This is a genomic window from Nostoc sp. LEGE 06077 (assembly GCF_015207705.1).
GTDB lineage: Bacteria > Cyanobacteriota > Cyanobacteriia > Cyanobacteriales > Nostocaceae > Nostoc_B.
Window position 1 is genome coordinate 1 of record NZ_JADEWI010000048.1, and the last position, 52,144, is coordinate 52,144.

At 40.1% G+C, this 52,144-nt stretch carries 46 protein-coding genes, 1 tRNA gene and 1 pseudogene; 30 read left to right on the top strand and 18 right to left on the bottom strand.

The window, feature by feature from the left end; genetic code table 11:
* Positions 1-172: 172 nt before the first annotated feature.
* Together IQ244_RS23985 and IQ244_RS23990 are read right to left on the bottom strand one after the other, a co-directional pair.
* On the bottom strand, positions 173-6,226 hold the full coding sequence (locus IQ244_RS23985; protein WP_193898639.1) for a hybrid sensor histidine kinase/response regulator: 6,054 nt from the start codon (positions 6,224-6,226) through the stop codon (positions 173-175).
* Positions 6,227-6,611: 385 nt separating this feature from the next.
* Positions 6,612-6,824 carry a hypothetical protein gene (locus tag IQ244_RS23990; RefSeq protein WP_193898641.1) on the bottom strand — a complete coding sequence of 71 codons (213 nt, stop codon included), beginning with the start codon at positions 6,822-6,824 and terminating at the stop codon, positions 6,612-6,614.
* Between the two features lie 135 nt (positions 6,825-6,959).
* Here IQ244_RS23990 and mtnA point away from each other — a divergent pair, with 135 nt between their 5' ends.
* The 3 genes from mtnA (at position 6,960) to IQ244_RS24005 (ending at position 9,831) form a co-directional block, all read left to right on the top strand.
* Positions 6,960-8,024, top strand: a complete 1,065-nt coding sequence (gene mtnA / locus IQ244_RS23995) for an S-methyl-5-thioribose-1-phosphate isomerase (protein WP_193898643.1) — start codon at positions 6,960-6,962, stop codon at positions 8,022-8,024.
* A gap of 17 nt (positions 8,025-8,041) precedes the next feature.
* Positions 8,042-9,274: a retropepsin-like aspartic protease gene (locus IQ244_RS24000; protein ID WP_193898645.1), complete on the top strand. Its 1,233-nt coding sequence runs from the start codon at positions 8,042-8,044 to the stop codon at positions 9,272-9,274.
* Positions 9,275-9,354: 80 nt separating this feature from the next.
* Positions 9,355-9,831 (top strand): hypothetical protein, encoded by a 477-nt coding sequence (locus tag IQ244_RS24005; RefSeq protein WP_193898647.1) that lies wholly within the window; start codon positions 9,355-9,357, stop codon positions 9,829-9,831.
* A 216-nt stretch (positions 9,832-10,047) separates the two neighbouring features.
* Here IQ244_RS24005 and IQ244_RS24010 read toward each other — a convergent pair whose 3' ends face one another.
* From IQ244_RS24010 to IQ244_RS24020, 3 genes are all read right to left on the bottom strand, one after another.
* Positions 10,048-11,199 carry an ABC transporter ATP-binding protein gene (locus IQ244_RS24010; protein ID WP_193898649.1) on the bottom strand — a complete coding sequence of 384 codons (1,152 nt, stop codon included), beginning with the start codon at positions 11,197-11,199 and terminating at the stop codon, positions 10,048-10,050.
* Between the two features lie 236 nt (positions 11,200-11,435).
* Positions 11,436-11,609 carry a type II toxin-antitoxin system HicB family antitoxin gene (locus IQ244_RS24015; RefSeq protein WP_193898651.1) on the bottom strand — a complete coding sequence of 58 codons (174 nt, stop codon included), beginning with the start codon at positions 11,607-11,609 and terminating at the stop codon, positions 11,436-11,438.
* A gap of 40 nt (positions 11,610-11,649) precedes the next feature.
* Positions 11,650-12,372 (bottom strand): GUN4 domain-containing protein, encoded by a 723-nt coding sequence (locus IQ244_RS24020; RefSeq protein WP_193898720.1) that lies wholly within the window; start codon positions 12,370-12,372, stop codon positions 11,650-11,652.
* 312 nt (positions 12,373-12,684) lie between these two features.
* On the opposite strand from IQ244_RS24020, the gene IQ244_RS24025 reads away from it, so the two are divergent.
* Complete coding sequence (locus IQ244_RS24025; protein ID WP_193898653.1) at positions 12,685-14,106, top strand: NADP-dependent isocitrate dehydrogenase; 1,422 nt, start codon at positions 12,685-12,687, stop codon at positions 14,104-14,106.
* Between the two features lie 592 nt (positions 14,107-14,698).
* Entirely contained in the window at positions 14,699-15,439 is a 741-nt protein-coding gene (locus IQ244_RS24030) for a superoxide dismutase (protein WP_228059118.1), read from the top strand.
* 138 nt (positions 15,440-15,577) lie between these two features.
* Here the strand turns inward: IQ244_RS24030 and IQ244_RS24035 are convergent, their stop codons facing one another.
* On the bottom strand, positions 15,578-16,279 hold the full coding sequence (locus IQ244_RS24035; protein WP_193898655.1) for a peptidoglycan-binding domain-containing protein: 702 nt from the start codon (positions 16,277-16,279) through the stop codon (positions 15,578-15,580).
* Between the two features lie 158 nt (positions 16,280-16,437).
* A complete protein-coding gene (locus IQ244_RS24040) occupies positions 16,438-17,424 on the bottom strand; it encodes a glycerophosphodiester phosphodiesterase (protein WP_193898657.1) in 987 nt (328 codons plus the stop codon).
* A gap of 153 nt (positions 17,425-17,577) precedes the next feature.
* On the opposite strand from IQ244_RS24040, the gene ligA reads away from it, so the two are divergent.
* Positions 17,578-19,614, top strand: coding sequence for an NAD-dependent DNA ligase LigA (ligA, locus tag IQ244_RS24045; RefSeq protein ID WP_193898659.1), 2,037 nt, complete (start codon positions 17,578-17,580; stop codon positions 19,612-19,614).
* Positions 19,615-19,743: 129 nt separating this feature from the next.
* Here ligA and IQ244_RS24050 read toward each other — a convergent pair whose 3' ends face one another.
* A complete protein-coding gene (locus IQ244_RS24050; RefSeq protein ID WP_193898724.1) occupies positions 19,744-20,796 on the bottom strand; it encodes a hypothetical protein in 1,053 nt (350 codons plus the stop codon).
* Between the two features lie 731 nt (positions 20,797-21,527).
* Here IQ244_RS24050 and IQ244_RS24055 point away from each other — a divergent pair.
* Positions 21,528-23,456 carry an alpha-amylase family glycosyl hydrolase gene (locus IQ244_RS24055; protein ID WP_193898661.1) on the top strand — a complete coding sequence of 643 codons (1,929 nt, stop codon included), beginning with the start codon at positions 21,528-21,530 and terminating at the stop codon, positions 23,454-23,456.
* 280 nt (positions 23,457-23,736) lie between these two features.
* Complete coding sequence (locus IQ244_RS24060) at positions 23,737-25,218, top strand: site-2 protease family protein (RefSeq protein ID WP_193898663.1); 1,482 nt, start codon at positions 23,737-23,739, stop codon at positions 25,216-25,218.
* Positions 25,219-25,397: 179 nt separating this feature from the next.
* Here the strand turns inward: IQ244_RS24060 and IQ244_RS24065 are convergent, their stop codons facing one another.
* Positions 25,398-25,562 (bottom strand): hypothetical protein, encoded by a 165-nt coding sequence (locus IQ244_RS24065; protein WP_193898665.1) that lies wholly within the window; start codon positions 25,560-25,562, stop codon positions 25,398-25,400.
* A 107-nt stretch (positions 25,563-25,669) separates the two neighbouring features.
* Here IQ244_RS24065 and IQ244_RS24070 point away from each other — a divergent pair, with 107 nt between their 5' ends.
* Positions 25,670-26,179, top strand: coding sequence for a GNAT family N-acetyltransferase (locus IQ244_RS24070; RefSeq protein ID WP_193898667.1), 510 nt, complete (start codon positions 25,670-25,672; stop codon positions 26,177-26,179).
* A 62-nt stretch (positions 26,180-26,241) separates the two neighbouring features.
* Here the strand turns inward: IQ244_RS24070 and IQ244_RS24075 are convergent, their stop codons facing one another.
* A complete protein-coding gene (locus IQ244_RS24075; RefSeq protein ID WP_193898669.1) occupies positions 26,242-27,483 on the bottom strand; it encodes a glycoside hydrolase family 10 protein in 1,242 nt (413 codons plus the stop codon).
* Positions 27,484-27,890: 407 nt separating this feature from the next.
* Between IQ244_RS24075 and IQ244_RS24080 the strand changes: the two genes are divergently transcribed.
* Together IQ244_RS24080 and IQ244_RS24085 are read left to right on the top strand one after the other, a co-directional pair.
* Positions 27,891-28,385 carry a hypothetical protein gene (locus IQ244_RS24080; RefSeq protein ID WP_193898671.1) on the top strand — a complete coding sequence of 165 codons (495 nt, stop codon included), beginning with the start codon at positions 27,891-27,893 and terminating at the stop codon, positions 28,383-28,385.
* Between the two features lie 481 nt (positions 28,386-28,866).
* Positions 28,867-30,402, top strand: coding sequence for a hypothetical protein (locus tag IQ244_RS24085; RefSeq protein ID WP_416209791.1), 1,536 nt, complete (start codon positions 28,867-28,869; stop codon positions 30,400-30,402).
* Between the two features lie 30 nt (positions 30,403-30,432).
* Here IQ244_RS24085 and recR read toward each other — a convergent pair whose 3' ends face one another.
* The gene (recR, locus tag IQ244_RS24090; RefSeq protein WP_228059119.1) at positions 30,433-30,990 is read right to left on the bottom strand and encodes a recombination mediator RecR; all 558 of its coding nucleotides are present in this window, start codon (positions 30,988-30,990) and stop codon (positions 30,433-30,435) included.
* Positions 30,991-31,172: 182 nt separating this feature from the next.
* Entirely contained in the window at positions 31,173-31,529 is a 357-nt protein-coding gene (locus IQ244_RS24095; RefSeq protein ID WP_193898675.1) for an ArsR/SmtB family transcription factor, read from the bottom strand.
* 80 nt (positions 31,530-31,609) lie between these two features.
* Here IQ244_RS24095 and trxA point away from each other — a divergent pair, with 80 nt between their 5' ends.
* The 6 genes from trxA (at position 31,610) to IQ244_RS24125 (ending at position 37,109) form a co-directional block, all read left to right on the top strand.
* Positions 31,610-31,942 carry a thioredoxin gene (trxA, locus tag IQ244_RS24100; protein WP_193898677.1) on the top strand — a complete coding sequence of 111 codons (333 nt, stop codon included), beginning with the start codon at positions 31,610-31,612 and terminating at the stop codon, positions 31,940-31,942.
* 158 nt (positions 31,943-32,100) lie between these two features.
* Complete coding sequence (locus IQ244_RS24105) at positions 32,101-32,895, top strand: SDR family NAD(P)-dependent oxidoreductase (RefSeq protein WP_193898679.1); 795 nt, start codon at positions 32,101-32,103, stop codon at positions 32,893-32,895.
* A gap of 243 nt (positions 32,896-33,138) precedes the next feature.
* Positions 33,139-33,804, top strand: coding sequence for a nitroreductase family protein (locus tag IQ244_RS24110; RefSeq protein WP_193898682.1), 666 nt, complete (start codon positions 33,139-33,141; stop codon positions 33,802-33,804).
* 217 nt (positions 33,805-34,021) lie between these two features.
* On the top strand, positions 34,022-34,720 hold the full coding sequence (locus tag IQ244_RS24115; protein ID WP_193898684.1) for a glutathione binding-like protein: 699 nt from the start codon (positions 34,022-34,024) through the stop codon (positions 34,718-34,720).
* Between the two features lie 206 nt (positions 34,721-34,926).
* Positions 34,927-36,135, top strand: coding sequence for an MFS transporter (locus tag IQ244_RS24120; protein ID WP_193898685.1), 1,209 nt, complete (start codon positions 34,927-34,929; stop codon positions 36,133-36,135).
* A gap of 173 nt (positions 36,136-36,308) precedes the next feature.
* Positions 36,309-37,109, top strand: coding sequence for an RMD1 family protein (locus IQ244_RS24125; protein WP_193898687.1), 801 nt, complete (start codon positions 36,309-36,311; stop codon positions 37,107-37,109).
* 131 nt (positions 37,110-37,240) lie between these two features.
* Here IQ244_RS24125 and rpsU read toward each other — a convergent pair whose 3' ends face one another.
* Both rpsU and IQ244_RS24135 read right to left on the bottom strand, forming a co-directional pair.
* Positions 37,241-37,429, bottom strand: coding sequence for a 30S ribosomal protein S21 (rpsU, locus tag IQ244_RS24130; protein ID WP_015115835.1), 189 nt, complete (start codon positions 37,427-37,429; stop codon positions 37,241-37,243).
* Between the two features lie 56 nt (positions 37,430-37,485).
* Positions 37,486-37,800 (bottom strand): RNA recognition motif domain-containing protein, encoded by a 315-nt coding sequence (locus tag IQ244_RS24135; RefSeq protein ID WP_193898689.1) that lies wholly within the window; start codon positions 37,798-37,800, stop codon positions 37,486-37,488.
* Between the two features lie 197 nt (positions 37,801-37,997).
* Between IQ244_RS24135 and IQ244_RS24140 the strand changes: the two genes are divergently transcribed.
* On the top strand, positions 37,998-38,183 hold the full coding sequence (locus IQ244_RS24140; protein WP_193898691.1) for a hypothetical protein: 186 nt from the start codon (positions 37,998-38,000) through the stop codon (positions 38,181-38,183).
* 79 nt (positions 38,184-38,262) lie between these two features.
* On the opposite strand, the gene IQ244_RS24145 is transcribed toward IQ244_RS24140, so the two are convergent.
* Positions 38,263-38,913 (bottom strand): class I SAM-dependent methyltransferase, encoded by a 651-nt coding sequence (locus IQ244_RS24145; RefSeq protein WP_322746099.1) that lies wholly within the window; start codon positions 38,911-38,913, stop codon positions 38,263-38,265.
* 673 nt (positions 38,914-39,586) lie between these two features.
* Here IQ244_RS24145 and IQ244_RS24150 point away from each other — a divergent pair.
* From IQ244_RS24150 to IQ244_RS24165, 4 genes are all read left to right on the top strand, one after another.
* Positions 39,587-40,384 carry an alpha/beta fold hydrolase gene (locus IQ244_RS24150; RefSeq protein ID WP_193898693.1) on the top strand — a complete coding sequence of 266 codons (798 nt, stop codon included), beginning with the start codon at positions 39,587-39,589 and terminating at the stop codon, positions 40,382-40,384.
* 330 nt (positions 40,385-40,714) lie between these two features.
* Positions 40,715-41,554 (top strand): class I SAM-dependent methyltransferase, encoded by an 840-nt coding sequence (locus IQ244_RS24155; RefSeq protein ID WP_193898695.1) that lies wholly within the window; start codon positions 40,715-40,717, stop codon positions 41,552-41,554.
* Between the two features lie 9 nt (positions 41,555-41,563).
* Complete coding sequence (gene tmk, locus IQ244_RS24160; RefSeq protein WP_193898697.1) at positions 41,564-42,193, top strand: dTMP kinase; 630 nt, start codon at positions 41,564-41,566, stop codon at positions 42,191-42,193.
* A gap of 154 nt (positions 42,194-42,347) precedes the next feature.
* On the top strand, positions 42,348-43,316 hold the full coding sequence (locus IQ244_RS24165) for a DNA polymerase III subunit delta' (protein WP_193898699.1): 969 nt from the start codon (positions 42,348-42,350) through the stop codon (positions 43,314-43,316).
* 144 nt (positions 43,317-43,460) lie between these two features.
* On the opposite strand, the gene IQ244_RS24170 is transcribed toward IQ244_RS24165, so the two are convergent.
* Positions 43,461-43,532: transfer RNA gene (locus IQ244_RS24170), tRNA-Cys, on the bottom strand.
* A gap of 301 nt (positions 43,533-43,833) precedes the next feature.
* On the opposite strand from IQ244_RS24170, the gene IQ244_RS24175 reads away from it, so the two are divergent.
* On the top strand, positions 43,834-44,271 hold the full coding sequence (locus IQ244_RS24175; RefSeq protein ID WP_193898701.1) for an RrF2 family transcriptional regulator: 438 nt from the start codon (positions 43,834-43,836) through the stop codon (positions 44,269-44,271).
* A 29-nt stretch (positions 44,272-44,300) separates the two neighbouring features.
* Here IQ244_RS24175 and IQ244_RS24180 read toward each other — a convergent pair whose 3' ends face one another.
* Positions 44,301-44,738 (bottom strand): hypothetical protein, encoded by a 438-nt coding sequence (locus IQ244_RS24180; protein ID WP_193898703.1) that lies wholly within the window; start codon positions 44,736-44,738, stop codon positions 44,301-44,303.
* 475 nt (positions 44,739-45,213) lie between these two features.
* Between IQ244_RS24180 and IQ244_RS24185 the strand changes: the two genes are divergently transcribed.
* The 3 genes from IQ244_RS24185 (at position 45,214) to IQ244_RS24195 (ending at position 48,339) form a co-directional block, all read left to right on the top strand.
* The gene (locus tag IQ244_RS24185; protein WP_193898705.1) at positions 45,214-45,558 is read left to right on the top strand and encodes a hypothetical protein; all 345 of its coding nucleotides are present in this window, start codon (positions 45,214-45,216) and stop codon (positions 45,556-45,558) included.
* 59 nt (positions 45,559-45,617) lie between these two features.
* Positions 45,618-47,747, top strand: coding sequence for a pentapeptide repeat-containing protein (locus IQ244_RS24190; RefSeq protein ID WP_193898707.1), 2,130 nt, complete (start codon positions 45,618-45,620; stop codon positions 47,745-47,747).
* Between the two features lie 97 nt (positions 47,748-47,844).
* Entirely contained in the window at positions 47,845-48,339 is a 495-nt protein-coding gene (locus tag IQ244_RS24195) for a hypothetical protein (RefSeq protein ID WP_193898709.1), read from the top strand.
* 136 nt (positions 48,340-48,475) lie between these two features.
* Here the strand turns inward: IQ244_RS24195 and IQ244_RS24200 are convergent, their stop codons facing one another.
* Complete coding sequence (locus IQ244_RS24200; RefSeq protein WP_193898711.1) at positions 48,476-49,414, bottom strand: putative 2-dehydropantoate 2-reductase; 939 nt, start codon at positions 49,412-49,414, stop codon at positions 48,476-48,478.
* A gap of 158 nt (positions 49,415-49,572) precedes the next feature.
* On the opposite strand from IQ244_RS24200, the gene IQ244_RS24205 reads away from it, so the two are divergent.
* The 4 genes and pseudogenes from IQ244_RS24205 to IQ244_RS24220 all read left to right on the top strand — a co-directional run.
* Entirely contained in the window at positions 49,573-49,974 is a 402-nt protein-coding gene (locus IQ244_RS24205) for a fasciclin domain-containing protein (protein ID WP_193898713.1), read from the top strand.
* A gap of 293 nt (positions 49,975-50,267) precedes the next feature.
* Positions 50,268-50,603, top strand: a complete 336-nt coding sequence (locus IQ244_RS24210; protein ID WP_193898715.1) for a hypothetical protein — start codon at positions 50,268-50,270, stop codon at positions 50,601-50,603.
* A 55-nt stretch (positions 50,604-50,658) separates the two neighbouring features.
* Positions 50,659-51,852 carry a pyridoxal phosphate-dependent aminotransferase gene (locus tag IQ244_RS24215; protein ID WP_193898717.1) on the top strand — a complete coding sequence of 398 codons (1,194 nt, stop codon included), beginning with the start codon at positions 50,659-50,661 and terminating at the stop codon, positions 51,850-51,852.
* 107 nt (positions 51,853-51,959) lie between these two features.
* A pseudogene (locus tag IQ244_RS24220) lies at positions 51,960-52,144 on the top strand (IS5/IS1182 family transposase); the annotation flags it as partial.

Below are 52,144 nucleotides of genomic sequence, written 5' to 3' on the forward strand. Positions count from 1 at the left end.
ACGTACTTGTTTGTCATATATAGTGCTGAACGTTGGCAAAAGTGCTTCAAAAGCTTTCCGGTTCAATCCTGTTAATGCCCGTAACAGCCTATCTTGTTTTAATGCCCGTTCGATGTTCAGCATTTCCCCACTTAAGTACTAACTTTCTATTCTCCCTTATTTCCCAACAACTCTACTTTTGGAGAAACTCCAAGATTTGTTTCCCTTTAAAACCTTTCGCCAATTGATATAAATAAGTGGCAAAAGGTTGGAACTCCTCACCTTGTTCTTCTAGTTTTAGCGATCGTTCCGCAATACTTCTTAAGTCCCCCCGCATAGCCAAATCTAGCAAAATTGCCAGTTCGTCTGCGGGCGGAGGCACAATCGCCGCCTGAGATGTTAAGTGTAAAGGATGAATTGAACTTTTTTGTTCATCCGTCATCTTTCTTACCTTGTCTTCATATACCCATGTCAATCCCAAGTGAATCTGTAACTTTTCTAAAAGTTCTGCTTTGTGGATAGGTTTGGGGAGAAAGTCATCACAGCCAACTTTGCGGCTTTCTTGTTGATTAAACTCAAATACACTAGCCGAGACTGCAATCACGACTATTTCCTGAAAATTTGGTAACAATCTCAAGCGACGGGTAGCTTCAAAACCATCCATTCCTGTCATCACCAAATCCATCAAAATCAAGTCAGGCTGAAATTCTGGGATTTTATGCAGACAGTCTAAGCCATCACTAGCTACCAAAATTTCAAAACCCAAAGGCTCTAAAATATTGACTAAAACCGAACGATTTTCCCATTTATCATCAACCACTAAAATTTTACGTTTAGAGCCAGAAAAACCAATAATATTCAGTTGATCAATATCAACATTTGTCTGTTGCTCAACCTCTGGCAATTCTAAATCTAGCCAAAAAACACTGCCTTTGCCCAGTTCACTTTTGACACATAATTCACTACCCATCATCTGAACCAATTGACGGCTAATTGTCAAGCCCAATCCGGTTCCTTCTGTCTTTAAACTATCCTCACCCACTTGTTTAAATGGCAGAAATATGTCTTCTAATTGCTCATGGGCAATGCCAATTCCTGTGTCTGCTACTAAAAAGCGAATTTTTATTTGTGGAGATTTACCAACAAGATGTTGTCTATCTAATATCCAGTCTCCGTGCTGGGTCACATAGCCTACTTTAAAGGTTATACTACCTTTTTTGGTAAACTTAACTGCATTGCTTAATAAATTAATTAAAACTTGACGTAACCGTTTTTCATCACCACGAATTAGTTTGGGTAGAGAACAAACAGGTTGATAAACTAAAGCAAGTCCTTTAATTTCTGCACGCAGCCGACAAATTTCGGCGATGCCTTGTAAAAATGCGGGAAAATTAAAGTCCTTAAACTCTAGCTCCATTTTCCGAGCTTCTATTTTAGAAATATCTAAAATATCATTAATCAGTGTTAAAAGATGTTCACCACACTGATGGATAATATTTACACCATTTTTTTGTTGATTACTCAAAGAGATATCTGTTTTAAATATTTGTGTATAACCCAAAATTCCATTTAAAGGTGTGCGTAGTTCGTGACTCATATTTGCGAGAAATTCACTCTTGGCGCGGTTAGCATCTGCGGCGGCTTCTTCGGCTTTTTGGCGTTCCTGAATTTCTTGTTGTAGTTGTAAATTTCTCGCTTGTAATTCTAAAGTGCGTTCTTTAACTTTTGTTTCTAATGTCCGGTTATATTCTGCCAAATCATGATAAAGACGGGCATTATCTAAAGAAATTGCGGCTTGTGATGATAAAAGTTGTAAAATTTCTAATCTTTCTGGTGTAAATGCCCCAGCAATTAATTTATTTTCTAAATAAAGAATGCCAACTAACTTACCCTGATTCACAATCGGGCTACATAAGATAGATTTTGGTTGATGCAAGACAATATAACTATCTGTTGTAAATACTCCTTCAGATGTAGCATTGTTGAGTACAACATTTTCCTTAGTTCGCTGCACATAATTAATCAATGATATGGGCAATTGCAGACTCGATGCAACCGGGGTTGATTGTCGCACATTAATTTCCGTTTCCCCAAACTTACCTGATGCTTCGATAAATAAATTATCGGCTTTATCTAAAATCAAACATCCTGTTTCTGCACCAGCATTTTCTAGCAAAATGTGCATTAATTTAGCTAGTAGTTTATCTAAAACAATTTCCCCAGAAAGGGCTTGGGAGGCTTTCATCACGGTAGCTAAATCAAAAGCTCCACTCATACTGTGATTTAGTGAGTGGATGAGGCGATTTTTGTCTAAATTTGCTGTTTTGCGTTCCGATAGTCGCCCCACAATTTGGGGATATTTTGCTTCCAAATTTCTCAGCTTGGCGATCGCACCCCAGTTACTATATCCATAGTAAGCATCAGTGAGATAAATCTGGGCAACTTTTTCTCTCCCCCTCTCAAAATAAAACTTTGCTGCTAGTTCATTGGCGAGAGCCTCTTCTTGAATATATCCTTGGGCTTTAGCTCCAGCAATAGCGCGGTCATAATCTGTCATTGCTTGCCAATATTGACCAAGTATGCGAGATTTTTCTGCCTCTACAAGCTCATATTTATGCTGAAAATTCATCGGTGCATGATCTGCCCATTTTCGCATTTTTGCTTGATTATTATTTACTTTATCTAGTAGAAGTTTTTGATGTGCAGATGCAGCCGATGGATATATTGCCAGTTGTACTAAAGAATCGTAGAAATGGAATAACGGCACATTTAACCACCCTGTGACTCCATCTAAATACTCTTCGGCTTTGCTGGCATTTTCCACCGCTTGAGCAAATTCCCCAAATAAATAACAGAGAATTAATTTATTCAGGAATACATAATGAATTACTGTGCGCTCATTTGATTGGATGTGGAATGGTAACAATTGCTCTTCGTTATAAGCTTCCCCAATTAAAAGGCCAGGTTGTTCCGATAATCCAATTAAATTCAAAACTGCTTGGTGAAAGACTTGATGCCATTTTAGGGCAGTCTCTTGATGAATTTGCGCGATCGCCTTACTATATTTTGCCATCTCCTGTTCTAGGCTGGTTAATTCCGCACCACTCCAATAGGCATATTGACACCTATTACTAGCTGAATAGCCTGTGTGTACTAAATCCCCAGATTCTAATCCACTTAAATAAGCATCTTCTAAAAGTGGTAAAGTCTCTCTCACATGATGTTTCCCATGAGTGATGAATGTAGCAACTTTAAATAAAACTTGGCTTCTCACTTCATAAGCATCTAAACGTGATAATAAATTTAAAGCCAATTGTCCAATTTGATAAGCAGCTTCAATATCTTGTGATAACCCGCTAAAAACTACACCAAAATCAGCAAAACCACTCGCAGAAAAAGGTGTATTTCCATGTTGAATAGATAAATTGACTTGCTGACAAGCCATCAAAATAAATAATGCAGGTGCAGATTGATAAGCCGCAGGGACTAAACTTGCTATCAGTCTAATCGCTGCTAATTTGTGAGGATCTGTTACAGAAGGCGAATTAATTAAATCTTCTATGCCTTTACCTGCTAAATTGCTTGTAGTTTCTTGAATAGCTTGCTGAATATCTAACTCAGATGGTGCTTGGTTGAGTTTTATTCCCAACATTTCTAAAACTTCCAATCCCAGTTGCACTGCTGCAATTAGTTTCCTTTGCACTTCACAGCTTTTGATTCGCAACTCATAAACTTTCACTTTTTCTAGTTGCGTTTTTGCTTGTTGCACTACTGCTTCAGCTAATAACTCCAATTGCTCAAAGTCACCACCTAAAAATGCCGCCTCTGCTGCTTCCTGATATACCTTTAATGTCAATTCATATTGCTGATGCCAACTGTTAGTTGTTAATAAAATCAAAGCTATCTTTAAATAGCGCATAGCAGACTCATAAGCCGCGGCGGCTTTCGCTTTTTTACCTGCGAGTAGATTGAGTTCAGCTAACTCATATTTTTCTGACTCTGAACTTAGTAAATCGATACCATAATTTAGGTGATTGACTAAAGAAAAAATATGTTCTTTTTGCTCTTCTAGGGACGTTTTTTGTAAAATTAATCGACCAATTTGAAAATGTGTTGCCTTTTTCTGCTCATCGGGAATTAGCGAATAAGATGCTTGCTGTACACGGTCATGTAAAAACTTGTAGGTAATTGGCTGCGGTAATGAGTCTGTTAGCAATTCTGCTTCTGGCTGTTCATTTAAAACTAGCGGTATTTTATAAGACGAATCTAAAGGTAAAACCAGCCCTGCTTGTAAAGCTTCCCAGAGTTCTGCGGCTGTTTCTGTCCAAGATTTTTGGTTAACAATGCTTAAAATATCTAAATTAAATTTATCGCCAATACAAGCTGCTAATTGTAAAATTTTTTGGGTTGTTGGTGATAATTTTTGAATTTGATTTACCATCAGTTCAACGACATTATCGGTAATTTCAATGTCTTGAATCAGTTCCAGATTCCACTGCCAAGAAGCTGTAATGAAATCAAAAAACAACAAGTTCTCTTGGTACAGAGACTTGATAATTTGGGTAACAAAAAATGGATTGCCTTGGGTTTTATTAAAGACTAAATCAGCTAATTTTTGTGATTCTTCTCTGCGACTTTTAATTGTATCATGAACTAACTGTTGGACATACCCAATCTCTAAAGGCTGAAGCACAATACTATTGATACTTACTCCCAATTTTTGGAGTTCTTCTAGAGTTAATACTAAAGGATGTGTCGAATTCACTTCGTTATCACGATATGCACCTATTAATAATAAATATTGACTTTCCGGGTCACTCAGCAACAGTTTAATTAGCTTAAGAGAAGCTACATCTGCCCACTGTAAATCATCCAAGAAAATTACTAATGGATGTTCTGCTTGGGAAAATACATAAATAAATTGTTGAAATAATCGATTGAAGCGATTTTGCGCTTCATTAATTACTAATGTTGGGATGTCAGGCTGAACGCCGATAATTTTTTCCACATCAGGAATCACGTCAATAATAACTTGACCGTGGATACCAACTGCTGATAAAAGTTTGTTTTTCCAGATTGTGATTTTTTCAGTGTTTTCTGTTAATATCTGACGGATTAATTCTTGAATAGCCTGAATTAACGCTGCATAAGGTATATGACGTTTATACTGATCAAATTTTCCCGCAATAAAATACCCATGCTGGCGGATAATTGGTTTATAAACTTCATTTATTAACGAAGACTTACCAATTCCCGAATAACCGCTAACTAACATTAACTCAGCCTTTCCAGAACTAACTTGCTCAAAGGTATTGATCAATTTAGTAACTTCTCCTTCTCTACCATAAAGTTTTTGCGGAATCAGCAATTGACTAGATAAATCAAGTTGACCAACAACAAAATTATCAATTTTACCAGTTGTTTGTAGTTGTTTTAAACATATTTCCAAGTCTGCTTTTAAACCCAAAGCATTTTGGTATCTTTCTTCAGCAGTTTTAGCTAATAATTTCATGATAATATTCGACACTGCTGGAGGAATTTGAGCATTTAAAGCTTGAGGTGGTATAGGGATTTTAGCAATATGTGAATGAATGATTTCTAAAGGGTCATTTACATCAAAAGGTGGCGTGCCAAGGAGAATGTGATATAGTGTCACACCTAACGAGTACAAATCAGTTCGATAGTCTATAGAACGGTTCATTCTCCCAGTTTGCTCTGGTGAAATATAAGCAAGACTATTTTCTGGGAAATTGAGATAATTAACTGTCTGATTTTCTCTAGATAAGCGTGAAGCAATACTAAAATCTATAATTTTTATTTTATTTGTGTTGGGGTTAATTAAAATATTACGAGGCTGAATATCTTGATGAATAATATGATTTTGATGTAACTGAGATAGTGTTAAAGCTAATTGAATCGCAATTTGTAAAAAAATGTTTAATTCTGAGGTTTTTGTGTTAATAAAATCCTGGAGTATTTCTCCAGGAATATCTTCTAAGATGAGGGCTATGCCATTTTGTGTACTTTCTAAAGCTAGAGGTTGAATCACTCCTTCTATTGTCAAAGATTGCAGTATTTGATACTCATATCTAATCCGAGTGATTTGCTCAATTGTGGGATATGCAGTTTTGAGAATTTTGATAATTACCGATATTTGTTCTGATTCTTTAACAGCACGGTAAATACAGGTATTTGCGTTATCATAAAGAACTTTGATGAGATTGTAGTCGGGAAGAATAATACTCATGTTTATTTTGTAACTTGCGTGAGCTAAATCTTGAACTCAGTAATCAAGGAACTATTTTGGTATTACTAAGTTTTTTAATGTTGGCTTACTTATATTTTGTACCATTTTCAATAATTTTTATGTGGACAATACCCGCAACTTAAAATTTTTTTTGCAACTAAAAGCATTGCCAACCTTACAAAAGTTGTCATTCAATCTTATATCCCTATACAAAGCATAGTAGCGTGTGAGGAAGCTATCATTTGCTATTACTAGATGTGGCAAAATTGGCGTAGCTCAATTCATTCACCCGATTCCAGTTATAAACTTGTTTACAGGTGATATTTTTACGGGTATTTTCTTCATATATCTCAATATAAATTTGCTGGGCGGCTTGTAATATATCCTAGCTATAGGGAGTTAGTTGTGTACCACCAGCAATCAATATCGAATCCTTAACTTGTTCGGCGACTACTTTTGCACCGATAAAAGTCACTAAACTTTTAGTCCAACTAGTAGCAATACGCCAGGGGACAGTTGGAAGTCCAGTTTGCACTCCGGGAGATGTGGTACTACGACTACAAGCAGTTGTGTTTAAAATCTTTCGGCTTTTCATCATGCTTGGTAATGTTAATAATTGATTGACTTGGAAAAGTGTTGAAGCTAGAGACTAGTCTTAACCTCTAGTCTCTAACTTCAGCGTCTCGTTTTCATTTATTTTTGTGTACACAGTTGATGATGGCTACCGATTTTTATGACAAACTCTGCAAATCAGGTTTACCCCGTAATTTGGCACAATGATTCAGTCTCACTAATTGATCAAACCCGTTTACCCAATGAATATGCCTTTGTGGAAATTCATCGTAGTGAAGATATGGCGCTGGCGATTAAAACCATGATTGTGCGGGGTGCGCCGGCTATTGGTGTGGCTGCGGCTTATGGGATGTATCTGGGGGCGAGGGAAATTAGCACAAGGGAACGCACTGAATTCTTAACTCAACTAGAAACAGTCGCCCAATTATTACGAGAGACTCGTCCCACGGCGGTAAACTTATTCTGGGCAATTAGCCGGATGTTAAAAACTGCCCAGGAAACTGAAGGAAGCATCGAAGATATCAAACAAGTTTTATTCCAAACAGCCCAAGCCATTAATGCGGAAGATTTGCAAACTTGTCAGGCGATGGGTGATCATGGTTTAACTGTACTGCCCAAAACACCCGAAAAACTCACTTTACTGACTCACTGTAATGCTGGCGCGTTAGCCACAGCCGGTTATGGTACAGCTTTGGGAGTTGTGCGTTCTGCGTGGCGCGAAGGGCGTTTAGAACGGTTGTTTGCTGATGAAACCCGCCCCCGCTTACAAGGTGCAAAACTCACAGCTTGGGAATGTGTGCAAGAAGGAATTCCCGTCACGGTAATTACCGATAACATGGCCGCCCATTGTATGCAGAGGGGTTTGATTCATGCAGTGGTTGTTGGCGCTGATAGGATTGCGGCGAATGGTGACACAGCGAATAAAATTGGCACCTATAGTTTAGCGATCGTTGCTAAAGCCCATAATGTACCTTTCTTCGTCGCTGCACCTCTTTCTACGGTAGATTTTGCATTAGCTAACGGTAGTCAAATCCCCATTGAAGAACGTCACCCAGAAGAAATTTACCAAGTGGGTAACACCAGACTCACCCCTGAAGGTGTGGAATTTTACAACCCAGCTTTTGATGTCACCCCAGCCGAATTAATCACAGCCATAATTACAGAAAATGGGGCATTTGCACCTGGTGATTTAGCTAAGTACCAGTTAAAACAGTGTGTTAACTAACTAACATCACTGTTTTTATGCAAATTCTCATTCAGTCTTGGGGGAAAAAATATCAGATTCCCACAAGCCAAAATTCTCGCCGAAGCAAAAGCCTGCTTTCTCATATATTTATGGCAGGCATTTTTTTCAGCAGCCTTTTCCCCTTGATACCAACACCAGCCGTAGGTCAAGTTACTTTATCCCCATCAAAATCCAACAACCTGGGACAGCAACTTTTACAAGAAGTCTCAAAATGTACTGAAGCTAAATCTTTTAACCAGAAACTCACAAATCCTCAAGCTGAAGCTATTGCTAATAGATGTGCTTTGCAAGTGGTAGCACTAGCTCCAAATGGCAAATTCCGCTCAGATGCTTTTGAACGTATGGCAGCTTTTATGGAAGCAGCTGGTGTGAAACTCCCTCAACCTATTAGCCAAGGACAAGCCAGTGTGCAACTTAGCTTTGCTAGTGAGAGTTCTATTTTTACGATTCCAGTCCGCATTGGTCAACAAACTCAAACTTTTATATTAGATACAGGTAATAGTCAAACAATTATTAATAGTCAACTAGCTCAACAATTAGGGCTTAACAGTAGCCCTGTACCAAATGAGCTTTTAGCTTATAAGCCAGTTATTGGTAATAACTTAAAAGCATTGGCAGTAAATACCCATATTTTACCAGTTTTAGAGGTCAATTCTGCTAGTGTTTCTGGTATACACAGCTTAGGCCTACCTGCACAGGCACTACCAAAGGATATCTCTGGAGTTTTAGGTCTGGATTTTCTCAGTAATTTCGATGTTTTACTCAATCCCAAAAAACAACAATTACAACTTTTACCACCTTCTGATTCTGTTGCTAGTGCTATCTCTTTAAAAGGAAAATTTGGGATTTTAACTGCCCAAGTTTATATTAACGGTCAAGGGCCTTTTAGCTTTGCTGTGGATACAGGCGCATACAGTATGATGGTATCCCAGTCATTAGCTCAAAAATTAGGAATTGATGATCGCCAGGCTCAAACAGTAGAAATATTCGGTTTTGGTGGACGAGAAAGCGTTAAGAAAGTTAAATTGAATAAACTGCAAATTCAGCAACATCAAGTAACTGAAATTGATGCAGTTATTGTTGAGCAAAGCAACATTCTCAAACTTCCAGGGGTAGAAGGTATTATCGGACAAAACTTTCTCAACAAATATCAACAACATTGGCGCTTTAGCAAACCCAATAGACTCGGAGTTGTTGAATCTGGAAGTTTAGTTTTACAGCTTTTATGAATGGAGTAAAGTCATCCCAATTCTCCCTTCTGCAAAATTAGTTTCAATCGTCCTAATAACTTTTCACAATCATATCACCCATGAAAAATCTTAGCTTAACAATTGGATTAATTATTTGTCTTATTTCGATTACCAGTTGTACTAGTTCCTCTACAGAAATTATCAAAGAAACTCCCACAAATAATTCTCAACAGATTAACTCTGAGATGACGCAGAGTCAGACCAAAAACTCAATTGTTAACACATCTCCCCAAGCAACTCCGACAACAGCAGTTTCTCCAAATCCAGAAAAATTGCCAAATTCCCCACCCACCATTGGCACAGTTAAAGAACTAGTCAACGGTGATTTATTGTGTTATGCCACATTAACTGATGAACAAGGAATGGAACATCAGGTAGGTGCATCTTTTGAGATTTGTGCAGAATCGGCAAAATTTTTAAACAAAAAAGTGCGGGCATCTTACACAATTGAATCGGTGAGTGATTGCCAAAGTGCTGAACCATGTGGCAAAAGTAAAAAAGAATCAATAATTACGAAGATGGAAGTTTTGAGTTAATAAAAAATATAGCTGACTAAGGATGTGAAATTTATCTAGGGTATTGATGCCTAAAAAAAATTTAACCTAAAAGCTTGGGCTATTCGTTTGGCTTGGGTTTGTGTGATTATTGGAGTAGCATTTCTCTATTTTTATCCCATCATTAGTTGTAGAGTTTGGCATGATCAAGCTGCTTGTGAAACTGAAAAGTGGCAGCAGCGTAATTTACCCTAATTCTTAATTTTCTGCCTCTGGCCATATTCTATCTCCGGTAATAGAATCAAAGATAAATAACTGACTTAAATCTAATTGGATAGACAAGCGATCGCCTACATTCACCCGCACATTTCCACCAAGTTGCACATTCAATAAAACTGTCGAACCAGGTAAACTCGTACGAATTAAAGTTTCTCGCCCCAAAGGCTCAACTACCTTCACATCAACTGAAAGTGCTGAGTGCTGAGTGCTGAGTGCTGAGTGCTGGGTGCTGGGTGCTGGGTGCTGAGTGCTGAGTGCTGAGTTATTGTTAATATAAATATGTTCTGGGCGAATACCTAAATCATAATTCTGCCCTGGATACAATTGTAATTTTTCTCTGATAACTTCGGGAACTGCAATTAATTGTTCACCAACATCAAAGCCATCATTGGTATATTTAGCTGACAAAATATTCATTGGTGGATTGCCTAAAAAAGTTGCCACCATTAGATTAGCGGGAAGAGCGTAAATGCTTTGGGGTTCGCCAATTTGTTGAATTCTGCCGCGATTTAGCACGACAATTTTATCAGCCAAGGTCATGGCCTCAACTTGGTCGTGGGTGACATAAACAGTGGTAATTCCCAATTCGTGATGGAGTTGTTTTAATTCGGCTCTGGTGTCATCGCGCAGTTGAGCATCTAAATTAGATAAAGGTTCATCCAATAAGAATACTTGGGGTTCACGGGCGATCGCTCTTCCTAATGCTACCCGTTGTTGCTGTCCCCCAGAAAGTTGTTTGGGTTTGCGATCTAACAGATGTTCCAAAGAAAGCGATCGCGCCACCGTCATTACTCTATCTTGAATTAGTTTCGCGTCCATCTGCCGCATCTGCAAACCAAAGGCGATATTTTGCGCCACTGTCATGTGCGGATAAAGGGCGTAGTTTTGAAATACCATCGCCACATCCCGCTGTCTGGCGGGGATGTTATTCATTAGGCGATCGCCTATAAATAGTTTGCCAGAAGTGGCAGTTTCTAAACCCGCGATCGTCCGTAAAATTGTCGATTTCCCACAACCAGAAGGCCCGACTAACACCCAAAATTCGCCATCGGGAATTTCAAAGGTGATATCTTCGATGGCGGTGACGTTGTTAAACCGACGTTTAATTTCTTCGAGACGTACTTTTGCCATTATTTAATTTTGTCCTTTGTCATTTGTCCTTTCCTAAACAAATCATTAGACTTCTTGCATAAATATTTTTTCTTCACCCATACACGCGAAGAAAGAGTTTAATCGGACTTTTGCAAGATGTCTATTGTTTGAGTAAAACTCTTGCGTTAAGCGCCAAATTTTCTGACTCTTAGGCTCTTTAAGTCATACTCTGAGCTTAAATTATCTTCGGTTTCTGGCTTATCCTTCTTCATAAGCTAAATTAGAGTTTCTAAACAAAGTTCAATGACTTCTTTAATATTCGTCATTAACTCATCAATTGTTTCTCCTTGGCTATAACAGGCTTTTAGTTGTGGGACTTCTCCGACATAATAGCCATCTTCATCCCGTTCAATAATGACGTAGAATTCTCTTTTGCTGGTATTCTGCATAATTTGATTTTACGGGGTTACTAATTTCATACTTCATACTTCATCCTTTATTTGTCCATGCTGGATGAGCAAATAAAGATGCAATAACGCGTACACCTCGCAGTTGATTCGATAAAGGTAAGTGACCTTTTGGCGCACTTAACTCCCAAATAAAGCCATTAGGGTAACGTGTCCAAGTATTACCATTCTTCCAAGAAATTTTCGGCCAAAAATTATCCCAATTTTTGCCAAGGCTTAACCAAATTTCTCGCTGTACAGAAAAGCCAAATTTCCCTTCGGAGTGGACTAACCACAAATTATTAATGGTGTGTAAGTCAGTCACCGGGAAATTGTCAACTTCCGTAAAATACAGCCATTTGCGTTTGACAGCCGTTGGCCCGGCTACTTCACACATTTTCTCAATAGTTACGCGATCGGCGGCTTGGAAGTCTTGCGCGGCTAGTAACTGTTGCAAAGGTTTGTAATTGATCCCTGCCTCTGATTTTAGAGGTACAATGCCTTCAGGCAAATTTGTTTGCAGAAATTCTCTGGCGTTTGGTGCATCAGAGTTGTAAAGGACTTGGTAAGCTTTACCATCAATCCAAGTTGCTGGGGACTCACGACGTTTCAACAAAAATTCCATCAACACCTCTAATCCCTCATTACCCAATTCGGCTAATTGTGGGATGATCTGTTGTTGGACTTGAAGAGACCCAGCGATTAAGCGTTGTCGAAGGGAGTCGATGTCATTAGCAGTGCCTGATACAATCATTGGGTCTGTCATGCCATTACTCGTGTTAGCGGTCAGTGAACAAGCGATCGCTATCAAAGGTTTTTGTTGATGAAACACTGATAGCGAAAAGTAGTTTACTATTTTTGATCGTACAAAATTGCGCCAGTTTCGCTGAAATCCCTAAATGCTATACAAAGGGAATAGGGGGAAAATCTGCATATTTAGGGGCGCTTAGGCTAGGGACTAAAGGCTAGAACCTAAGCAAGATGAAGGATAGAGGCTGAAGGTGAAATTTATATTTGACACTTCATACTTCATACTTCATACTTCATACTTTTTATGTTTTTGTGGAGTGTTTGAACTATGTACAACAAGATTACCCCCCCGACAAGTGGATCAAAAATCACCTTTAAAAATGGTGAGCCAATTGTACCTGATAATCCAATTATCCCGTTTATTCGAGGTGATGGAACAGGTATTGATATCTGGCCGGCTACCCAAAAGGTACTCGATGCGGCGGTAGCTAAAGCATATCAGGGTAAACGTCAGATTAGTTGGTTTAAGGTTTACGCTGGTGATGAAGCTTGTGATTTATACGGCACTTATCAGTATTTGCCTGAAGATACGCTCACGGCAATTAAAGAATATGGTGTAGCAATTAAAGGGCCTTTGACCACTCCTATTGGTGGTGGGATTCGTTCTCTGAATGTGGCATTACGTCAAATTTTTGACTTATATGCTTGCGTACGTCCTTGCCGTTATTACGCTGGTACGCCTTCACCACACAAAAATCCTGAAAAGCTCGATGTAATTGTTTATCGGGAAAACACCGAAGATATTTATTTGGGTATTGAGTGGAAACAAGGTAGTGAAATAGGCTCACGCTTAATCTCTATCCTCAACAACGAACTCATCCCCGCCACCCCAGAACACGGGAAAAAGCAAATCCCGCTTGATTCTGGTATCGGGATCAAACCCATCAGCAAAACTGGTTCCCAGCGTCTTGTTCGCCGCGCCATCAAACACGCCTTAACTTTACCCCAACAAAAGCAACAGGTAACGCTGGTGCATAAGGGTAACATCATGAAGTACACCGAAGGTGCTTTTCGCGATTGGGGTTATGAACTCGCAACCACCGAGTTTCGCCAAGAGACAGTCACCGAACGGGAATCTTGGATTTTAAGCAACAAGGAAAAAAATCCCAATATTTCCTTAGAAGAAAATGCCCGTCAAATTGATCCCGGTTTTGATGGACTGACAGCCGAGAAAAAAGCCCAAATTGTTCAGGAAGTTGAAACAGTCCTTAACACAATTTGGGACAGCCACGGCAATGGTCAGTGGAAAAATAAAGTCATGGTCAATGACCGGATTGCTGACAGTATTTTTCAACAAATCCAAACCCGACCTGATGAGTATTCAATTTTGGCGACAATGAACCTCAATGGCGATTACTTGTCAGATGCGGCGGCTGCTATTGTTGGCGGCTTGGGAATGGGGCCAGGCGCAAATATTGGCGACGCTTGCGCCGTTTTTGAAGCTACCCACGGTACAGCACCCAAACACGCTGGTTTAGACAAAATTAACCCTGGTTCAGTGATTTTGTCTGGCGTGATGATGTTGGAATATATCGGTTGGCAAGAAGCGGCTGACTTAATTAAGAAAGGTTTAAGTGATGCGATCGCTAACAGTCAAGTCACCTACGATTTAGCGCGGTTACTCGAACCACCAGTAGAACCTCTCAAATGTTCTGAATTTGCCGACGCAATTATCAAACATTTCGGTTAAGTTCAGGGGCGGGAGTTAACCATCAGACAATGAGCAAGATTTGGGGGATTCTCCCCCAACCCCCCAATCGGGGGACGGTTGCGTCCCCCAAACCCCCTCCAAAATAATTCTTTCGTTTTTTGTTGAATAATTATTTGTTGGTTTTGTTGTGATTTAGTTTTCTTATCTGAACCGTATTACCCCATGACTCAATTTTTAACTTCAAAATCTTCCCCTCATAGCTCAAGTTATTTTCCCTATAGGTTTAGCAGACTAGATAATTGCGAAATCTCAAGAATGTTGGCAATCAGATAGTGAAGACGTTTGGTTAGTATTTCCTGCAAATGTTTAGATTATTGTAATTATTAAAAATCAGCGACTTATATTTATTGCTGGTGAAGTTGTCAGAACTCAAAATGTCCGTCCAGGTTTTAATATCGCAGTGAATGAATTATTAGAGATTAAAAGCTTTGGGTGTAGACTCTGATAGTATTTAACCTAAATTTAACAATATTTCTTTTGATGTTTGAGCCATAAAGGCAATTTTTTGTAGCCCAAATCTATGACAATAAAGCTGATAACAGATTGCGTAAATTTGCTGCAAAAAACTCTTATGACTCTTAACCGCAGACATTTCTTATTTTTACTGGGTGCAGGTGCTGGTACTTTTGCATTAGATTCTTTTGCATTGGCTGACAAATCACCTCTTAGCCAAGCGCCAAGTAGCACAGGTGTAATTGAACTACCACCTTTACCCTACGCTTACGAAGCATTAGAACCACATATCGATGCGAAAACAATGCAGTTTCATCACGATAAGCACCATGCGGCTTATGTGAAAAACTTGAATGCTGCGTTAGACAAACATCCAGAACTCAAAAACAAACCTGTTGAAGAACTGTTACGCAAACTTGGCAAAGTTCCAGCAGATATCCGCACAACAGTCCGCAATAATGGCGGTGGTCATGTTAACCACTCAATGTTTTGGAAAATTATGAAGCCGGAGGGAGGCGGAGAACCGACAGGAGAAATAGCCACGGCAATTAATCAAAATTTTGGGAATTTTGCAGCCTTTAAAAAGCAATTTAACGAAGCTGGCACAGCGCGTTTTGGTAGTGGTTGGGTTTGGCTTGTCCGGAATAAAAATGGCAAGTTAGAAATCACAACTACAGCTAATCAAGATAATCCCCTTAGTGAAGGTAAATATCCGATTTTCGGTAATGATGTTTGGGAACACGCCTATTATCTCAACTATCAAAACCGCCGCGCTGATTATTTAACGGCATGGTGGAATGTTGTTAATTGGGATGAGATTAACAACCGATTTGCAGCAGCAAGTAAATTTGCGTATTAAGGTTGATTTGTAAATACAAATAAGCTTAGATCCCCGACTTCTTAAAGAAGTCGGGGATCTTGTTTTTTACAGAAAGATTAGAATATTGTGTAATTTTACCTCCTGCCTCCTGCCTCCTGCCTTCTGCCTTCTCCCATATCACAGTCCTAATGCTTTACGTGTACCAGGGCCAACAATACCATCTGCGGTTAAACCTTGCTTTTCTTGAAATGCTGTGACTGCATTATCGGTAGCTGCACCAAATACACCATCAGCTTTGAGACTAAAGCCTTTTTGAATGAGCGCTTTCTGCACAGCAAGTACATCATCTCCTCGCATTGGGGGGTCAGTTAAAAATAAAATTCTTGGCTGTCCAGAAATAGAATTAGGTTGGGATAAAGCTCTCATTTCTGATTGGATAATGGGAAACTTTGCATCCCAAGTAGCAGCATCCCTAACATTTAACCCATCATCAATATGAACTGAATCTGCGGGGGTAAAATCTCCTCCCCATCGCAACATCGGATCGTTACGGATACTTTGAATAAAATTTTGAATTTCTTTTGGCAGATTTTTTAAGTTGTTTTTATCGAGATCGTTACTATTAAATAATTTATCTCCTAGGGAAACATTCATATCGATGCCATGACCAACTAAATGATTTGATCTACTAGCAGGACGGACAATTGCACCCGATACTACACCACCTTGTAAACGAGTAGAACTAGTGACGAAAATTTTGATACCAGTATCAGTAGCGAATTTATCAACTTTTTCTAGGGAGTCGAAAAACTCAATATCTGCTAAAAGAGGTTTACCAATAAATCGAGGTGATTTAAATGCTTCTAATTTAGTTACCATAATTACCTTTATTTGGTATGCACTAGTTAATTTTTCGGAAATATTCTATGGTGATGCAGGAATTTAGACTAGATAGTTATGGATTTATAATATTTCTCTTACCTTTAGTAGTAGCCTTAAGTATAATTTTTGTTTTTTGCTTTTTGGATAATCAAGCATTAAGAAATATCAACTGATGTGAAGCGATCGCGCACTATTACAGCAGTATCTGCAAAGTCACTAAATACGCCATCTATCCTTAAACTAAAAAATAGTTCATATTCCCCTTGGGGATTACCTTGAAAGTCTAGAGGTAGAAAGCTATCTTCATTGCGAAAAGTCCAGATATGTACTTGCAAACCAGCAGTATGAGCATTGTGTACCACAGATGTTGGTGTTTGTAATTTATTGTTACTATCTCTAGGAACGAGAATATCTTTATGAATACCAATTGCTTGGGCATATTTGGCAATTTCTTCTAACCCTGATTTTGTCACTAAATCGGTATATGTGCGAATATCACCACTAACGGTACAATCAAAAGGCTGATCAGTAAGATTAATTAACTGTACTAAAGGTAAATGAGTTTTTTGGGCTAAATATTGTAAGTTACTCACTTCAAAAGATTGAATAAAAATAGGTGTATTTTCTGCCTGATAACCTAAAGTGGCAAGTAGAGGTTCTTCTAAAGCTAAATTTATCGATCTAAAATAAGTGGGATGCTTTGTTTCTGGATAAATGCCAATATTTCGCCCCAGTTTTATACTGTAATTCTTGGCTAAATCAATAATTTCTTGGAGTGTGGGAATTTCCCACAAATTATCATAAATAGTATTTTGCTGGCGTAATTGAGGAATTCTTTCTTTGGCGCATAATGTTTTGATTTCGGCTAGGGTAAAGTCTTCTGTAAACCAGCCAGTTTTTGACTCGCCATCAATAATTTTAGTAGTTCGCCGTTGAGCAAATTCTGGATGGTTAGCAACATCAGTAGTTGCGGAAATTTCATTTTCGTGACGCGCAATTAAAACACCATCTTGAGTGGAAACTAAATCTGGTTCAATATAGTCTGCACCGAAATTAATGGCTAATTCGTAAGCGGCTAAAGTATGTTCTGGACGATAGCCACTCGCACCGCGATGAGCAATGATGATGGGTTTTTTCTTCATTGTCGGGGGATTTTTTTAACAAATGTTAATATTGGGGGACGGGATGCGATCGCTTATTCCTGATTGCTAATGCCTTTTGATACCCAAGACGATTAACCTAGAATAATCCCGACAAATAAAATTATATTTGCTCAGTATCTTCCCATAAGTCTAATGATCCAGATTCAGCCTGAACTCAAACGCATAGAAGAATTACGCCAGCTACTGCAACAAGCTAGTTACGCCTATTATGTTTTAGACACACCCATCATGGAAGATGCAGTCTATGACCAGCTATACCGCGAATTGCAACAGTTAGAAATTCAGTATCCAGAATTCGTTACACCCGACAGTCCAACTCAGCGCGTGGGTGAAAGACCTGCTACACACTTTACCTCAGTTCGCCACAACATCCCTCTATATAGTTTGGAGAATGCTTTTAATATTGATGAGTTGCAAGCTTGGGATCAACGTTGGCGGCGACAACTCCCGGCAAGCGACGCGGTAGAATATGTCTCGGAACTGAAAATTGATGGTTCGGCTTTGGCGCTGACTTACCAAAATGGTGTGTTAGTCAGAGGTGCAACTAGAGGTGATGGGGTTACGGGTGAAGAAATTACCCAAAATGTGCGAACAATTCGTTCCATTCCCTTGCGCTTAAACTTTGATGGGATAGAACCGATAGAAAGAATTGAAGTGCGCGGTGAAGCATTTTTACCCTTGGAAGTATTTAAGCAAATCAACGAAGAACGGCAAAAAGCCGGCGAACAGTTATTTGCGAATCCCCGCAACGCCGCAGCAGGTACACTCAGACAGTTAGATTCCCGCATTGTGGCGCGGAGGCGGTTAGATTTCTTTGCCTATACATTGCATATTCCCGGTATGGATGATGCGAGTATTGCCAATACTCAGTGGGAAGCCTTGGAATTATTACAAAAAATGGGTTTTCGGGTAAATCCCAATCATCAGTTGTGTGAGTCTTTGTCAGAAGTGGCAGAATACTACAAATACTGGGATACGGAAAGATTGAATTTACCCTACATGACCGATGGTGTAGTGGTAAAACTAAATGCTTTTAAACTGCAAGAACAATTAGGGTTTACCCAAAAATTCCCGCGCTGGGCGGTAGCGTTGAAGTACCCAGCGGAAGAAGCACCCACCCGTGTGGAAAATATTGCGGTGAATGTGGGTAGAACTGGGGCGTTAACACCGTTGGCAGAGATGCGTCCGGTACAATTGGCGGGGACAACAGTTTCTCGCGCTACCTTACATAATAGCGATCGCATTGTCCAATTAGATATCCGCATCGGTGACACCGTAATTGTTCGCAAAGCCGGGGAAATTATTCCCGAAGTGGTGCGGGTAATTAAAGAATTGCGTCCCGCTGACACCGAACCATTTGTGATGCCTAGCCATTGCCCAGTTTGCGGTCAACCAGTCGTGCGAGAATCAGGAGAAGCCGTGACTCGCTGCGTAAATGCTTCTTGTGCAGCTATTCTCAAAGGTTCCATTGAACATTGGGTTAGCCGTGATGCTTTAGATATTAAAGGTGTGGGAGAAAAATTAGTGCATCAACTGGTAGATAAAGGTTTGGTGCATTCTGTCGCTGATTTGTATGATTTGACAGAAGCACAATTATCTAGCTTAGAAAGAATGGGGGAAAAATCAGCCCAGAAATTAGTAGAAGCGATCGCCCAATCCAAAAATCAACCTTGGCATAGGGTATTGTATGGTTTAGGCATCCGTCATGTGGGCAGTGTGAATGCCCAACTCATCACCGAAAAGTATCCCGCAGTCGAGAAGTTAGAAGCCGCCAAACAATCAGACATTGCTGGTATTTATGGAATTGGGGCAGAAATCGCCCAATCTGTTTATCAGTGGTTTCACATTGATGCCAATCAAATTTTAATTGAACGATTAAAAACAATAGGGTTACAATTATTTGCCGAAGCAACTACAACCGTTGGTGATATTAACCAAAAGTTTGCCGGGAAAACCTTCGTAATTACAGGCACATTACCCACCTTAAAGCGGGATGAAGCTAAAGCATTCATTCAAAAAGCTGGCGGTAAAGTTACAGATTCCATCAGCAAAAAAACAGATTATTTGCTAGTAGGAGAAGATTCTGGTTCTAAATTAGCCAAAGCCCAGGCTTTAGGAATTACTCAGTTAACAGAGGAACAATTGTTAACAATGTTAGAGGATGTATAGGAATCATATTTGATTTTGGGAAAAAACTAACTATACCTGTGTTATTTCTTTTCCTGTTACCTATTTCCTGTTCCCTGTTCCCTAACTACACAAGTAATTTCAATAATCAAGTCAGATTCCTATATCAGATTAACTGAATTCTATAGTCTCCACAAAAGACAAAATATTATCCTTGATGTACTCAGCTTCTTCGGCGAGATCATTTGGTGTTTCGCCATTTAAAAAGGTGCGTTGATTGCTAACTATATATAAAAACTCGCCATTAATAAAGGCCATCACGCCTCGATACGCATCCAATCTCGCAGCAGTTCCGTTATTGCCTTGTTGAGACATTGTTGAACCTTTGGGCATATCAACCAAGGCGTAACACGCTCCCTCGAAGACATCTTCTAAATACTCACTATACTTTACTTGAGCATCAGGTACATTCGTGAAAATTGCTTGTGGTACATATTTATCTACTAATATTGTTTGCAGATATTCTCGCTGTCCTTGAGATTCTAGTTCTTCTAACTGTTCTGGCGGGATAGGATAATAATCAATTCGTAGCAAAGTACCAATGTCATCAGAAAAACTGACTAATCCTTCTTGTGTTTGAATTTTACCCCCTTGCTCTGTGTCAACAGGAATGGGGACTGTAAAATTACCTAAAGGAGATTCATAGACATCTTCGAGATAGTCTTCTACAGTAATTATGTCATCTTCATCATCAAAATATTCTTCATTTTCTCCTGCTTGAAAAGCCGCAATTATTTCTTTGGTGATTTCGTCTGCTTCTTCATCTTCAAGTTCTAAAGCTGCTTGTAACTTCTTGAGAAAAGGTTCTTTATTTTTGGGGATAATTAATTCTTCTTCATCTAAAAGTGCAACTACCCCAGCCGCAAAACCATCTAAGACTAAATCTTCAGGGAGAGATTCATTCGCAGTATTAAACAAAGGACTCAACCCTTGTGATTCTGCTATATCAATGAGTTTATCGACGATTTCGATCATTTCTTCTTCCGAGTACTCTTCAAAAACCTCAAATTCCCACAGAATACCCGCTAAACCTTCGGGATCGACTTCTTCAACTGAAGAATCTGCGATCGCAGTTACCACCGCGATCGCTGCTACAGCTTCTTCAGGAGTTAAAGATTCTGCTAATGTTTTTTGTGAGTTAAAAACGTTATCATATTTAGTCATAATTGTTACACCTGTTGATTGCTTAATAGTTTGGTTAAAGGTGGGCGATCGGCTAACATTTCCCTTCCATTGATCCATCTTGAAATTATTTGTATTCAATCCATTTAACTTTCTTCATCCTCCAAATGAGACATCCAAATAGTAGTTAGCAAGATGCCTACCAAAATCAGCAAAAATTTGCTACAAATTAGGAAAAATTGCCCATTACTCAGATTAATTGGTCTTGAGAACTTTAGTCTTCATCAAAATTCTTAGATTTTAATAGTTAAATTTCATAATTCATCTACTGCTAATGATTACCATAAAACATAAATTTATATTTTTTTTTAACAGTTCTATAAATTCTCTCATCTCCAAACCAAAATCCTCTAGAGTAATCTGCTTTTGCCATCCTGATATCTGATGCACCTGCAACACTAAATTTTATTTAAGGGGCTGAAAATCAACAAACACTCAATTTTTGAGTTGCTTTGTATCAAAGAAGCTTGACAATGTTTTCACCATATATTGTGCCGAAATCCCAATTCTTTGGATTAATTTAAGATTGATCGAAAAATAGCTATGTGTAAGCTGCTAGAACATCAAGTTTTGATCATCTAGCAAGAGAACTATATCTAACGATAGAAAATAAACTAGCTCTCGATAGATTTTCTTTACCAAGAGTAGGATGGCATAATACCGAAGTGCAAAGCAACACATAGCAATTATTCAAATCCCAATTTAAAACTTTTATGGTGCAAACACCTCCATCCCAGTTCTCCCCAGACCAATACAAAGTAGATTCCGCGACAGCAGAAGTAGAAGCTCTCATCCAAACGCCACCATCAGATACAGAGCTTAACCTAGAGTTCCTCTACACCAGAGATATTGAATTTCGCCAAGAAACAATTTACTTTATCGTGGTCGATCGCTTTCATGACGGCGACCCCGAAAATAGTGAAGGTATTAACGCAGAATTATACGATCCCAGCGGCCAAGATTGGGGTAAATACTGGGGTGGCGATTTGCAAGGTGTCATTGACAAATTAGACTATCTCAAAAATATGGGAGTTACCGCCGTTTGGCTAACTCCTTTATTTGAGCAAGTAGAAGAATTATTTGTGGGTAATGCAGCCATACATGGTTATTGGACAAAAGACTTTAAACGCATTAATCCCCGCTTTATTGCTAAAGACGAAAACCCTTCGTTAAATGAAACCCAAGAAGCCAAAAATACAACTTTTGACCGCTTAATTGCCGAGTTGCACAAACGCAACATGAAACTGGTGTTGGATATTGTTTGTAACCACAGCACCCCAGATACCAGCGGTAGCAAAGGTGAATTGTTTGATGACGGCGTAAAAATTGCCGACTTCCATAACGATGTGAATAACTGGTATCACCATTATGGTGAAGTGCAGAACTGGGAAGATGATTGGCAAGTGCAGAACTGTGAATTAGCAGGTTTGGCAACCTTCAATGAAAACAATAGTGAATATCGTGAATATATCAAATCAGCCATTAAACAATGGCTAGATAGAGGTGTAGATGCCCTGCGGGTGGACACTGTGAAGCATATGCCGATCTGGTTTTGGCAAGAATTCACAGGCGATATGTATAACCACAAACCAGATGTATTTATCTTTGGGGAATGGATTTACAGTAGCCCCACAGACGATCGCTCTGTGGAATTTGTCAATAATTCCGGCATGACAATGCTAGATTTTGGCTTGTGCGTAGCCATTCGTGCCGCCCTTGCCCAAGGTTCAGAAAACGGATTTCAGACAATTCAATACATTTTTGATGAAGACTACCACTACAACGGCGCAACCGAGTTAATTACCTTCATCGATAACCACGATATGCCGCGCTTTCAATCGCTGAACCCTGATCCCGCGATGTTGAGAGTAGCGATCGCCTTGATTATGACATCCCGTGGTATTCCTTGCATTTATTACGGTACAGAACAGTATCTGCATAATGACAACGATGGCGGTAACGACCCATACAACCGCCCCAAGATGGAAACATGGGACAACGACACAGAAGTTTACCGCTACATCCGCTTACTGTCGGGCTTACGACGGCTAAACCCAGCTATCTCAATGGGTAGTCATTGGCAAAAATACATCACCCCCGATGTTTATTGTTACATTCGCCGCTATCGTGATTCCCTGTGCTTCGTCGCCCTCAACCGAGGTGGAGAAGTCACATTACCCGAAATCGAAACAGAACTACCCGATGGCGAACACACTTGTGTCATCACCCGCAATAAATACGAAGTCAAAGACGGCAAAATTTACGACCTACACATAGAAGAACGAGGAGTAATTGTCCTCAGCCACGTAGGCGAAAGAATCAAAGGCCAAACCATCATTCGCGTGCAATTGAATGGCGTAAATACCCAACTTGGTGAAACCATAGTTGTTACAGGCGACTGCCCAGAATTAGGCAATTGGGATATTAGTAAAGCTTATCCCTTGGAATATATCAACGCCAATACTTGGTTTGCCGAGATTCCCTTTGATGAAAGTGCGGGCAAATTGATTAGTTATAAATATGCATTATGGCGCGAAGGGCGATCGCCCCTACGGGAAAACACCACACCCCGCCGTTGGGTAGTCGCCAAAGAAGGCACAGTCAAATGGCGTGACACTTGGGCAACAGGACGAGAATCTTAGAAGTCTGAAGGCTCGGAGGGTATAGGGAGATAATATGTAATTTCCAGGTATTACACATTGTCTCCCTACTAAAACTTATCCATCACCATATAAGTGATTTGGGCGAAAAACAGGTGGCGTTATACATTAAATGTATAGCAAGAAGCATAAAGAGTCAGACAGACAGCATGAATAACAGGAATAGTCATACTTTTCCTCCTGTTTTCTGCCCCCTGCCTCCTGCTATATCTCTCACACCTGACCAACTCAGGCTTGGTCGTTCACAGCGAAGGGTTTGGAAATGTTTGCTTCCTCAGAGACTCCTATAATTGGGACAATTTTATTAGTAGCTTTCGGCATATTAGGCTGGGGCTTTTATCGCGCCAGACCTTTTGGAAAACTGGGAATCTTAGCCTGGTTGCAGTCAGTGGTGTTAATCTCTCCCTGGCTGCTATTCTTTGGTTTGTTTGCTGCGGGAATTTACCTCAACATAGTCGGCATATTGTTGTTGGTGGTAGCTTCTGCGGGATTATATATCTACCTTGGTAGACAACTACGGGCGGCTGGGCAAGATGCCATTCTCAAGCAACGAGCAACAGAAAGGCTTGCAGCTAATTCCGCCGCCGATGGTAATGCTGCCCAAACACCAGCCAGCGGCGAACTTAAAGAAGCCTTATCAATTCCCGAAGCAGATTTAAGCGCCATTAGAAGCATTTTTGGCATTGATACATTTTTCGCCACAGAAACGATCGCCTACCAAGACGGCGCTATCTTTAAAGGTAATCTGCGCGGCGAACCCCAAGAAGTTCACAACCGCCTCAGTGACAAGTTACGGGAACGTCTTGGTGAGCAATATCGCCTGTTTTTAGTAGAAAACACAGACGGTAAACCTGTAATAATTGTCCTGCCTAGTCTTAACGATCCCCGTCCCACAACCGCAGCCCAAAAAGCCTTTGCCGGTATCTTGCTCATCGCCACTCTGGCTACCTGTTTAGAAACTGCTGGGCTACTCCTGAACTTTGATTTATTTGCTACCCCAGAACGCTTCGCCCAAGCCTTACCCATTGGCGTGGGCATATTTGTCATTTTAATCGCTCACGAAATTGGTCATTGGGTACTGGCGCGACGTTACCAAGTCCGTCTTAGCTGGCCTTTCTTTTTACCCGCCGTGCAAATTGGCTCATTTGGTTCAATTACCCGCTTTGAATCTCTCTTACCCAACCGCACAGCATTATTTGATATTACTTTGGCAGGGCCAGCCGCTGGCGGTATCGTCTCTTTAATCATGTTGATTGTGGGATTATTGCTTTCCCACCCAGGTAGCTTATTTCAAGTGCCTAATCAGTTCTTCCAAGGCTCCATTTTAGTCGGAAGCTTGGCGCGAGTAGTCCTCGGTTCCGCTTTACAATCACCCTTAGTCAACGTCCATCCTTTAGTAATTATTGGTTGGCTAGGTTTGGTCATCACCGCTTTAAACCTTATGCCAGCCGGCGCTTTAGATGGTGGACGCATCGTGCAAGCGATTTATGGGCGCAAAACTGCCGGAAGAGCCACATTTGCTACTTTAATTTTGCTGGCATTAGTTTCTCTCGGTAACACCTTGGCAATGTACTGGGCAATTGTCATTCTGTTTTTACAACGAGATTTAGAACGCCCCAGCTTAAACGAAATCACTGAACCCGATGATGCCAGAGCCGCGTTAGGTCTTTTGGCATTATTTTTGATGATTGCCACGCTTCTACCCTTAACTCCTGGTTTAGCTGGCCGTTTAGGCATTGGTTGATTAAGTCTGAAGTCTGAAGAATCTTCAACAAACTGTAGTGGCGTGAACTAAATTAACCCACGCCACTAAAAACTCCGCGTAACTTTGCGTTTACCTCTTCATTCCTCTGCGTTGAAAAAAGCTTAGTAATCTCAAAATGAATCTAAAAAAACAGCAAGTTCTTCAATTATAAATAAGCTCTAATAATCACTATCAGCTACACAAATTCCTTTACATTTAATCCCATTCGTAGCGGTACGCAAACAATGAGGACAGAGAATTTGTTCTACTTCCATTTCTAGATTTATCTCTACATCAGTGCTTGCTGGTAATTTGTCTTTCTCTGTCTGGGAATTTACAGTCATCACAATTAGGAGTCTACATCAAATGCTTGCACTATCATAAGTATAGCTTTGATTAAAACTTGTATCCTAGCTTGTTGATAACTAAATTTTTGAACATTAATTTTAAAATGCTCAACATTCGTCGTGAAACTTTCGCAGACTATCCAGCAATAACTGAGGTAAATAGATTAGCCTTCGGACAAGAAAACGAGGCTAACCTAATAGATAAGATTCGTCATTCAGACCGCTATATTCCCAAACTTTCATTAGTTGCCGAGATAGAAAATTTTGTAGTTGGTCACATTTTATTTAGCTACATTGACCTAGTAAATACAGAAAAACTCCAGGTAATTGGTTTAGCACCTTTGGCAGTGCATCCCCAGTTTCAAAAACAAGGTATTGGCAGCGCACTAGTAGAAGCAGGATTAAAAATAGCTGATGACAAAGGAGAAGCTTTAGTAATTGTATTAGGTCATCCCCACTTCTATAGTCGCTTTGGTTTTCAGCCTTCTGTTGTTTATCAAATCGAGTCTCCCTTTCCCGTACCAGAGGATGTTTTTATGGTTAAACCACTGCAAAACTATCAGCAAAAGTATATAGGTAAAGTTGTTTATCCACCTGCTTTTGATGAAGTCTGATATCAAAGAAAGGGTGTAGGAAAAGAAAAATAAAGATTATTGACAGCGTTAGCTATCTTAATCTACGGTTTCCAGCCTGCTAATAAATTTGGGTAATTTGCTGGGGTGGGGAACATCTGCTGTAAACCAGCTTGACGCACTGAGCCTGATTCTTTGCTCAAGTTCCACAGACTTTCGTAGAAAAAGAAAGAGACACCAGCAAAGTTGCGATCGCGGACTTTCTGTACCTGGCTTTGAATTTGGGCAAAGGGAATTGATTTGTTCTTCAACCCAGTTATAATACCAATACTCACAGGAATATGGCTGCTGGCTGTTTTAACTTCGGGATACTCTAATTCTTTGATAAATACATTCAAGTCATCTCGATATATCTGCAACACCAATTCTTCTACAAGTCCCAGACGTTCCCATTTTTGCCAGTCGGCTAAAAAGTATTCGTAAGAAAAACGCTGGGGATTAGGCGCAACAGAAACTAAACAGTTCTTTTTCGTAGTTTTAATAGCTGTGAACACCCGTTTCATGAAGTCGGTGATTTTATTCGCTCGCCAACGCACCCATTCGGGATCTTTGGGATTTTTCGATGGTGCTTTTCCGCGGTGTTCTTTTTTGTAAAGTGCAACTGTATAAGCATCGTAGCCTAACTCTGAAGGCAAGCCGAAATGGTCATCAAATTGAATCCCATCAATGTCGTAGTTGCGAACAATTTCTACGATTAAATCTTGGATAAATTTCTGCGCGTCTGGGTGGAAGGGATTTAACCAAACTCGATCATGTATGCCTTCTTTGACAATTTTTGTCCCATTGCTGCGACTTGTCAGCCATTGGGGGCGATTTTTCGCTAATAAAGAATCGGCGGGAGCCATAAAGCCAAATTCAAACCAGGGAATCACCGTTAGCCCTTGTTTATGTCCCTCAGTGACAATTTCTTTGAGCATATCGCGTCCTTGCAACCCTGGTGTGGGATCAAGCGATCGCCCAATTACTTTCGCCGCTACTTTACTAGGATATAATGTATATCCCCAATTCCATACCGCCGGATAAACTGTATTGAAGTTCAATTGATTTAGGCGCTGCAACGCATTCGTCAGACGGTTGCGTTCAAACAACACCTCACTATCAATATTTGTTAACCATACTCCCCTTAATTCTGACCGCGCCGGCAGATTTTGCGCTGCAATCGGAAATGAAAGTAGGAATGTCGCGATCGCGCTGAGAACAACTATAACGGCAAATAGAGCTTGTTTTCGACTTTGACGCAGATTCCTGGTAAGTAACTCAACACACCAATTTACAAATCTTTTCATATTTGCTTACAGACAACAGAAAATATGGAACAATGACTGGCATCTCTGGACAGAAGTTGCTGGGACATCTGCACACACAACATTTCGCCCCTACAACCCACAACCATATACCCTTACACTCAGCCTTCACAAGAGTTTCCGGTTGTCTTCGTGCCAATTCGTCTCTGAATTTGCCTATTACCGCTTGCTCACATAAGCTTGTGATTATAGTTACACACAGCAGCAAAGAGTATATATATACAAATCTTTACTTATTTACCTAATATTGGACATTTAAGATTATGCTATTTAGTATAAGCTAAAAAATACCCCAACTATTATACTATTTTGTGTGATATAAATAACTACTCAGTAAGTAACATTACTATATAACTTAGCTGCTTTTCAGACAAAAAGCAAAGTATGTAATGAATAATACCAGTAATTCACAAGACACTCTAGACAATAATGCAGCCGCCGAGAGAATAGCAAGGGCAATTAAGGTCGCGGCTGGGGAATTCTCTTTGATATTAGTATGTTGTGAGTCTATTCTTAAACAACAGCAGATACTGAAGCTTGTGCAAGAATTGTCATCGGTAGCAATTCAAGAAATTAGATTAATGCCTACCGATGAGACACTTTATACAACTATCTCAAATACTATCGGTATTTCTCATCCTCAAGCTTTGATGGTGCATGGTTTAGAATCGGTTATCGCCATCCATCAACTACTTATCAGTACCAATCTCATGCGAGATGAGTTTCGCAAAAATCTTCATTTTCCTGTAGTGTTGTGGGTTAATGATGAAATTTTGAGCAAGCTAGTTTGGTTAGCACCTGATTTAAAAAACTGGGCAGCTACTACCATTAGATTTGATATGTCTCACAGCAAGTTAATGGAAAATCAAGCACTAAGTGCTTAATAACGCCTAAAAGATGATTTTTTAGGGTGCGTTAGCCTAATCGCCTAATCCTTCAATATTTGTTCTCTCAAAAACTCACTTTTTTCTTGAGATAAGCGGTAAATTCCAGGTTCTGCTTTTCCAATTAGATTACCTTGTACATAGCTAATACCTAATTTTCTCAAAGTAAATACTTGATTTACTGCGTCTCAAAACAGAGTTTAGAAATCAGTTGCTTGGTAGAAGTATTGATTCTAGCAGATGTATTTTGACTTCTGAATACTTCTTTAACAAAGTATTTGTCATCTTGTTTATTTTTAGTAAAAATGCAGGAACAAACCATCCGTATACTAGCGTCTCTCTTCATGTCTGCTTCATAAGACAGATATTTGAGCAATCCCAACTATATATAATTTGGGAACTCTATATTTTTAGTCATTAGATATCAGTTTTCAATGCCTGAAATATATTCACTAATAAAGGCGCTTTATTTATGAAATTTATGCTAAAAAAGCAGCATATCACCAATCAATCCCGAATTTTTACCGCCTTAATTTTGACTAGCATTTTGTCTGTTAGTAGTGGGTTAACTCTGATCAAAAATGCCACAGCTAACCCGGTCAACTTCTCACCAGCAACTACAAATGAAGTTTACGCAGATAAAAGTAAACCAAATCGTTTACCACCGTCAGTTACTAACGCGGTGCTAAAAGATTTAGCCAGCAGAGTCGGAATATCCACCAGCGAATTGCAAGTTATTGATTATAGTCAAAAGACTTGGCGGAATGGTTGTTTAGAACTACCTCAAGCGAATGAATTTTGTACCCAAGCCTTAGTTCCTGGTTGGCTAGTTGTGGTATCTAATGGCAAGCAAAAGTGGACTTATCACACTAATAATAATGGACGTTCCTTGCGTTTAGCTGGGGCAAATAATTCCTCACAGAACAAATTGCCGAAACAAGTTAGAGAGGGGGTTTTACAACAGGCGCAAGAAGTTTCAGGATTATCAGGGCGATCGCTATCTATTCTAAATTTTCAAGCAACAGATTGGTCAGATGGTTGCGATCGCTCTACTCCTCTCTATCCTTGTGATCCCATTGTTGTCTCTGGTTGGCAAGTCACTGTAGGTGCAGCAAATCAGCGCTGGGTGTTCTTATCAGATAAGGATGGTTCACGGATCAAGTTGTCTCAAAATGAGAGTTCAACTAACACAGCAAAACCAATTCCCACCAGTGAATTACCCCCACCTTTAGATCAAGGTGTAGTCTTCCGCCAAATCTCCAGTGGTGGTTTTGCTGGGAGAACCTACCAAACAGTTTTACTTAATGATGGGAGTTTGATTCGCGTACGCATTGGTGATGCTAACGATTCTGAACGCAGTGTGCGCCGTGTTTCTCGCCAACAACTACAACAGTTTCAACAATTGCTACAACGCACCAGAGGAGAATTTAGAAATCTCAGTTATCCCGCACCCATTGGTGCAGCCGATTATATTACCTACACTCTCACCAGCCGAGATGGTACGGTGCAATACAACGATATTGCCCAAAATAACCTATCGCAAAATTTACAACTAGTCATTAAAGCTTGGAGTGAAATCAGCAACAACCAAGCTACAGATAATACCCCCAAGGTTGTACCTATTCCCAAAAGTGAATTACCGCCACCTTTAGATCAAGGCGTAGTATTTCGCCAAATCTCCAGTGGTGGTTTTGCTGGAAGAACCTACCAAACAGTTTTACTTAATGATGGGAGTTTGATTCGCATACGCATTGGTGACGCTAACGATTCGGAACGTAGTGTGCGCCGCATTTCTCGCCAACAAGTGCAAGAGTTGGAACAATTGCTACAACGCACAAAATGGGACTTTAGAAATGTGAGTTATCCAGCACCCAACGGCGCAGCTGACTTCATTACCTATACTCTGACTAGCCAAACTGGTACAGTACAATACAACGATATTTCTCAAAATAACTTGCCGACAAAATTACAACGAGTAGTTACAGCCTGGAATCAACTTTCAGCTAATAGTCAATAGTCAAATGACGTTTCAATCTGAGCCGAAAAACTAATCTAACTCTCGCCGTCCTTCTAAGGCTCTGGCTAAGGTTACTTCATCGGCGTACTCTAAATCTCCACCCACAGGTAAACCAAAGGCAATTCGTGTCACCTTGGTAAAGGGTTTCAGCAGTTGACCAATATACAGTGTGGTGGTTTCCCCTTCTATACTCGGACTGATTGCTAAAATCACTTCCTGGGGTTTTTGCTGACTCACCCGCCGCACCAAAGGTTGGAGATTCAACTGTTCTGGGCCGATTCCATCCATTGGGGAAATCACTCCACCTAAAACGTGATACTTACCTTTATATTCGCGGGTTTTTTCCAACGCAATCACATCCCGCGAATCAGCTACGACGCAAATGGTTTGATTGTCGCGGTTGGAATTTCGGCAGATTTCACAAACTGGTTCCGCAGATAAGTGAAAGCAGACTGAACACAAGCCTATTTGTTTTTTTGCGTCAACCAACGCTTGCGCCAGAGCCTCTACTTCTGCTTCTGGTCGCTTCAAAATGTGCAAAGCCAGTCGCTGGGCTGATTTGGGGCCTACTCCTGGTAGCCGTTGCAACTGTTCGATTAACCGTGCTAAAGGGCGTGCGTAAACCGTGGTCTTATCTCCCGAATGTGTTCGCCTTAACTATGATGACATAGGCTAGAAAAGTCTGAAGTGTGAAGTATGAAGTGTGAAATTTTGTGTTTTCAAAAATTACCAATTGTCTCATTCCTAGATGGGTGAGTTAATTTCAGACTTCAGACTTTAGACTTCATACTTCCATTAGCCATTGACTTTTGACACGAAAACGATGGTTGGGCCGATCGCAGTACTGCTTCTAATAAACCAGGAAACAGCATTTCTAAATCTTCGCGCCGCAATTGATTGATGTGCTGGGTTCCTTCTTTATGAGTCAAGACTACACCCGACTCTCTGAGAATCTTGAAGTGGTTGGACATAGTAGACTTGGCGATCGCAAAATCAAAATCGGCACAGCACTGCTCTCCTTTGGTGGCTAACAACCGCACAATCTCTAGCCGCACTGGGTCGCCTAACGCATACAATACCGCTGATAGTGATATATCTTTTTTGTCTGGATGATATAAAAATCTCATACTTGTATTATCTCTTGAACTAGCGTATATTTTAATTATTCGATAAAATCGAATAAACGAATTAAAACAGGAAGGCAACTATGTCATCTGTTACAAATGTCACAGAAGCCACTTTCAAGCCAGAAGTTTTAGACAGTGAGGTGCCAGTTTTAGTAGATTTTTGGGCTCCTTGGTGCGGCCCTTGTCGAATGGTGGGGCCTGTTGTTGATGAAGTTGCCACCGAATACGAAGGACAGGTAAAAGTAGTGAAGGTGAACACAGATCAAAATCCCACTGTTGCCAGCCATTACGGAATTCGCACCATACCCACACTCATGATATTTAAGGGTGGGCGGCAAGTGGATACGGTTGTCGGTGCAGTGCCAAAATCTACATTAGCTAAGACTTTAGCACAGCATATTTCACAACAATAATAGCGATGGGTGGGCATTTGCTCACCTCAAAGCTTAAACAATCTGGTTGAAAATTATACCAAACTCAGGCATGAGGCAGAAGGTAAACACATTACTGTTTCTGTCCTCATTTGAATGCGCTTGGCTATATAGCAGTCCTAAATCATTTGAGAAACGATATGGACTTGAAATTAGAAAATAAATCGGCGTTAGTTAGTGGTTCGACCACAGGAATTGGATTGGCGATCGCCCAAACATTAGCACAAGAAGGTGCATCAGTAATTGTCAATGGTCGCACAGAACAACGAGTTACCCAAGCAATTGATCAAATCAAACATAGCAATCCTGACGCGAAAGTTACAGGTATTGTTGCCGATTTAGCGACAAAAGTAGGCATCGAGCAAATTTTTGCTCAGGTTCCGCAAGTTGATATTCTCATCAACAATCTGGGAATCTACGAGCCGAAAGGATTTTTCGAGATTACTGACGAAGATTGGTTGCATATATTGGAAGTGAACCTACTCAGCGGAGTTCGTTTAAGTCGCAAATATCTGCAAAAGATGCTAGAGCAAAACTGGGGACGAGTAATTTTTATCTCCAGCGAATCAGGTTTTCAAATCCCCGTAGAAATGATTCATTACGGTGTGACGAAAACGGCTCAGATTTCCCTAGCACGGGGTTTAGCAGAAATGACAGTCGGTACAGCAGTTACAGTCAACTCTGTCTTACCAGGGCCAACCCGTTCTGAAGGCGTAGAAGAATTTATCACCCAGATGGGAAAAGAAAAAGGAATCAGCGCCAGCGAAGTGGAAGCGGAATTTTTTCAAAAAGTCCGTCCCAGTTCACTGATTCAACGCTTTGCAACTAACGAAGAAGTCGCCACACTTGTCGCTTATCTTTCCAGTCCTCTCGCTTCTGCAACTAATGGTGCGGCTGTGCGGGTTGATGGCGGCGTGATTCGCTCGATTATTTAGTGCTGAGTCAGATAACAGGGGACAGGTAATAGGTGACAGGTGATAGAGTGACAAGTCTTTTGCTATCTCAGTTTTATTATTTACCGATGTCCTCAGTATCTAGACTGCCATAAATTTACTGCTGTCTCCTCCAAACGATAAATATTCACCCCAAATAGTCAAATATTTATCAATAGTTAAATCTGCTGTCTAGCAGGTAGCCAAATATATAATGCCTGTAACCTACCTTTCAGGGAAAATCTCATGAATCCAGTCACACAAACAAAAGCTTTAGATGTACCCAGCGCTATTCTTCAGCGTCGTTCTATCAAAACTTTTAAAACAGATGCGATCGCGCCAGAATTACTCAAGCAACTGGTAGAGTTAACTGTAGCCGCACCCAGCAGTTTTAATATTCAAGACTGGCGCATTATTCTGGTGCAAGATGAAGCGCAAAAAGCAGCCTTAGCCGCAGCATCTTGGAATCAAAAGCAAGTTATCGAAGCACCTGTAACTTTTGTATTCGCAGCTGATTCCGGTGCTGGTGAAAAAGATTTGACTCCAATTTTAGACCAGGGATTGCAAACTGGAGCCTGGAATGAAGGTACAGTCAACTACTTTAGAAATTCCATTCCCCAATTCCAAGCAGGTTTAGGAGACAAGCGCCGGGAATATGCCATCAAAGATGCCATTATTGCTTCCACCCATTTAGTATTAGCAGCCGAAAGCTTGGGGTTATCCACCTGCTTTATGAATGGCTGGATTGAAGACAAAGTTAAAGAAGTAATTGGTGCAACAGATGATCCAAATTTAGCGATCGCTGTGATCGTTCCTGTAGGTTATGCCGCCGAACCACGCTTAAATCCCGGCCGCTTACCATTTTCTCACAACGTATTTGTCGATAGAGTCGGTAATCCATATCAAGGTTAGAAAAAGTATGAAGTGTGAAGTATGAAGTATGAAATTCCATATTTCTGATTTCATACGATGTGCAACTTATTCTTAAAACCCCTCTCCAAACCTCTCCCCGAAACGGAGAGAGGCTTTGAATCTTACTCCCCTTCCCTGGTAGGGAAGGGGTTGGGGGTTAGGTTTGAAAGAAAGTTGCATATTGCACCAATGACCAATAACCCAGGAGAATCAAATCATGATTGAACTTTACTATTGGACAACACCCAACGGTCATAAAATCACGATATTTCTGGAAGAAGCAGAAATACCTTACAAAATTGTGCCTGTAAATATTGGTGCAGGGGAGCAATTTCAACCAGACTTTCTCAAGATTTCTCCGAATAATCGTATCCCAGCGATCGTTGATCATGAACCAGGGGGTGGCGGTGCGCCAGTCTCAGTTTTTGAATCTGGGGCAATTTTGCTGTATTTAGCTGAAAAAACTGGAAAATTAATTTCTCCAGACATCAGGAAACGAGTAGAAGTACTGCAATGGTTGTTTTGGCAAATGGGGGGTTTGGGGCCAATGGCCGGACAGAATCACCATTTTAGCGCCTACGCTCCCGAAAAAATTGAATATGCAATTAACCGCTATGTCAACGAAACGGCACGCTTATATGCAGTGCTAAATAAGCAACTAGCAGATAAAGAATTCATCGCCGGTGATTATTCCATTGCAGATATCGCCGCCTATCCTTGGATTGTGCCTTATGAACGCCAAGGTCAAAAACTAGAAGATTTTCCCAATATTCAACGCTGGTTTGAAGCAATTAAAGCTCGTCCTGCCACAATTCGCGCCTATGAAAAAGCCGAAGCTTTCAAAAACCAAGCTTTAGATATTGACAAATCACGAAATTTGTTGTTCAACCAATCAGCAAAAACAGTTACAAATTAAATCTTTATGAAATCGCTGAGTAGTTTTGAATACAACAAATTGAAGAACCTCTCTCCAAACCTCTCCTCGAATCGGGGAGAGGCTTTAAAAGCTTAATTCTTCCTTGTTAATTTAAGGATATTTCAGCCCCTCTCCGACGAGGAGAGGGGTTGGGGAGAGGTTCATATAACTCAGGTTACTCAGCACTGTTCAAACAGGAGAAATAAGTGGGGTTAGGTACAATCGGGCAAACAGGTAAGACACCTGTCTCGTTAGGGCTGTTGGGTGCTGCTGCTTTTATGGTAATTGCCGATGTGCGGGTAATAGATCCACTGCTGCATATTATTGCGAACGAATTTAATGTTGGTGTGGGTAGTGCAGCAGTAATTGTCTCAGCCTATACGATTCCCTACGGATTATTTCAGTTAGTCTACGGGCCGTTGGGCGATCGCATCGGTAAATTAAAAGTGATTACCGCCGCCTTAACAGCGTTTGCTGTAGGTACAGCCCTTTGTGCATTTGTCTCGAATATTGCCCTACTTACCTTACTGCGGTTTCTCACAGGAATGTTTGCCGCAGGTATTATCCCTGTGACCTTAGCATATATTGGCGATAATTTTCCCTATACAGAACGTCAAGCCGCCATTGGTAAATATTTGAGTGCGCTGGTACTGGGTCAAATTCTCGGCGGTAGTTTAGGCGGGATATTCGGCGAGTATATTAGCTGGCGCGACATCTTTTTATTATTTGGGATTGTCTCTTTGGCGATCGCTGGTTTACTATGGCGAGGAACACGTAATTTTCGAGATGGCAATCGTTCCACAGAGCGATTTAGTCTAGCAACATTCAAACCATATTACCAACTACTAACTCAACCAACTGCCCGAACGGTGATTATCGCCGTATTTATTGAAGGCTTTTGCTTAATGGGAGCATTTGCTTACGTTGGTGCATTTCTGCGCGATAGATACGGCTTACCCTACGTGACGATTGGGTTTATGTTGAGCAGTTTTGGCTTGGGTGGATTAATTTATAGTCGTAGTGTTAAGTGGTTAGTGCAGCGGCTAGGTGAAACTCGACTGATGGGAGTTGGTGGCTGGTTAATGTGCATTTCCTTTTTAGCGATCGCATTATTGCACAATTGGCTATTATTTATTCCCTTCTGCACCCTGATGGGGTTGGCTTTTTATATGATGCACAGCACCCTACAAACCCAAGCCACCGAACTAGCACCAGAAGCACGGGGTACAGCAGTCTCGTTATTTGCCTTCAACTTATTTATTGGTCAGGGAATTGGTGCCGCCGTCTTTGGTAGAGTCGTAGATAACTTTGGTTATGTACCTTGTTTTATCATTGCCGGAACTGCGATCGCCATACTCGCAACTTGGTTATTTAAAAAAGGTAGTCCCGATAAAAAATCGTACAGCCATGAATAAAAGGAGATATTCTTCCAGAATTGCTGAATTGGTGTTCTAGGGCTAGGTGCATGATGTGAATATAAAGTTTTATTGGTAAGCTGAGATTGCAGTCATCTCCAGTAACCCGGAGCGATCGCTATTGCTATCCCCATAGATTAAGGGACAGAATATAGTACAGGTATAGGGAAACAATGCAAAAACTCCTTTTTCATGGCAGAGATAGCTTTAGAGCGCAGGCTATATTTTTAGGAAAAAAGATTAACCTGCAAAAATTGGAGAATTATGATTGCTTGGCGACTATGCCAGTAATAGTTAAAGTAGGTGAACAAGGTGGTGCAGTGCTACTAAGCTATGGTGCAGTTGTGCTGTTTAATCTTGAGCCTGTGGAAAAAGTCGCCTTTTTGACTAGTCTATCTTCTCAAGTTAAGGATTCTTTTACGGAGCCAGAAACAGAAGAGGTAGAAGTACATCTTAATATTGCCGAAAGTGAGAGAGTCAAAGAAGGCAAAATTTTACTCCATGAATTCAGTGTAGAACGTTTACAGATAGTGGCTGATATTCTCGCTAAAAGTGTTGTTTTGTCTCATTATGAAATCAGCCTAGCAACTGTATTTGATCAAATTGAACCGTTTGCTGCTAGTCTTCAAAGTGAAAACAGGAGTCAACGTAAGAGTCGGGAATTGTTGCGTCAACTGGGAACTACTCTGTTAGTTCAACATAAAATTGTCGGTCGAGTCGAGATTATTGATAAGCCAGAGTTACTATGGGAGTCTCCTCAACTAGAAAACTTATATCTGCGTTTGGAGGATGAATATGAAATCCGTGAGCGTCACCATGCTTTGGAACGAAAACTAGAGCTAATCTCCCAAACTGCACAAATTGTGCTGGAGTTTATGCAGCATAGTAGTAGCCAGCGAGTAGAGTGGTATGTGGTAATTCTGATTGTGGTGGAGATTCTGCTGTCACTGTACGACATTATTTTCAAAGGCTAAGGCGAGAGAACATTACAACACCGTTCAGTTTCTCCAACAACTGCAACAGATGCTTGAAACTCCCGATAAACTCCATAAATGAATGCCCTCATAGTGTTTATGAGGGCATTCATTTATATCTATGTCAGTTCTCAAGTGCGGAAACGTCTTTTACCCTGCTTTTGTAAAGCAAGTTTTTTACGCTTGGATTTTTCAATAGGCGTTTCAAAGTGACGATGCTTCCTCATATCCTGAAAAATCCCCGCCTTGGAAACTTCTCGCTTAAATCTGCGTAAGGCTGATTCCAGGTGTTCATTTTCACCCACGATTATTTGGGTCATTTTACCTCCTACTCAATTGAACTTATCAATGGACTGAAAATTTCTGGTTTCAAAACTTAGTAGCGTCCGCGTCCACCGCCACCACCACCACCGTATCCCCCCCGATTACCACCAGAGGAACCTCTATCTTCTCTGGGCTTGGCTTTGTTAACTTTTAGGTCACGACCCATCCATTCAGCACCATCAAGAGCTTCAATGGCAGCTGCTTCTTCAGCATCTGTTCCCATTTCCACAAAAGCGAAGCCACGCAGACGACCTGTTTCTCTGTCAGTGGGTACTTGAACCCGCTTTACCGTACCATATTCAGCAAAAACACCTTTAATATTATCTTCCGTAACGTCGTAAGAAAGGTTGCCTACATAAATTGACATCGATGTGTCTCCAAAATCATAAAAATGTGTAGAGATTTAAATTTCGGAGAAAAGTCTGTAAATACCAAAAGGGAAAAACCTATCAATACTAAAAACAAAAATACTCACCGAATTAACTCTCGTTTTCTAGGATGACATAGAAGCTAATTCTTTGCATCTAGCCATAGGTTAATAGATGGTTAAGCAGCAATACAATAATGCTGTTATCGCTTCATTTTAAGCCAATATCCAGAAACTCATCTGAGATGTATGTCAGAAGGCTGGAGAAAAAGTCTTACTATTGCTGGCATTCAAGCTTTCAAATTGTCCTCACATATCTGACTACCGCTGTACTAATAGCGATCGCTGATGCCCTGATGACTATTACCCAACAATATACATAGCAGTCCGATTTGATTTTGATACGAATCTCCGTAAGGGCAGAACCTTCGCCCTTACATCATTTCTGGAGATATATATCTATTAAGTATGGCGTTTGGCAATACACATCAGCGACAGGGCTGCTTGTGATGAATTAGGATCGATCCCTGACAATAATTGAGCGCAGCGATACTTCCACTCAGACTGGCCATAATTACCCTGAAAAGTTTCTGTACCCAGCTGATGATTGTGAGGATAAGTGTTCACACTAAAGCCAAGTGGTTCCAGAATGGTGTGGAAAAGTTCTGATGTAACTCCATCACCCGGTCTGTGATGAACTTCCGTGGCTAATCCCCAACTTTGTTCTGCGGCGGAAGCGTGTCCGCCTCGTTTAATCAGCCGATATAGTCCCAAACGCAACTGCCATAACCACATCCCTAATCCTTGAAAATTCCAAGCACTCAGATGCGGATCATGGTCTGTGATTAGGATTCCACCGGGACGAACTAAACGCGCTGCTTGGGCTAAAACCACACCCATCTGCTCACAATGATGCAATGTCGCATTAAGCGCCACAATATCAGCAAACCCAGAGATAAACGGAAGGTTGTGGGCATCTGCTAGGACAGGTGTATAGCCAAGACTTTGAGCCATTTCTAGAGAACCATAACTCACATCCACACCAATGAGTAATTTTGGCTTTCCGCCAAGGGTGGCAAATAGATTACCTGGGCCACAACCGATGTCTACCACGATTTTGTTATCCCAACTACCTGTAGCTGCCTGCCAACGAGATTTGAATATATCGTTACGGTGACAAGCTTCAAAGTAGTTTTTTGCCCATTCAGGATGCCCAAAATAGTAACTGTTAGCTTCAATTGCCGGAGTTTCGTTAGAGATAGAGTAAGTTAAAATGCTTTTTGCGTCTATATCAGCATCAATATTAGAAGCAAGGTAAGGTTGTAGGTTTGGATATGCTGAAGTTTTGATAACTATTCCTCCTTTTAGAGTTAAAAGCTGTTGAAATTGATGAACAAAAATGTCATAAAGCTAAAAATTTAGCTTTGATTTTTGTATTTCGATAAATCGGATTTACCAGGGCTTAACTCTATATTTCCAGTGGTTGATAAAACCCAACATTACTTAAATTTTCCCAATCAACTTATCCTGTTTTTTATGGGTTAGTCTTCCGTAAAAACTCGCAATCATAAGCTTTCATTATTTATGCGGAGATCTGATGAATTTAAGATAGAGGATTATTGAAATAAAATAAAAATTGGGAAAATTACTTGGTTTTTATGAATGTTGAATCTTATACCAAATTGGTAGTGAGAGTGAGAAGTAAGAATTATTATTGATTTTCCCAAGTTCATGAGATGCCTTTATCTGGGAAAATAACTTATGTCACATAACTACTAACTGAGTAATGCCCAAGGTTCAAGTTAACGGAATTGAATTATTTTATGAAATCAAAGGTACTGGTGAACCTTTGTTATTAATTGCTGGATTTATGTGCGATCGCTCTTATTGGTCGCTACTCTTACCATATCTTGTTTCCCAATATCAAGTAATTCGTTTCGACAATCGAGGTATCGGGCAAAGTTCTATTCCTAATAGCCCTTATAGCACTCAGCGAATGGCAAATGATGCAGCAGCATTGCTGGATATTTTGGGTATAAATCAAGTACATCTAGTAGGTCATTCAATGGGTGGTCAAATTGCCCAAGAATTAGCTTTACTATATCCTCAAAAAATTAAAAGTCTCATTCTACTTGCTTCTTTAGCTAAAGGTGATCAGAGATTTAATAGTCTGATTGAAGCTTGGGGTGATCTTGCTACAACAATCGATTTAAAGCTATATGAAAAACTCATATTTCCCTGGATATTTACTGATAATTTTTACTCTATCCCAGAAATGGTAGAGCAACTAATTGAGTGGGTAATTAACTATCCTTTTGCACCTACAGCACATGGCATCTACCATCAAAGCCGCGCAATTATCAACCATGACACAACAGATAGAATTCAACAGATTCATTGTCCAACTTTAGTCATGGTTGGACAACAAGATATTCTCACTCCTGTAAAATTCTCTGAGCAACTTGCTCAAGGTATTCCTCTCGCTGAATTACAAGTAATTGCACATGGTGGTCATGGATTTTTAATTGAATCAACAGAAGTAGTTACTCAAGCTATGCTGAAGTTTTTAGCAAAATTTCAGTAATGAGGTTTAATAGATGCTTATGTATTTCACATTTTATTAATTTAGATTTTGTTGAGGTGAGCAAATAGAGAAGATATACTTCATTTGCACAGTAATTGTTATTAACAATCCTAAATGAGTTGTGAACAATCTTCTTTTTGACGAACCACAAAGAGCGCATAGACGCGATAGGGAAAGGCTTTGCCGAACGAGAACGCCTGACGACGAACCCGCAGGGTAGTACACAAAGAAGGATAATAAAAAGAGGGAAATGAATTTCACGAAGGATTTAAGATTGTTATATACTTAATAATTTAAATTACTGAATGCCTTATTACTATTAGCTGAAATATGGAAAACTTCAAGCAAACAATAGCTAACTTTTCTAATCAAGACCTGGAAGTACGAAAAAATTGGTATTCGCCAGCCGCAGATGCTTATAACAAAGCCAGACCCCGTTATCCACAAAATTTTATTGGGCAGGTTATCAAATTAGCTCAATTATCCACAGAATCAAAAATTTTAGAAGTAGGCTGTGGCCCGGCAACAGCAACAATTTCATTCGCTAAATTAGTTTATTCGATGCTCTGTTTAGAACCAAATCCATATTTTTTTGAGTTAGCTAAACAGAATTGCCAACCATACTCAAATGTAGAGATTCAAAATACATCCTTTGAAGAATGGATGTTAGAAGCTAATAAGTTTGATGCTGTATTGGCAGCAAGTTCTTTTCATTGGATACCACCAGAGGTAGGTTATCCAAAAGCAGCAAATGCTTTAAAAGAAAATGGTTATTTGATTTTATTGTGGAATAAAGAATTGCAACCTAATTATACAGTTTATCAAAGTTTATCTGAAGTTTATCAAAAACACGCGCCATCTCTTGACCGTTACGAAAGCTGGGAAAGACAACAAGAAATATTTAAAGGATTTGAGAGTATACTTGTTGATTCAGGTCAATTTAAAGATATACAATTTGGGCAAGTTACCTCTGAAGTGGTATATAGTACAGATGAATATTTAACACTGCTAAATACTTATTCTCCATATCTAAAATTAGAGCCAGACACCAAAAAAGTGTTATTTGCTGAATTAAGTGAAAGAATAGATCATGACTTCGGTGGTAGTCTGCAACTTTCATACATATCGGCTTTTCATATTGGCAAAAAAAATAAAATTGCATTTATCTAAGTTATCAACATGAGTGGCAAATTAATTGTATTTGAAGGGGTAGAAGGCTGCGGTAAGACAACACAAATGCAGCTTTGTTGTCAGTGGTTGGAAAGTTTGGGTATTTCGGTAGTTGTCACTCGTGAACCAGGGGGAACAGAGTTAGGTTTAGATTTGCGACGTTTATTACTGGAGAAGTCTGAAGATAAACCAGTTGCAGCTGTGACTGAACTATTATTATACGCGGCCGATCGCGCCCAGCACGTCGAACAAGAACTCAAGCCTAATTTAGCCGCCGGAAAATATATCCTGTGCGATCGCTACATCGATTCTACCATTGCCTATCAAGGTTACGGTCGGGGTTTAAATATGAGTTTAATTGAACAACTCAACTATATTGCGACAGCTGGCTTAACCAGTGACCTAACTATTTGGTTAGATGTCGATGTTGAGGTAGGACTCAGCCGCAAACGAGGAGACGCAGCAGGTTTAGACCGCATTGAACAAGAAGCGATCGCCTTTCATCGTCGTGTTCAGCAAGGATATAGCCAGTTAGCAGCAACACACACATCACGAATCGTACCGGTTGATGGCAGTTTGAATAAAGAAACTGTACATAGTTTAATTCAAAAAATTGTGCGCCAGCACTTGCAAATGTAAGCTGATGTTAGTTCAAGTTGGAAATTTTTTGGTGGAAATTGTCATTAGTCGTTTGTCAATAGGGTCAATTGGCTGACGCAGAGGCGTAGAGAGGATAGGGAATAGAATACTTCCCTATTTCCCTCAAAAGGCTTAGTCAATCTACAATTGACTAATGACTACTAATTTATTTGCACAACTTGTAGGACAACAACAAGCTATAGAATTGCTGACTGAAGCTGTGAAGCAAAATCGAGTTGCACCAGCCTATTTGTTTGTTGGTACAGATGGCATAGGCAGAAGTTTAGTAGCACGGTGTTTTATAGAGTTATTATTTTCTAGTGCTGTCGCAACCCATCTGGTTACATCTGTGCAGAATCGGGTGCGACAAGGGAATCATCCTGATTTGTTGTGGGTACAGCCAACATATCAATATCAAGGGCAAAGATTAACCGCCGCAGAAGCCACCGAGAAAAAACTCAAGCGTAAAGCACCACCTTTAATTCGGTTAGAACAAATTCGGGAAATTACAGAATTTCTCAGCCGTCCCCCTTTAGAAGCACCGAGAAATATAGTGGTGCTAGAAGAAGCCCAAACAATGGCAGAACCCGCAGCAAATGCCCTACTGAAAACTTTAGAAGAACCAGGACAAGCAACCATCATTTTAATTGCACCTTCGCCTGAGTCTGTGTTGCCAACTTTGGTTTCGCGCTGTCAAAAGATTCCTTTTTATCGCTTAGATACGGCAGCTTTAACTCAGGTATTGATGCGAACAAATCATCAAGAAATTTTGCAGCATCCGGCTGTGTTGAATATAGCAGCTGGCAGTCCGGGAAGTGCGATCGCCTGTTACGAACAATTACAAGCTATTCTCCCTGAGTTACTCACAAACTTAACCTCAGCGCCGAAATCTTCTCGCCATGCTTTGGAGTTAGGTAAAAAAATTGACCAAGATTTAGATACAGAAGCACAACTGTGGTTAATTGATTATCTACAGCATTCCTATTGGCAGCAATGGCATCAACCGGGAATTATTAATCAACTAGAACAGGCACGTAAATCTCTCTTAGTTTACGCTCAACCACGTTTAGTTTGGGAATGTACTTTATTATCAGTGTATCAACAACGTAATATGCAAGATTAAAAGGTTTGTTTGATTCCGTGGGGTGAAGAGTTGCAGATGTTAGACAGCTTCAATGACATTTATTGAAGTATTTTGACATAATCTGATACATCTAGAAACAAGTCTCTCTTACCCCAGTAAAGGGTTTGAGTTGATTTTCCTTAAAGGCGACACCCGGATTTGAACCGGGGGATGGAGGTTTTGCAGACCTCTGCCTTACCACTTGGCTATGTCGCCGTATCCACGATTATTTATTATAGCAAGGTTTTATCCAAATTGAAAGGCTTTCCCGCTTCAATCAACCAAGAAGCAGCGTAATTATATATCTTGGTGGTTGACACCGTTGCAGAGCATTCATTAATCAGTTATTTTTATTGAAATAAAAAATAAAAATAATTGCTCTTATTGGTAAGGATGAGTACAGTAAAATCAAGCCTTTAAATATAAAGTTGCGTGATCAGTTTTGCTCAGGATTGACTGAAAGAAGCAAAGTCAACAACTTGAAAAGCTTTAGGTGTAAATTTAAAATATTGCGCCTGTGGAACTCTCTAACAAATCAGAATATGCACTTTTAGCCCTGATAGAACTAGCATCCTGCTACTCTAGTGGTGAATCTCTGCAAATTAAACAAATGGCAGAGTTACAAAATATACCAATTCGTTATCTAGAACAATTATTAGCAACTTTAAGGCGTGGCGGTCTGATTAAAAGTATTCGTGGTGCCAAAGGTGGCTATGTTTTGGCACGAGAACCGTATAAAATCACTATATGGGATTGTTTTATTTGTATTGAAGGATTAGATGCGATCGCTCCAGTATCCCATCAAAACTCCAAAAATACAGAAAATCAGGTAATTCAAGATGTTTGGCAAGAAGCTTGTCAAGCCGCCAATGCTGTTTTGCAACAATACACACTACAAGATTTGTGTGAACGGCGAACTAGCCACAGACAAAAAGACCTGATGTACTATATCTAATACAACAAGGGCAAATTCCTCATCTTTGTTTATTTAGGCTTTTTTTGTTGCGAAATTGCCAGAGTATAGTTATACTGCCCCTCAGATATTTCGCCTACATAGAGTGAGTACTTTCCAGCTCGCCAGTAACCGGATAATTCTGGTTTGTTTCCAGAGTAGCTATCTGCTAAAACACAAAAGCGGCCGCTAGGCCCGTCAATTAATAATGTTGGCTGTCCTGGACTGTCAACGCTTAATCGCATATAAGGCATTGACTCAGTAACTTGGATAATTTGGCTGGGTGTAGTAGAAATGTTACCGCAGTTACTATGAACAGTACCGCCAGATTTACCATTTAAAACTAGCGGGTCTGATTGTAATTTGGCTGGAATGGGAATTGATGGTGCTTCTGCCCAGTTAGGCAGGATAATTCCCATACTCAGTACAAGAGAAACGGGAACAAATTTCAATAGTCTCAAAATTTTCATATTAGTTAATGCTCCCGAATATTTGTAGAGCGATATTGATATAAATAGTCTGAATTAATAGACGATAGCAATCCCTCAGTGTTCCTAAAACGAAGTATAAAATTTTATTAATGATGTTGTATGACTATATGGCTAAATATAAAAAAGAGATGAAGTCGCTGGTTTTAAATGGACAGAGAATTAGTGTTAATGGTAAAAAACTGTAGACTGATATTCTCATCGTGCTTATGCAGCAGAAGGCAGGAGGCAGAAGGCAGGGGGCAGGAGGAAAGAAGAATTTCTCTATTTAATTCTCCAGTTGTGTACCTCATTTAGTTGTCACCTGCTGTATTTTTCAACCAAGATGCCTATTTTCTGTCATTACTCAGCTTTAGAAAAATCAAACATTCGTTAAAATCACAAACACAACCGCAAAAAGTTCGGATGTGATTGCTAACCTGTTGAACAAGTGTTTTAGCAGAGGTAGACAAGATTTATGAATCCTCAACCTGAAGAAGATTGGCAGCAACGCCTCCAAAAGCTAGAGGCAGAGATTAATGCTGGGAGTGTAGAAGCGGAAAAACCCAAAGAAACCAGACAGCAATCTCAGTTTAATTTTCTCAACTTTAAACCGTACTTCACTCGTTCGCAACTTTGGTTTCAAAGTTTATCTGGTACGGGAAAGCTGGTAGTTATGGGTGTAACGGTGCTATTGGGTTTGGCTGTGTTGCAAGCTGTGTTAAAACTTGTTACCTCGGCAATTAGTCTGGCAGTGTTGGCAGGGTTAGTGTATCTTGGATACAAATTTTTTATTTCTGATAGCTTTTCCCATAAGCAATAGCACTCTATATTAATCACGCCATTCATGGCAAAACTATTACATTTAAAGGGAATTATTCGATGGCGACCCCAATTGTGAGGAGAAATGATAGTCAATCTAGTCAGTCAAAAACACCGGCAAAAGTTAATTCACTGCCGTTAGTAACTAGACGCTTGGCGGCTTGGTCAGTTGAAATGACCCTGGTGGTTGCCAGTGGGTTAATTCCCTGGGGATTGGGAGCTTATGCCAATTCCAGAAGCGATCTCAATCGTGTACCGCTAAATCCGGTATTAGTAGTGACACAAAGAGCGATCGCCAGGCCTTTGGCTTTACCTGTCAGCTACGGCATCCCCAATGTCGCCTGGCCGACGAATTATTTATGGATGTTGGCTTTAATTGCACCTGTCACTTTATCTTGGTGGCAATTATATTTACTAGCAAAAACTGGCAGTACCTTGCCGAAACGTTGGTTTGGTGTGCGGGTTGTGAATGAGCAAGGTAAAGCCCCTGGTTTAAGTGGAGCGATCGCTAGAGAAGGCATTGGTCGCTTATCTGTACCAGTTTCTATTGCTTACATACTCTGGCGCTATAGTTTTGCCTTTCCTAATTTGGGGCTGTTTACATTTTTGGCTGTGTTGATGGTGTTGGGCGAAAGTATCGCTTTATCATCCCGCCAAGGTCGTCGCGCCTTTCACGATTGGTTCGCAGGTACAGAAGCTATTGACGCAAAACGCCCCAATGGCAGAGGTGCATTAGTCAAAACCAATGAATCAGAAGCCACAGCCACCGAAGCCACCCTAGCACCAATAGCGGCGACGGAAACCAAATTGCCGACATTGTGGCGGCAGATGCGGCAAAACTCAAACCTAGCTTTATTTGCAGTCACTCTCGCCAGTATGACTGCGGTGCTGGCTGCTTTAATTGGTACACAAGTTTATATCCAAAAGCAACAAAATCAACGGGAAAACACACAAGTTAATAGCCAAAAGTTTTTGGAACTTGTGAAACAATTGAGTCCTAATTCTGGAGCGAGTTTGGAAGAACGCCAAAGTACAATTTTGGCGATGGGTGGTTTGAATGATCCCCAATCGATTCAATTTTTAGCTGATTTGTTGGTGAATGAAACTAACCCCGTACTGTTGAATTCAATTCAACAAGCTTTGACAACCGTTGGCATTCCAGCCATCCCCGAATTAAAAAATAAGAATCAGTTTCTAGGGAACGAACTGCAATCTGCTGCACCCCAAGAGCGAGAATTGTGGCAAAAGCGGCTACAACTCAACCAGCAGACAATCAACAAGATTTTGAATGTTTATAGCGGCAAAATCAACGGTCTTGACTTGACTCGCACTACTTTGAGTCAAACCAGTCTAACGGGAAATTCTTCGTTCAACTTGGTTTTAGAAAATATTGATTTATCAGGACTCAAATTAAAATCGGCTGATCTCAACCAAGCGAGTTTCAAGGGTAGCCGTTTTCGTAGTGTCGGTGAAGATGGACGGTGGGATACTTTTGATGATGCGATCGCTGATTTAACTCAAGTGCAAATGAAACAAGCCAATCTCACCGACGCTAACCTGAGTCGGGTGTTATTGACTGGGAGTGATTTAAGTCGTGCGTCCCTCAACCGCGCTAATTTAGAAAGTGCGCGTTTAATTGGCGCTAACCTCAGCAGCGCTCAACTTGTGGGAGCCGATTTGCAAGGTGCAGTTTTAGAAAATGCCAGTTTAACGGGAGCCGATTTAGGTGATGCTAAATTAAACGAAGCTAATCTATATGCTGCGCGGTTAGGCCGGGTAATTGCGATCGGTACACAATTATCATTTGCTAACTTAACTAAAACTGATTGGCAAGGTGCAGATTTATCTGGAGCTTATTTAGATCATGCCAATCTCAGCAATGCTAATCTGAGTACTAGCCGGATGACTGGGGCAGTTTTACGCTCTGCTCAATTAGAAAATGCTAACTTACGCAACGCTGACCTGAGTTTTGTAGATTTACGCGGCGCAAACGTCGCAGGTGCAGATTTTAAAGACACAATTATTGCACCCACCAAACAAGATCCCGCAGATCAATTTGTGCAAACTCCAGACACTGGTACGGTTTCGGCTGTAGTTAAAGGTGTTGATTTTTCTCAAGCGAAAAATTTAGATACGAAGCAACTAGCTTACATTTGTACTCAAGGTGGCATTCATCCCCGTTGCCCGTAAAATTTAGATGGGGAGTCAGGAGAATACTTAATCCTACCTCCTCACGAATAACAAATGGCACATAAAAACATCCAATGATGGTGTGAGGAGTCAGGTGATGAAGTATCTACTTGAGTTAGGTTCATTTATAGCAGCTAGTACAGTTTTCGGTTTGTTGATGGGTTATCAACCAGCACAAGCTCAAGTTGCTTATGGAAGCTATGTTGGTGTCGGCCCCACTGTTGGGTTGACTGATGGTATCCAAGTCGGCGGTGTTCTGGCTTTTCGCTACAAGCTGTTAGAAGCACCCATTTCTTTTCGCGCTCAAGCATTAATTGGTCAGAATACAGCGGTTGTCCCGACTGTATCTTACGATTTGCCACTCAATTGGCAAACAGATGCTTATTTGGGCGCAGGTTTGGTATTAACTGGTGGTGATAGTGCTTCTCCTGTGGGGAATAAGATTAGTTTTGCCTTACAGCCAGGAGTTGATTATGTTGTTCCAAATAGTAATACTGTAATTTTTGGCAATGCGATTATTGCTTTTGATGCTTATCGTGATGGTGGGGGTGCAGCGGTGGCTGTACAAGGTGGTGTAGGTTTGAGATTTTAATGAGGAAATTGAATACAGTCATCGGATTTTATTTCTGAACTACACATTGGTGGGCATTTTCGGGAAAAATCGCAATTAACCTAGAATATTGTGATGAATGCCCACTCTACAAATATGGTGAATGGCTAAAGCTCAATTATTGTTTATTTCTACTATTCAAAAACTTTAACTGATTGTATAAGCAGCTAATTTGTGGTAAAAACACACCTGCGGCTTGGGCTTTGCGTAGGGAATTCCCAATAATTGCTTCTACTTCTAAAGGACGCTGTTCATCATAGTCAATTTTCATGCTGGTGCGGTAAGGCTTCATCTTGACTGTGTAATCTAGCATTTTTTGAATGAAGCTATCAGCAATTATCCGTCCGGTACTTTTTGCACCAGCGGCTACTTCATACATCAATTGTTCTACTAATTGACGAGTATATGAATCTGCCATTAATTCATCGGTTCTAGCATTCAGAATTACCGATAATCCATTATAAGGAATATTCCAGACTAATTTTTTCCACCGGGCTAATAATAAGTCTTCTGTTAATTCTATTGCTATGCCAGCATTTTGAAAGTCATTGGCAATTTGCTGTATTTTCCTGGTAATTCCCGCAGCTTCATAGTTAGGTGTGTATTCTCCTAACATAATTTGTCCATAATCTAAGTGACAAATATGCCCTTGTTCGACTTTATTAGAACACAAAAAACATAATCCGCCAATAATAGTGACATTATCAACTATTTGGGCAATTGCTGACTCGATATCCAATCCATTTTGTAATACTAATACCACACCATTATTTTTAATAACTGGTGGCAATAACTCTGATAATAAATAATTTTGGGTTGTTTTCAGTGCCACTATTACCACATCACATTGTGGCATCTTGGCTACGTCTTTATAGGCGTTAACTTGTGGTAAGGTAAAGTCGCCGTCTTTGGATTCGATGATTAAACCATGTTGGCTGACGTGTTCATAATCACTCTTGAGTAAAAAGTGAACATCTAAACCAGCTTTTTGCAGTTTAGCTCCATAAAACCCACCTAATGCACCTGTTCCGATGATGGCGTATTTGCGATCGCCCATTGCTGCTCCCAAATAATTTTTAATGACTATTGAGTAGTATCTATTAATTAGACTGATTTTTCTTGATGGTACTCTACTTTTCTGGCTGAAGTTTTTGTCAAAAAAAATAAACAGCTTTAATATAAATTAAAATTTTTAACAGTGACTAGGTAAAAAATATGGCTGATATTGTTGATATTGCGGTAAGTAACGATGCTTTCAAAACCTTGGTAACTGCTGTGCAAGCGGCTGGTTTAGTCGAGACTTTAAAAAGTCCAGGGCCGTTTACAGTCTTTGCACCTACTGATGATGCTTTTGCTAAGTTACCACCAGGCACAATCCAAACTCTGGTGCAGAATATTCCGCAACTGACAAGAATTTTAAAGTATCATGTCGTCTCTGGGAAGTTGTCGCAGGCTGATTTAGCAAAAATTGGTACAGTGACTTCTGTAGAAGGTTCAACTATTAAAATAGATTGTTCTGACGGGTTTGAAATCAAAAACGCTACTGTCTTAGCAGCCGATATCGATGCGGATAATGGCATCATTCATGTTATTGATACAGTAATTTTGCCAGGTTAACTTCATTCAGGTGGGTGTACCCGCCTGAATTATTTATTTTTTTTAATATTAATTATTAGTAATACTTAATTCGTTTAACTATAGTTATTTTCAATAAATTTTTCCACCAAACTCTGCGATATGCTCTATTATCTATCTCCGGGAATAGTTAATCAATCAAATAAGATTGATATTGTTTAATTTATGTTACATTTGCGGAGTGTTTACTTTTAATCAATGCTAGTGTTATTTGAGATACATAAAAATATATTTAATTTGTTTTATTTAAAATGTAATCCCTACATCTAAACTAAATGCTCGATTTTCATACCTTAGCAGAATTTTCTCGAACCAATTGTATTGGTATCTGTGCCTTTCTTGTACCAGCAAATTTAATTGCTACACTATTAACCATCATCTTAACTGTATCACGTAGACCAATCTCTCAATTGCAGCCCATCGTCGGACTTGCCACTATTTTTGCCTTAGTCATGATAATGCACGTATATAGTTGGTTTGTGATTGGTGTAGTTATGGCTCCTACTTACATTTTGTTGTCTCTGGCAATTACTTGTTTATTGACGAATATTGCTGCAATAATTCTCCATAAACGCTTTGTCAATCATCCTAATTTTTCTAAGACTTGCTAATGTTAACAACCTACACCTGTCAAGATAAAAGAGATGGGGGGATAGGAAGTAACGCATGACAAATGAAAAATTAATTTCTCGAATGCAGGCGGTTCAGTCGCCGATAATTCCTGTGGTTGGGGAACTAATTCAAAGTTCGCCGGGAACCATTTCTCTAGGACAGGGTGTGGTTTCCTACAGTCCACCACCAGAAGCAATTGAACTGTTACCCAAGTTTTTGGCGGAACCGACAAACAATCTCTACAAAGCAGTTGAGGGGATTCCGCCTTTATTAACTGCATTGACAGCAAAATTGTCAGCTTTTAACGGGATTGAAATTAATGATGATAACTGTGTTGTAGTGACAGCAGGAAGTAATATGGCGTTTATGAACGCGATTTTAGCCATTACTTCCCCTGGTGATGAAATTATTCTGAATACGCCATATTATTTCAATCATGAAATGGCAATTACAATGGCGGGTTGTCGTGCGGTGTTGGTAGAGACGGATGAAAATTACCAATTGCGTCCAGAAGCATTAGCCGCAGCAATTACGCCAAAAACAAAGGCTATTGTCACAATTTCTCCCAATAATCCCACAGGAGTTGTCTATTCTGAAGCTGCTTTACGCCAAGTAAATCAAATTTGTGGCGATCGCCATATCTACCATATCAGCGATGAAGCTTATGAATATTTTACCTACAACGGTGTCAAACATATCTCACCGGGCGCATTTGCTGGCAGTAGCAATCATACAATTTCGCTCTATAGCCTCTCTAAAGCTTATGGTTTTGCAAGTTGGCGCATTGGCCATATGGTAATTCCTCAACATTTGCTTGTGGCTGTCAAAAAAGTTCAAGATACAATTTTGATTTGTCCGCCTGTGGTGTCGCAGTATGCAGCATTAGGCGCATTGCAGGCGAAAGATGAGTATTTACAGGAAAATATTGGTGCGATCGCTAAAGTACGCCAAATAGTAATAAACTCTCTGAATCATCTCCAAGGTTTATGTACTATTGCTCAAGCTGATGGTGCGTTTTATTTCTTTTTAAAAGTGCATACTCAAATGGATGCGTTTGAGTTGGTGAAAATATTAATTCAAGAATATAAAGTTGCGGTGATTCCTGGTACAACCTTTGGGATGGAGAATGGTTGCTATTTGCGCGTTGCTTATGGGGCGTTACAAGAAAATACAGCCAACGCAGGGATAGAAAGATTAGTTGAAGGTTTGCAGAATATAGTTACAAAATCAGAATTTTATCGCAGGTGACAGGTTACAGAGTTAAAAGTCTTTTACTGTATGAGTAGAACGCTTGCAAAAATGTTTTGTGGTAAAATTAGAGGCTTGGCAATTTGCGATTAGGACTTTGAGGAGCCGTGAAAATAGAGAAAGCCAAACAGCTTACTGCAAAAAAATTTAAGCGAATGACTGGAGTAAGCCGTAAAACTTTTGAATTAATGGTTGATGTAGTTAAAGCTGATGCTCAAAACAAAAAGAAGCCTGGTCGCAGTCCTAAATTAGTTATTGAAGACCAAGTTTTAATGGTCATTCAATATTGGAG

Excerpts from the sequence above, each read along its gene's own strand:
- IQ244_RS23985 (WP_193898639.1), bottom strand. The coding sequence starts at position 6,226 with ATGAGTATTATTCTTCCCGACTACAATCTCATCAAAGTTCTTTATGAT.
- IQ244_RS23990 (WP_193898641.1), bottom strand. The coding sequence starts at position 6,824 with ATGATGAAAAGCCGAAAGATTTTAAACACAACTGCTTGTAGTCGTAGT.
- mtnA (WP_193898643.1), top strand. The coding sequence starts at position 6,960 with ATGACAAACTCTGCAAATCAGGTTTACCCCGTAATTTGGCACAATGAT.
- IQ244_RS24000 (WP_193898645.1), top strand. The coding sequence starts at position 8,042 with ATGCAAATTCTCATTCAGTCTTGGGGGAAAAAATATCAGATTCCCACA.
- IQ244_RS24005 (WP_193898647.1), top strand. The coding sequence starts at position 9,355 with ATGAAAAATCTTAGCTTAACAATTGGATTAATTATTTGTCTTATTTCG.
- IQ244_RS24010 (WP_193898649.1), bottom strand. The coding sequence starts at position 11,199 with ATGGCAAAAGTACGTCTCGAAGAAATTAAACGTCGGTTTAACAACGTC.
- IQ244_RS24015 (WP_193898651.1), bottom strand. The coding sequence starts at position 11,609 with ATGCAGAATACCAGCAAAAGAGAATTCTACGTCATTATTGAACGGGAT.
- IQ244_RS24020 (WP_193898720.1), bottom strand. The coding sequence starts at position 12,372 with ATGACAGACCCAATGATTGTATCAGGCACTGCTAATGACATCGACTCC.
- IQ244_RS24025 (WP_193898653.1), top strand. The coding sequence starts at position 12,685 with ATGTACAACAAGATTACCCCCCCGACAAGTGGATCAAAAATCACCTTT.
- IQ244_RS24030 (WP_228059118.1), top strand. The coding sequence starts at position 14,699 with ATGACTCTTAACCGCAGACATTTCTTATTTTTACTGGGTGCAGGTGCT.
- IQ244_RS24035 (WP_193898655.1), bottom strand. The coding sequence starts at position 16,279 with ATGGTAACTAAATTAGAAGCATTTAAATCACCTCGATTTATTGGTAAA.
- IQ244_RS24040 (WP_193898657.1), bottom strand. The coding sequence starts at position 17,424 with ATGAAGAAAAAACCCATCATCATTGCTCATCGCGGTGCGAGTGGCTAT.
- ligA (WP_193898659.1), top strand. The coding sequence starts at position 17,578 with ATGATCCAGATTCAGCCTGAACTCAAACGCATAGAAGAATTACGCCAG.
- IQ244_RS24050 (WP_193898724.1), bottom strand. The coding sequence starts at position 20,796 with ATGACTAAATATGATAACGTTTTTAACTCACAAAAAACATTAGCAGAA.
- IQ244_RS24055 (WP_193898661.1), top strand. The coding sequence starts at position 21,528 with ATGGTGCAAACACCTCCATCCCAGTTCTCCCCAGACCAATACAAAGTA.
- IQ244_RS24060 (WP_193898663.1), top strand. The coding sequence starts at position 23,737 with ATGTTTGCTTCCTCAGAGACTCCTATAATTGGGACAATTTTATTAGTA.
- IQ244_RS24065 (WP_193898665.1), bottom strand. The coding sequence starts at position 25,562 with ATGACTGTAAATTCCCAGACAGAGAAAGACAAATTACCAGCAAGCACT.
- IQ244_RS24070 (WP_193898667.1), top strand. The coding sequence starts at position 25,670 with ATGCTCAACATTCGTCGTGAAACTTTCGCAGACTATCCAGCAATAACT.
- IQ244_RS24075 (WP_193898669.1), bottom strand. The coding sequence starts at position 27,483 with ATGAAAAGATTTGTAAATTGGTGTGTTGAGTTACTTACCAGGAATCTG.
- IQ244_RS24080 (WP_193898671.1), top strand. The coding sequence starts at position 27,891 with ATGAATAATACCAGTAATTCACAAGACACTCTAGACAATAATGCAGCC.
- IQ244_RS24085 (WP_416209791.1), top strand. The coding sequence starts at position 28,867 with ATGCTAAAAAAGCAGCATATCACCAATCAATCCCGAATTTTTACCGCC.
- IQ244_RS24095 (WP_193898675.1), bottom strand. The coding sequence starts at position 31,529 with ATGAGATTTTTATATCATCCAGACAAAAAAGATATATCACTATCAGCG.
- trxA (WP_193898677.1), top strand. The coding sequence starts at position 31,610 with ATGTCATCTGTTACAAATGTCACAGAAGCCACTTTCAAGCCAGAAGTT.
- IQ244_RS24105 (WP_193898679.1), top strand. The coding sequence starts at position 32,101 with ATGGACTTGAAATTAGAAAATAAATCGGCGTTAGTTAGTGGTTCGACC.
- IQ244_RS24110 (WP_193898682.1), top strand. The coding sequence starts at position 33,139 with ATGAATCCAGTCACACAAACAAAAGCTTTAGATGTACCCAGCGCTATT.
- IQ244_RS24115 (WP_193898684.1), top strand. The coding sequence starts at position 34,022 with ATGATTGAACTTTACTATTGGACAACACCCAACGGTCATAAAATCACG.
- IQ244_RS24125 (WP_193898687.1), top strand. The coding sequence starts at position 36,309 with ATGCAAAAACTCCTTTTTCATGGCAGAGATAGCTTTAGAGCGCAGGCT.
- rpsU (WP_015115835.1), bottom strand. The coding sequence starts at position 37,429 with ATGACCCAAATAATCGTGGGTGAAAATGAACACCTGGAATCAGCCTTA.
- IQ244_RS24135 (WP_193898689.1), bottom strand. The coding sequence starts at position 37,800 with ATGTCAATTTATGTAGGCAACCTTTCTTACGACGTTACGGAAGATAAT.
- IQ244_RS24140 (WP_193898691.1), top strand. The coding sequence starts at position 37,998 with ATGCTGTTATCGCTTCATTTTAAGCCAATATCCAGAAACTCATCTGAG.
- IQ244_RS24150 (WP_193898693.1), top strand. The coding sequence starts at position 39,587 with ATGCCCAAGGTTCAAGTTAACGGAATTGAATTATTTTATGAAATCAAA.
- IQ244_RS24155 (WP_193898695.1), top strand. The coding sequence starts at position 40,715 with ATGGAAAACTTCAAGCAAACAATAGCTAACTTTTCTAATCAAGACCTG.
- tmk (WP_193898697.1), top strand. The coding sequence starts at position 41,564 with ATGAGTGGCAAATTAATTGTATTTGAAGGGGTAGAAGGCTGCGGTAAG.
- IQ244_RS24165 (WP_193898699.1), top strand. The coding sequence starts at position 42,348 with ATGACTACTAATTTATTTGCACAACTTGTAGGACAACAACAAGCTATA.
- IQ244_RS24180 (WP_193898703.1), bottom strand. The coding sequence starts at position 44,738 with ATGAAAATTTTGAGACTATTGAAATTTGTTCCCGTTTCTCTTGTACTG.
- IQ244_RS24185 (WP_193898705.1), top strand. The coding sequence starts at position 45,214 with ATGAATCCTCAACCTGAAGAAGATTGGCAGCAACGCCTCCAAAAGCTA.
- IQ244_RS24190 (WP_193898707.1), top strand. The coding sequence starts at position 45,618 with ATGGCGACCCCAATTGTGAGGAGAAATGATAGTCAATCTAGTCAGTCA.
- IQ244_RS24195 (WP_193898709.1), top strand. The coding sequence starts at position 47,845 with ATGAAGTATCTACTTGAGTTAGGTTCATTTATAGCAGCTAGTACAGTT.
- IQ244_RS24200 (WP_193898711.1), bottom strand. The coding sequence starts at position 49,414 with ATGGGCGATCGCAAATACGCCATCATCGGAACAGGTGCATTAGGTGGG.
- IQ244_RS24205 (WP_193898713.1), top strand. The coding sequence starts at position 49,573 with ATGGCTGATATTGTTGATATTGCGGTAAGTAACGATGCTTTCAAAACC.
- IQ244_RS24210 (WP_193898715.1), top strand. The coding sequence starts at position 50,268 with ATGCTCGATTTTCATACCTTAGCAGAATTTTCTCGAACCAATTGTATT.
- IQ244_RS24215 (WP_193898717.1), top strand. The coding sequence starts at position 50,659 with ATGACAAATGAAAAATTAATTTCTCGAATGCAGGCGGTTCAGTCGCCG.